Origin of the sequence: Kitasatospora sp. NPDC089797, from assembly GCF_040684795.1 — a bacterium.
In the GTDB taxonomy this organism is placed as follows: domain Bacteria; phylum Actinomycetota; class Actinomycetes; order Streptomycetales; family Streptomycetaceae; genus Kitasatospora.
The window spans coordinates 1-57,487 of the sequence record NZ_JBFBGS010000037.1 but is presented as its reverse complement, the minus strand read 5'-3'; the positions used below and the strand labels follow the sequence as shown (position 1 = coordinate 57,487).

46 protein-coding genes (1 of these 46 cut by a window edge) are annotated in these 57,487 nt (G+C 75.7%); 24 read left to right on the top strand and 22 right to left on the bottom strand.

The annotated features are described in order from the left end of the window. The 7 genes from AB0O91_RS27505 to AB0O91_RS27475 form a co-directional block, all read left to right on the top strand. Positions 1–1,696, top strand: partial view of an acyclic terpene utilization AtuA family protein gene (locus AB0O91_RS27505; RefSeq protein WP_363438234.1) — the 3' portion only. 29 nt of this gene lie to the left of the window's left edge; only the last 1,696 of its 1,725 coding nucleotides appear in the window; its start codon lies beyond the left edge, outside the window; it ends in the stop codon at positions 1,694–1,696. Next, positions 1,693–3,291: a carboxyl transferase domain-containing protein gene (locus AB0O91_RS27500; protein WP_363438231.1), complete on the top strand. Its 1,599-nt coding sequence runs from the start codon at positions 1,693–1,695 to the stop codon at positions 3,289–3,291. Before AB0O91_RS27505 ends, AB0O91_RS27500 begins: the two co-directional genes overlap by 4 nt. A gap of 13 nt (positions 3,292–3,304) precedes the next feature. After that, positions 3,305–5,281, top strand: a complete 1,977-nt coding sequence (locus tag AB0O91_RS27495; protein ID WP_363438292.1) for a biotin carboxylase N-terminal domain-containing protein — start codon at positions 3,305–3,307, stop codon at positions 5,279–5,281. Between the two features lie 22 nt (positions 5,282–5,303). Beyond that, the gene (locus AB0O91_RS27490) at positions 5,304–6,476 is read left to right on the top strand and encodes an acyl-CoA dehydrogenase family protein (protein WP_363438228.1); all 1,173 of its coding nucleotides are present in this window, start codon (positions 5,304–5,306) and stop codon (positions 6,474–6,476) included. Between the two features lie 360 nt (positions 6,477–6,836). Further along, positions 6,837–8,423, top strand: coding sequence for an AMP-binding protein (locus AB0O91_RS27485; protein WP_363438224.1), 1,587 nt, complete (start codon positions 6,837–6,839; stop codon positions 8,421–8,423). Between the two features lie 143 nt (positions 8,424–8,566). After that, on the top strand, positions 8,567–9,187 hold the full coding sequence (locus tag AB0O91_RS27480; protein ID WP_363438221.1) for a TetR/AcrR family transcriptional regulator: 621 nt from the start codon (positions 8,567–8,569) through the stop codon (positions 9,185–9,187). A gap of 145 nt (positions 9,188–9,332) precedes the next feature. Beyond that, the gene (locus AB0O91_RS27475) at positions 9,333–11,795 is read left to right on the top strand and encodes a SpoIIE family protein phosphatase (RefSeq protein WP_363438218.1); all 2,463 of its coding nucleotides are present in this window, start codon (positions 9,333–9,335) and stop codon (positions 11,793–11,795) included. Positions 11,796–11,883: 88 nt separating this feature from the next. Here AB0O91_RS27475 and AB0O91_RS27470 read toward each other — a convergent pair whose 3' ends face one another. From AB0O91_RS27470 to AB0O91_RS27450, 5 genes are all read right to left on the bottom strand, one after another. Beyond that, complete coding sequence (locus AB0O91_RS27470; RefSeq protein ID WP_363438215.1) at positions 11,884–13,446, bottom strand: MFS transporter; 1,563 nt, start codon at positions 13,444–13,446, stop codon at positions 11,884–11,886. Further along, a complete protein-coding gene (locus AB0O91_RS27465) occupies positions 13,443–14,054 on the bottom strand; it encodes a helix-turn-helix domain-containing protein (protein WP_363438212.1) in 612 nt (203 codons plus the stop codon). Before AB0O91_RS27465 ends, AB0O91_RS27470 begins: the two co-directional genes overlap by 4 nt. A gap of 147 nt (positions 14,055–14,201) precedes the next feature. Continuing rightward, on the bottom strand, positions 14,202–14,591 hold the full coding sequence (gene sepF, locus AB0O91_RS27460) for a cell division protein SepF (protein WP_363438209.1): 390 nt from the start codon (positions 14,589–14,591) through the stop codon (positions 14,202–14,204). 273 nt (positions 14,592–14,864) lie between these two features. Next, the gene (locus AB0O91_RS27455; RefSeq protein ID WP_363438206.1) at positions 14,865–15,380 is read right to left on the bottom strand and encodes a DinB family protein; all 516 of its coding nucleotides are present in this window, start codon (positions 15,378–15,380) and stop codon (positions 14,865–14,867) included. Between the two features lie 45 nt (positions 15,381–15,425). Further along, the gene (locus AB0O91_RS27450) at positions 15,426–16,166 is read right to left on the bottom strand and encodes a VTT domain-containing protein (protein WP_363438203.1); all 741 of its coding nucleotides are present in this window, start codon (positions 16,164–16,166) and stop codon (positions 15,426–15,428) included. 240 nt (positions 16,167–16,406) lie between these two features. On the opposite strand from AB0O91_RS27450, the gene AB0O91_RS27445 reads away from it, so the two are divergent. Continuing rightward, the gene (locus AB0O91_RS27445) at positions 16,407–17,666 is read left to right on the top strand and encodes a sensor histidine kinase (protein ID WP_363438200.1); all 1,260 of its coding nucleotides are present in this window, start codon (positions 16,407–16,409) and stop codon (positions 17,664–17,666) included. Beyond that, entirely contained in the window at positions 17,651–18,298 is a 648-nt protein-coding gene (locus AB0O91_RS27440; RefSeq protein WP_363438197.1) for a response regulator transcription factor, read from the top strand. The genes AB0O91_RS27445 and AB0O91_RS27440 overlap by 16 nt, the downstream gene beginning before the upstream one ends. 66 nt (positions 18,299–18,364) lie before the next feature. Here the strand turns inward: AB0O91_RS27440 and AB0O91_RS27435 are convergent, their stop codons facing one another. Next, on the bottom strand, positions 18,365–19,621 hold the full coding sequence (locus tag AB0O91_RS27435; RefSeq protein WP_363438195.1) for an MFS transporter: 1,257 nt from the start codon (positions 19,619–19,621) through the stop codon (positions 18,365–18,367). Between the two features lie 123 nt (positions 19,622–19,744). Here AB0O91_RS27435 and AB0O91_RS27430 point away from each other — a divergent pair, with 123 nt between their 5' ends. The 7 genes from AB0O91_RS27430 (at position 19,745) to AB0O91_RS27400 (ending at position 25,990) form a co-directional block, all read left to right on the top strand. Then, positions 19,745–20,929: an ROK family transcriptional regulator gene (locus AB0O91_RS27430; protein ID WP_363438193.1), complete on the top strand. Its 1,185-nt coding sequence runs from the start codon at positions 19,745–19,747 to the stop codon at positions 20,927–20,929. A 136-nt stretch (positions 20,930–21,065) separates the two neighbouring features. Then, positions 21,066–21,482, top strand: coding sequence for a helix-turn-helix transcriptional regulator (locus AB0O91_RS27425; RefSeq protein ID WP_363438190.1), 417 nt, complete (start codon positions 21,066–21,068; stop codon positions 21,480–21,482). 61 nt (positions 21,483–21,543) lie between these two features. Further along, positions 21,544–21,984: a hypothetical protein gene (locus tag AB0O91_RS27420; RefSeq protein WP_363438188.1), complete on the top strand. Its 441-nt coding sequence runs from the start codon at positions 21,544–21,546 to the stop codon at positions 21,982–21,984. Then, entirely contained in the window at positions 21,981–22,730 is a 750-nt protein-coding gene (locus AB0O91_RS27415; RefSeq protein ID WP_363438186.1) for a glycerophosphodiester phosphodiesterase, read from the top strand. The genes AB0O91_RS27420 and AB0O91_RS27415 overlap by 4 nt, the downstream gene beginning before the upstream one ends. Further along, positions 22,727–23,824 (top strand): winged helix DNA-binding domain-containing protein, encoded by a 1,098-nt coding sequence (locus tag AB0O91_RS27410; protein ID WP_363438184.1) that lies wholly within the window; start codon positions 22,727–22,729, stop codon positions 23,822–23,824. The genes AB0O91_RS27415 and AB0O91_RS27410 overlap by 4 nt, the downstream gene beginning before the upstream one ends. An 80-nt stretch (positions 23,825–23,904) precedes the next feature. After that, complete coding sequence (locus AB0O91_RS27405) at positions 23,905–25,002, top strand: AI-2E family transporter (protein ID WP_363438181.1); 1,098 nt, start codon at positions 23,905–23,907, stop codon at positions 25,000–25,002. 76 nt (positions 25,003–25,078) lie between these two features. Then, positions 25,079–25,990 (top strand): virginiamycin B lyase, encoded by a 912-nt coding sequence (locus AB0O91_RS27400; RefSeq protein WP_363438178.1) that lies wholly within the window; start codon positions 25,079–25,081, stop codon positions 25,988–25,990. Here AB0O91_RS27400 and AB0O91_RS27395 read toward each other — a convergent pair. The 4 genes from AB0O91_RS27395 to AB0O91_RS27380 form a co-directional block, all read right to left on the bottom strand. Then, entirely contained in the window at positions 25,981–26,538 is a 558-nt protein-coding gene (locus AB0O91_RS27395; protein ID WP_363438176.1) for a GAF domain-containing protein, read from the bottom strand. The two genes, AB0O91_RS27400 and AB0O91_RS27395, sit on opposite strands and share 10 nt — an antisense overlap. Continuing rightward, positions 26,522–27,364, bottom strand: coding sequence for a S8 family serine peptidase (locus AB0O91_RS27390; protein WP_363438173.1), 843 nt, complete (start codon positions 27,362–27,364; stop codon positions 26,522–26,524). Before AB0O91_RS27390 ends, AB0O91_RS27395 begins: the two co-directional genes overlap by 17 nt. After that, positions 27,361–30,555, bottom strand: coding sequence for an adenylate/guanylate cyclase domain-containing protein (locus tag AB0O91_RS27385; RefSeq protein WP_363438170.1), 3,195 nt, complete (start codon positions 30,553–30,555; stop codon positions 27,361–27,363). The genes AB0O91_RS27390 and AB0O91_RS27385 overlap by 4 nt, the downstream gene beginning before the upstream one ends. A 533-nt stretch (positions 30,556–31,088) precedes the next feature. Next, on the bottom strand, positions 31,089–32,987 hold the full coding sequence (locus AB0O91_RS27380; protein WP_363438168.1) for a BTAD domain-containing putative transcriptional regulator: 1,899 nt from the start codon (positions 32,985–32,987) through the stop codon (positions 31,089–31,091). 587 nt (positions 32,988–33,574) lie between these two features. Here AB0O91_RS27380 and ctaD point away from each other — a divergent pair. Together ctaD and AB0O91_RS27370 are read left to right on the top strand one after the other, a co-directional pair. Next, entirely contained in the window at positions 33,575–35,392 is a 1,818-nt protein-coding gene (ctaD, locus tag AB0O91_RS27375) for a cytochrome c oxidase subunit I (protein WP_363438165.1), read from the top strand. 107 nt (positions 35,393–35,499) lie between these two features. Further along, positions 35,500–36,033, top strand: coding sequence for a hypothetical protein (locus tag AB0O91_RS27370; RefSeq protein ID WP_363438162.1), 534 nt, complete (start codon positions 35,500–35,502; stop codon positions 36,031–36,033). Positions 36,034–36,095: 62 nt separating this feature from the next. Here the strand turns inward: AB0O91_RS27370 and AB0O91_RS27365 are convergent, their stop codons facing one another. Further along, entirely contained in the window at positions 36,096–36,479 is a 384-nt protein-coding gene (locus AB0O91_RS27365; RefSeq protein WP_363438159.1) for a hypothetical protein, read from the bottom strand. Between the two features lie 241 nt (positions 36,480–36,720). On the opposite strand from AB0O91_RS27365, the gene AB0O91_RS27360 reads away from it, so the two are divergent. The 3 genes from AB0O91_RS27360 to AB0O91_RS27350 all read left to right on the top strand — a co-directional run bounded on the left by AB0O91_RS27360 (position 36,721) and on the right by AB0O91_RS27350 (position 38,561). Next, positions 36,721–37,434, top strand: a complete 714-nt coding sequence (locus tag AB0O91_RS27360; RefSeq protein WP_363438156.1) for a response regulator transcription factor — start codon at positions 36,721–36,723, stop codon at positions 37,432–37,434. 117 nt (positions 37,435–37,551) lie between these two features. Then, entirely contained in the window at positions 37,552–37,956 is a 405-nt protein-coding gene (locus tag AB0O91_RS27355; protein ID WP_363438153.1) for a pyridoxamine 5'-phosphate oxidase family protein, read from the top strand. A 194-nt stretch (positions 37,957–38,150) separates the two neighbouring features. Then, positions 38,151–38,561, top strand: a complete 411-nt coding sequence (locus tag AB0O91_RS27350; protein ID WP_363438150.1) for a hypothetical protein — start codon at positions 38,151–38,153, stop codon at positions 38,559–38,561. 88 nt (positions 38,562–38,649) lie between these two features. Here AB0O91_RS27350 and AB0O91_RS27345 read toward each other — a convergent pair whose 3' ends face one another. Continuing rightward, positions 38,650–39,915: an FAD-dependent monooxygenase gene (locus AB0O91_RS27345; protein WP_363438147.1), complete on the bottom strand. Its 1,266-nt coding sequence runs from the start codon at positions 39,913–39,915 to the stop codon at positions 38,650–38,652. 222 nt (positions 39,916–40,137) lie between these two features. On the opposite strand from AB0O91_RS27345, the gene paaI reads away from it, so the two are divergent. Continuing rightward, entirely contained in the window at positions 40,138–40,548 is a 411-nt protein-coding gene (gene paaI, locus AB0O91_RS27340; protein WP_363438144.1) for a hydroxyphenylacetyl-CoA thioesterase PaaI, read from the top strand. An 18-nt stretch (positions 40,549–40,566) separates the two neighbouring features. Here paaI and AB0O91_RS27335 read toward each other — a convergent pair whose 3' ends face one another. The 10 genes from AB0O91_RS27335 to AB0O91_RS27290 form a co-directional block, all read right to left on the bottom strand. Continuing rightward, positions 40,567–41,835 carry a phenylacetate--CoA ligase family protein gene (locus tag AB0O91_RS27335; RefSeq protein ID WP_363438141.1) on the bottom strand — a complete coding sequence of 423 codons (1,269 nt, stop codon included), beginning with the start codon at positions 41,833–41,835 and terminating at the stop codon, positions 40,567–40,569. A 28-nt stretch (positions 41,836–41,863) separates the two neighbouring features. Beyond that, positions 41,864–42,745: an SDR family NAD(P)-dependent oxidoreductase gene (locus AB0O91_RS27330; protein WP_363438138.1), complete on the bottom strand. Its 882-nt coding sequence runs from the start codon at positions 42,743–42,745 to the stop codon at positions 41,864–41,866. Continuing rightward, positions 42,742–44,094: an MFS transporter gene (locus AB0O91_RS27325; RefSeq protein WP_363438135.1), complete on the bottom strand. Its 1,353-nt coding sequence runs from the start codon at positions 44,092–44,094 to the stop codon at positions 42,742–42,744. Before AB0O91_RS27325 ends, AB0O91_RS27330 begins: the two co-directional genes overlap by 4 nt. Beyond that, positions 44,091–45,317, bottom strand: coding sequence for an AMP-binding protein (locus AB0O91_RS27320; RefSeq protein WP_363438133.1), 1,227 nt, complete (start codon positions 45,315–45,317; stop codon positions 44,091–44,093). Before AB0O91_RS27320 ends, AB0O91_RS27325 begins: the two co-directional genes overlap by 4 nt. Continuing rightward, positions 45,314–46,357 (bottom strand): hypothetical protein, encoded by a 1,044-nt coding sequence (locus AB0O91_RS27315; RefSeq protein WP_363438131.1) that lies wholly within the window; start codon positions 46,355–46,357, stop codon positions 45,314–45,316. The genes AB0O91_RS27320 and AB0O91_RS27315 overlap by 4 nt, the downstream gene beginning before the upstream one ends. Continuing rightward, positions 46,354–47,763: a lysine 2,3-aminomutase gene (locus AB0O91_RS27310; RefSeq protein WP_363438129.1), complete on the bottom strand. Its 1,410-nt coding sequence runs from the start codon at positions 47,761–47,763 to the stop codon at positions 46,354–46,356. The genes AB0O91_RS27315 and AB0O91_RS27310 overlap by 4 nt, the downstream gene beginning before the upstream one ends. A 6-nt stretch (positions 47,764–47,769) precedes the next feature. Continuing rightward, the gene (locus AB0O91_RS27305) at positions 47,770–49,476 is read right to left on the bottom strand and encodes a class I adenylate-forming enzyme family protein (RefSeq protein WP_363438126.1); all 1,707 of its coding nucleotides are present in this window, start codon (positions 49,474–49,476) and stop codon (positions 47,770–47,772) included. A gap of 156 nt (positions 49,477–49,632) precedes the next feature. Then, positions 49,633–50,982 carry an FAD-dependent oxidoreductase gene (locus AB0O91_RS27300; RefSeq protein WP_363438123.1) on the bottom strand — a complete coding sequence of 450 codons (1,350 nt, stop codon included), beginning with the start codon at positions 50,980–50,982 and terminating at the stop codon, positions 49,633–49,635. Continuing rightward, positions 50,979–51,221 (bottom strand): phosphopantetheine-binding protein, encoded by a 243-nt coding sequence (locus AB0O91_RS27295; protein ID WP_363438120.1) that lies wholly within the window; start codon positions 51,219–51,221, stop codon positions 50,979–50,981. The genes AB0O91_RS27300 and AB0O91_RS27295 overlap by 4 nt, the downstream gene beginning before the upstream one ends. Next, entirely contained in the window at positions 51,211–52,755 is a 1,545-nt protein-coding gene (locus AB0O91_RS27290; protein WP_363438118.1) for an amino acid adenylation domain-containing protein, read from the bottom strand. Before AB0O91_RS27290 ends, AB0O91_RS27295 begins: the two co-directional genes overlap by 11 nt. Before the next feature lie 365 nt (positions 52,756–53,120). On the opposite strand from AB0O91_RS27290, the gene AB0O91_RS27285 reads away from it, so the two are divergent. Together AB0O91_RS27285 and AB0O91_RS27280 are read left to right on the top strand one after the other, a co-directional pair. Beyond that, positions 53,121–53,852: a class I SAM-dependent methyltransferase gene (locus tag AB0O91_RS27285; protein WP_363438115.1), complete on the top strand. Its 732-nt coding sequence runs from the start codon at positions 53,121–53,123 to the stop codon at positions 53,850–53,852. A gap of 546 nt (positions 53,853–54,398) precedes the next feature. Then, entirely contained in the window at positions 54,399–57,329 is a 2,931-nt protein-coding gene (locus AB0O91_RS27280) for a BTAD domain-containing putative transcriptional regulator (protein WP_363438112.1), read from the top strand. The last annotated feature ends 158 nt before the right edge of the window (positions 57,330–57,487 follow it).

The following is a 57,487-nucleotide window of genomic DNA, read 5'->3' as shown; positions in this document are numbered from 1 at the left end:
CGGCAACGCCTCGGGGTTCTACGGGGACCGCTTCGCGGCGGTGCGGGAGATGCTCACCGATGGGCCGCTGGACGTGCTGACCGGGGACTACCTGGCCGAGCTGACCATGCTGATCCTGGCCCGCGACCGGCTGAAGGACCCGTCGCTCGGCTACGCCCGGACGTTCCTGCGGCAGATGGAGGAGTGCCTCGGGCTGGCCCGCGAGCGCGGCGTGCGGATCGTGGTGAACGCCGGCGGCCTCAATCCGGCCCGGCTCGCCGAGCGGCTGCGGGAGCTGGCGCAGCGCCTGGGGGTGCCGACCGCGGTGGCCCACGTCGAGGGCGACGACCTGCTGTCGCGCCGCGCCGAACTCGGGCTGCCCGAGGACCTGTTGGCCGCCAATGCCTACCTCGGCGGGTTCGGCGTGGCGGCCTGTCTGGCCGGGGGTGCGGAGGTGGTGGTCACCGGCCGGGTGACGGACGCCGCCCTGGTGGCCGGGCCCGCGATCGCCCACTTCGGCTGGACCGCCGCCGACCTCGATCCGCTGGCCGGGGCGGTGGTGGCCGGGCACGTGCTGGAGTGCGGCGCCCAGGCCACCGGCGGGAACTACGCCTTCTTCCAGGAGCACGACGTGGACCGCCCGGGCTTCCCGCTGGCCGAGCTGCACGCCGACGGCTCCAGCGTGATCACCAAGCACCCGGGCACCGGCGGAGCCGTCACCGTCGGCACCGTCACCGCCCAACTCCTGTACGAGACCGGCGGACCGCGCTACCTCGGCCCCGATGTCACGGCCCGCCTGGACACCGTCCGGCTCACCGCGGAGGGCCCCGACCGGGTGCGGATCGACGGCGTGCGCGGCGAGGCTCCGCCGCCCACCCTCAAGGTCGGCCTGAACCGGCTCGGCGGCCACCGCAACGAGGTGGTCTTCGTGCTCACCGGCCTGGACATCGAGGCCAAGGCCGCCCTGGTGCGACGCCAGTTCGCGGCCGCGCTGGCGCCCGGGGCCCGTCCGGCCGAACTGCGCTGGACCCTCGCCCGCACCGACCACCCTGACGCCGGCACCGAGGAGGCCGCCTCGGCCCTGCTCCGGCTGACCGCCCGGGACCGTGACCCGGCCAGGGTCGGCCGCGAACTCGGCAAGGCCGCCGTCGAGTTGGGGCTGGGCGGCTACCCGGGCTTCCACCTCACCGCCCCGCCCGGCCCGGGCGCCCCGTACGGGGTGTTCACCGCGGCGCACGTCGACGCGAAGCTGGTGGAGCACACCGCCGTCCTGCCGGACGGCCGCCGGATCACCGTCCCGCCCGCCCCCGTCACCGCCCCCGCTCCCGTCACCGGCCGACCCGGCTCCCCCGACGGGGAGTTGCCCGCCCCGCTGCCGCCCGGCCGGACCCGCCGGGCCCCGCTCGGCCTGGTGCTCGGCGCCCGCAGCGGTGACAAGGGCGGCGACGCCAACCTCGGGGTCTGGGCCCGTACCGAGGACGGCTGGCGCTGGCTCGCGCACGCCCTCACCGTCCCGGTGCTGCGCGAACTGCTCCCCGAGACGGCCGAGTTGCCCGTCACCCGGCACCTGCTGCCGAACCTCAGGGCGGTCAACTTCACCCTCACCGGTCTGCTCGGCGAGGGCGTCGCCGCCCAGCACCGCTTCGACCCCCAGGCCAAGGCCCTGGGCGAGTGGCTGCGCTCGCGCCACCTCGACATTCCGGAGGTTCTGCTGTGACCGCCCTGCCCACCCGTGTCGATCCGGCCGGGCCCGAGTACGCGGAGCACCGCGCCGCGATGATCACCAAGCTCGCGGAGCTGGACGCCGAGCACGCCAAGGCGCTGGCCGGCGGCGGCCCCACGTACCTGGAGCGGCACCGCAAGCGCGGCAAGCTGCCGGCCCGGGAGCGGATCGAGCTGCTGGTCGACCAGGACTCGCCGTTCCTGGAGCTGTCCCCGCTGGCCGCCTGGGGCAGCGACTACCCGGTGGGCGCCGCCCTGGTCACCGGCATCGGGGTGATCGAGGGCGTGGAGTGCGTGATCACCGCCAACGACCCGACGGTGCGCGGTGGCGCCAGCAACCCGTGGACGCTGCGCAAGGCGCTGCGGGCCAACGAGATCGCGCTGACGAACCGGCTGCCGCTGGTCAACCTGGTCGAGTCCGGCGGGGCCGACCTGCCCAGCCAGAAGGAGATCTTCATCCCCGGCGGCGCGCTGTTCCGGGACCTCACCCGGCTCTCCGCCGCCGGGATCCCCACCGTGGCCGTGGTGTTCGGCAACTCCACGGCGGGCGGTGCCTACGTGCCGGGGATGTCCGACCACACCGTGCTGGTCAAGGAGCGGGCCAAGGTCTTCCTCGGCGGCCCGCCGCTGGTGAAGATGGCCACCGGCGAGGAGGCCGACGACGAGTCGCTGGGCGGCGCCGCGATGCACGCCCGCACCTCCGGCCTGGCCGACCACTTCGCGGCGGACGAGCCGGACGCGCTGCGGATCGCCCGCCGGATCGTCGCCCGGCTGGACCACCGCAAGCCCGGCCCGGACCCGGACCGCTTCGCCGAGCCGCCGAAGTACGACGAGGAGGAGCTGCTCGGCATCGTCCCCGGCGACCTCAAGGTGCCCTTCGACCCGCGCGAGGTGATCGCCCGGATCGTCGACGGCTCGGACTTCGACGAGTTCAAGCCGCTGTACGGCACCAGCCTGGCCACCGGCTGGGCCCGGCTGCACGGGTACCCGGTCGGCGTGCTGGCCAACGCCCAGGGCGTGCTGTTCAGCCAGGAGTCCCAGAAGGCCGCCCAGTTCATCCAGTTGGCCAACCAGCGGAACACCCCGCTGCTGTTCCTGCACAACACCACCGGCTACATGGTCGGCACGGACTACGAGCAGGGCGGCATCATCAAGCACGGCGCGATGATGATCAACGCGGTCTCCAACTCCACCGTCCCGCACCTGTCCGTCCTGATCGGGTCCTCCTACGGGGCCGGCCACTACGGCATGTGCGGCCGGGCCTACGAGCCGCGCTTCCTGTTCTCCTGGCCGAGCGCCAAGTCCGCGGTGATGGGCCCGCAGCAACTCGCCGGGGTGCTCTCCATCGTCGCCCGCCAGTCGGCGGCGGCCAAGGGCCGCCCGTACGACGAGGACGCGGACGCGGCGATCCGGGCGATGGTCGAGCAGCAGATCGAGGCGGAGTCGCTGCCGGTCTTCCTGTCCGGCCGGCTCTACGACGACGGTGTGATCGACCCGCGCGACACCCGTACGGTGCTCGGCCTGTGCCTGTCCGCGATCCACAACGCGCCGGTCGAGGGCGCGCGTGGCTACGGCGTCTTCCGGATGTAGGGGAACCCTGATGATGATCACCAATGTCCTGGTCGCCAACCGGGGCGAGATCGCCCGCCGGGTGTTCCGCACCTGCCGGGAGCTCGGCGTCGCGACCACCGCCGTCCACTCCGACCCGGACGCCGACGCCCCGCACGTGCGGGAGGCCGACGCCGCCGTCCGGCTGCCCGGGGCCGCGCCCGCCGACACCTACCTGCGCGGCGAGCTGATCGTCCGGGCGGCCCTCCAGGCCGGCGCGGACGCCGTCCACCCCGGGTACGGCTTCCTGTCCGAGAGCGCCGAGTTCGCGCGGGCCGTGCTGGCCTCCGGCCTGGTGTGGATCGGCCCGCCGCCGGAGGCGATCGCGGCGATGGGCTCCAAGACCGCCGCCAAGCGGCTGATGGCCGCGGCCGGGGTGCCCGTGCTGGACGCGCTCGCCGCGCCGGCCGAGGCCGACCTGCCGGTGCTGGTCAAGGCCGCGGCGGGCGGCGGCGGCCGCGGCATGCGGGTGGTCGAGCGGCTGGCGGACCTGCCCGCCGCGCTCGATGCCGCCCGGGCGGAGGCGGCCAAGGCCTTCGGCTCGGACGAGGTGTTCTGCGAGCGCTACCTGCCCACCGGGCGGCACGTCGAGGTCCAGCTGCTGGCCGACGCGCACGGCACGGTGTGGGCGGTCGGCGACCGCGACTGCTCGCTGCAACGGCGGCACCAGAAGGTGATCGAGGAGGCCCCGGCGCCCGGCCTGCCCGCCGGGGTGCGGGCCGAGCTGCACCGGGCGGCGGTCGGCGCGGCCCGGGCGATCGGCTACGTCGGCGCCGGCACCGCCGAGTTCCTGCTCGCCGAGGACGGCCGGTTCTACTTCCTGGAGATGAACACCCGCCTCCAGGTCGAGCACCCGGTCACCGAGGCGGTCACCGGCCTGGACCTGGTCGCCCTGCAACTCGCCGTCGCGGAGGGGGAGGAACTGCCCGCCGCCACCCCGCCGCCGAGCACCGGCCACGCGATCGAGGCCCGGCTGTACGCGGAGGACCCGGCCCGGGACTGGCAGCCCGCCACCGGGACCCTGCACCGCCTCGAACTGACGTCGGAACACCGGGAGTTCTGCGGCGACGGGCTGCGCCTGGACTCCGGGGTGGAGGCCGGCAACGAGATCACCCCGCACTACGACGCGATGCTCGCCAAGGTGATCGTCCGGGCGCCGACCCGCGCGGCGGCCGCCCGCCGGCTGGCCGACGCGCTCGCCCGGGCCCGGATCCACGGCCCGGCCACCAACCGGGACCTCCTGGTCCGCGCGCTGCGGCACCCGGAGTTCCGCGCCGGACGCGTCCACACCGGCTTCCTCGCCGAACACGCCGCCGAGCTCACGGCCGAGCTCACGGCCGAGTTCACCGCCGGACCCGCCGCCGGACCGACCACGGCCGGCGCCGGGGGCGTCGAGCGGGCCGCGCTGGCCGCCGCCCTCGCCGACGCGGCCGCCCGCACCACCGCGCTGCCCTCCGGCTGGCGCAACCTGCCCTCCCAGCCGCAGTCCAAGCGCTACCGCACCGCGGACGGACGCGAGCTGGACGTCCGCTACCGCCGGACCAGGGCCGGGCTGCGGGCCGAGGGCCACGCCGACGTCGAACTCATCGAAGCCGCACCCGACTTCGTCCTGCTCCGGGAGGGCGAGGTGCGGCGCCGCTACGACGTGGCCCGCTACGGCGACCGGGTGTACGTCGACTCGCCGGTCGGCAGCACCGCACTCACCGCCCTGCCCCGCTTCCCCGATCCCACCGCGCAGACCGACCCGGGCGCCCTGCTCGCCCCGATGCCCGGCACCGTGCTGCGGGTCGCCGCCGCCGTCGGCGACACCGTCACCGCCGGGCAGCCGCTCCTGGTGCTGGAGGCGATGAAGATGGAGCACCGGGTCACCGCCCCCGCCGCCGGCACCCTGGTCGAGCTCCGCGCCGCCCCCGGTCAGCAGGTGCAGCTCGGCGCCCTGCTCGCCGTCGTGAAGTCCCCCGAAGAGGTCTGAGACCAGAGGAAGAAGGACCCGCATGCCCACCACCGGCAGCCAGCTCCTCGAAACCCCCGAACGCACCGCCCTGCGCCAGGCCGTCGGCGACCTCGGCCGCCGCTACGGCTCCGCCTACTACCTGGCCAAGGCCCGGGCCGGCGAGCCCGCCGACGAGCTCTGGGCGGACGCCGGCAAGGCCGGCTACCTGGGCGTCAACCTGCCCGCCGAGTACGGCGGCGGTGGCGGCGGCATCAGCGACCTCGCCATCGTCCTGGAGGAACTCGGCACCGCCGGCTGCCCGTTGCTGCTGCTGATCGTCTCCCCGGCGATCTGCGGCACGGTGATCGCCCGCTACGGCACCGAGGAGCAGAAGCGGCGCTGGCTGCCCGGACTCGCCGACGGCAGCCGCCGGATGGCCTTCGGCATCACCGAGCCGGACGCCGGCAGCAACTCGCACCGGATCTCCACCGTCGCCCGCCGGGACGGCGAGGACTGGCTGCTGACCGGCCGCAAGGTGTTCGTCTCCGGCATCGACCACTCGGACGCCGTGCTCTTCGTCGCGCGCACCGAGGACGCCCGGACCGGCAGGCTCAAGCCCTGCCTGTTCGTCGTCCCGCGCGACACCCCCGGCTTCGAGTACCGGCCGATCCCGATGGAACTCATCGCCCCGGAGAAGCAGTTCCAGGTCTTCCTGGACGACGTCCGGCTGCCCGCCGACGCCCTGGTGGGGGACGAGAACGCGGGTCTGCTCCAGCTGTTCGCGGGCCTCAACCCGGAGCGCATCCTGACCGCCGCCTTCTCGCTCGGCCTGGCCCGTCAGGCGCTCGGCAAGGCGGTGGAGTACGCGAAGACCCGTACCGTCTGGTCCACCCCGATCGGCGCCCACCAGGGACTGGCGCACCCGCTGGCCCAGTGCGCGGTGGAGATCGAGCTGGCCCGGCTGATGACCCAGAAGGCCGGGCTGCTCTACGACGCGGGCGAGGACGTGGCGGCCGGGGAGGCCGCCAACATGGCCAAGTACGCCGCGGGGGAGGCCGCCGCCCGCACCGTCGACCAGGCGGTGCAGACCCTCGGCGGCAACGGCCTGACCCAGGAGTACGGGCTGGGCGCCCTGCTGGCCGCCACCCGGGTCGGCCGGGTCGCCCCGGTCAGCCGGGAGATGGTGCTCAACTACGTCGCCCAGCACACCCTGGGCCTGCCCAGGTCCTACTGAGGAGGCCACCGGACGTCCGCCGGAGCGGGACGGCGCAGCAGGTGCCGAAGGCCTTCCGCCGCCCGGGGCCGCCCCCGTCGAAGGGAATGCCCGTTCTGGTCGGTGACGCCCGTTCGGGCCGCCCCCGGGCCCCGGCGGTGCCGGGCCCGGGGGCGGATTCGATTCGGGGAGGGCGGACGGCCGTGGTGCAGCGCCGTCCGGTCGGGCGCACTCCGGGGCAACCGTGCCACGCGCGCTCCGCGCCCGGTTCCCCGCAATGGCCCAGCCTTCCCCCTGACTGTCCGTATGCTCCTGAACGCGCCCCGCTCCATTCCCTCGCCGTTTTGGTTGCGACGTCAACTTCCTTACCGGAGGCATGCCTTGGTGTTCCGCAGCGAGTTCCCGGACGTCCCCGTCATCGACCTGCCGATCCACGACGCGGTGCTCGCCGACGCCGCCGAGTACGGGGACCGGCCGGCCCTGATCGACGGCGTCACCGGTGAGCAGGTCAGCTACGCGCGGCTCGCCGCCGCCGTCGAGCGGGTCGCCGCCGCCCTGGCCGAGGCGGGGGTGCGCAAGGGCGACGTGGTGGCCCTGTTCAGCCCGAACACGGTCGTCTACCCGATGGCCTGCTACGGCGCCACCCGGGCCGGCGCCACCGTCACCACGGTGTCCTCGCTGAGCACCCCCGGCGAACTGGCCCGCCAACTGGGCGACAGCGAGGCCCGCTGGCTGATCACCGTCTCCCCGTTCCTGCCGACCGCCCGCGCCGCCGCCGACCAACTGGACGCCGACGGCCGCCCACTGACCGAGATCATCGTCCTGGACGGCGCCGACGGCCACCGCTCGCTCACCGACCTGCTCGCCGCCACCGGTCCCGCCCCCGAACCGGCCATCACCCCCGGCGAGGACATCGCCGTCCTCCCGTACTCCAGCGGCACCACCGGCCTGCCCAAGGGCGTGATGCTCACCCACCGCTCGATCGCCACCAACCTGGTCCAGACCGACGCCCTCTACCGCCCCTCGGTCGGCGAACGGGTCCTCGCCGTCCTCCCCTTCTTCCACATCTACGGCCTGACCGCCCTGCTCAACCAGCCGCTGCGGTGCGGCGCCACCGTGGTCGTGCTGCCCCGCTTCGAGCTGGAGCAGTTCTGCCGCACCGTCGAGCAGCACCGGGTCCAGGGCCTGGTGGTCGCCCCGCCGATCGTCCTCGCCCTGGCCAAGCACCCGGTGGTGGAGCGGTTCGACCTCTCCTCGGTCGAGTACCTGCTGTGCGCGGCCGCCCCGCTGGACCAGGACCTCGCCGACGCCTGCGCCCGCCGGCTCGGCCTGCCGCACCTGCTCCAGGGCTACGGGATGACCGAGCTGTCCCCGGTCACCCACGTGGTCTCCCCGACCGAGCGCGACCCCTCGCCCGGCTCGGTCGGCCGGATGATCGCCTCCACCGAACTACGGGTGGCCGCCCTGGACGGCTCCCGCGACGACCTCGGCCCCGGCGAGCCCGGCGAGCTGCTGATCCGCGGCCCCCAGGTGATGAAGGGCTACTTCGGCCGCCCCTCCGAGACCGCCGCCATGGTCGACGCCGAGGGCTGGCTGCACACCGGCGACATCGGCTACGTGGACGAACGCGGCTACCTCTTCGTCGTCGACCGGGTCAAGGAACTGATCAAGTACAAGGGCTACCAGGTCGCCCCCGCCGAACTGGAGGCCGTGCTGCTGGGCCACCCGCAGATCGCCGACGCCGCCGTGATCGGCGTCCGGGACGCCGACGGGACGGAGTGCCCCAAGGCCTTCGTGGTCCGCGCCCCCGGCAGCGCCCTGACCGCCGAGGAGGTCACCGGCTACGTGGCCGGGCAGGTCGCCCCCTACAAGAAGGTGCGCGCGGTGGAGTTCGTGGACGCCGTCCCCAAGTCCCCGGCGGGCAAGATCCTCCGCCGCGAACTGCGCGCCCGGGAGGCCTCCCGCTGACCGCCGCCCCGGCCGGCGGCCCCGCGCGGCGGAGCGCCCCGGGAGCCGGACCCGGTGGCCGGGGCGCGGGGCCGGTCTGTGAAGATCGACCCGCCGCGCCCCGACCGGACCCGACCCCGCCGACACAGGAACCGCCACCCGCCATGACCAGCCACCCCGCCGTCCGCACCCCCCAGCAGGACCGCAGCCGAGCGACCCGGGCCCGGCTGCTCGCGGCCGCCGTGGACTGCCTGGCCGAGCTCGGCTGGCAGGGCTCCACGGTCACCGTGGTCGCCGAACGGGCCGGCGTCTCCCGGGGCGCCGCCCAGCACCACTTCCCGACCCGCGAGGACCTCTTCACCGCGGCCGTCGAGCAGGTCACCGCCGAGCGGCTGGCAGCCGTCCGCGCCCACGCGGACGAGCTGCCGGCCGCCGGCCCCGACCGCACCCGGGCCGTGGTCGACATGATCGTCCGCCTCTACACCGGCCCGCTGTTCCGCGCCGCCCTGCACCTGTGGACCGCCGCCGCCACCGAGGAGGCGCTGCGGGAGCGGATCGTCGCCCTGGAGGGCCACGTCGGCCGGGAGGCCCACCGGGCCGCCGTGGAGTTCCTGGACGCCGACGAGACCCGGCCGGGCGTACGCGAATCGGTGCAGGCGACCCTCGACCTCGCCCGCGGCCTCGGCCTGGCCAACCTGCTCACCGACGACAGCCTGCGACGTTCCGGAGTGATCCGGCAGTGGGCGGGCATTCTGGAGAGTACGCTGCGGCCGGTACGCCCATGACGCCCGTACAACCGAGCGACCGGACGCCCCCTGACCAAGGGGTCGCCGGGCGACCGATGTCCGTGCAGTCTGGAGAAGAACCCCGGCCGGCACCGACCGCGAGGCCCACCCGGCCGGGCCCGACCCGAACCGGGGTGCTGCCTGCATGCACAGACACGAGTGGGACGCGACCGACAGCGGCCCCGTGCCGGACGGTGACCCCGCGCGCCCCGAGGGCCACCGACTCGTCCCGCTCGCCACGGTCCTGGTCCAGGGCGACGGTCTGATCCTGCACTGGAGCGAGGACGCCGAGGCGTTGCTCGGCTACACCGCGGAGCAGGCCGTCGGCAGCTACGCCGCCCGGCTGCTCACCGACGAGAGCGACCGCGCCGACGTGCTCGCGATCTTCCAGCGGATCCTGAGCGGCACCGACACCTCCTTCGTCTTCCCGGTCCGCCACCGCGACGGCCACAAGGTCGAGCTGGAGTTCCGCACCTACCCGATCTCCGGCCCGACCGGCACCCTGCTGCTGCTCGCCACCGCCTCCGACACCCGGGCCATCCACGCGATCGAGGCCGACCTCGCCGTCCTGGACGGCATCTTCGGCCGCTCCCCGATCGGCATGGCCGTCTACGACACCGACCTGCGCTACGCCCGGATCAACGAGGCGCTCGCCCGGATGAACGGCGTCCCGGTCGCCGCCCACCTCGGCCGCCGGATATCCGCCGTCCTGCCCGGCATCAACAGCGCCGAGATCGAGCACACCATGCGGCAGGTGCTCAAGACCGGCAAGCCCGTGGTGGACGCCCGCTCGCACGGCCGCGTCCCGGGCGACCCCAAGCGGGACCGCGCCTGGTCCGCCTCCTACTTCCGGCTGGAGGACTCCACCGGCCGGGTCTTCGGCGTCTGCTCCTCGATCATCGACGTCACCGAGCGCTTCCAGGCCGAGGCCCGGGCCGCCCGCGCCCAGGAGCGGCTCGCCACCATCGCCGAGGCCACCGCCCGGATCGGCACCACCCTCGACCTCCAGCGCACCGCCGAGGAGCTGATCGAGGCGGTCGTCCCCCGGTTCGCCGACTTCGCCACCGTCGACCTGCTGGAGCCCGTGCTGCGCGGGGCCGAGCCCACCCCGATCCCCGCCGACCGGTCCGTCACGCTGCGCGCCGTCGCCGTCGGGGAGGAGTACGAGACCGGCCTCGCGCACGCCGTCGACGCCGTCGGCGAGACCTCCGAGTACACCCCCGACCGCAGCTACACCCAGTGCCTGCGCAGCGGCCGGCCGCTGCTGCGCGCCCACGTGGACGAGGAGGTGCTGCGCGGTCTGGTGTCCAGCGAGGACCGGGTCGCCCCCGGGATCGCGGCCGGCATCCACTCGTACCTGATGGTGCCGATCACCGCCCGGGGCATGGTGCTCGGCGGCTCCGAGTTCATCCGGATGCGCAACCCCGAGCCGTTCAACGAGGCCGACGTCGCCCTCGCCGAGGAACTCGTCGCCCGCACCGCCCTGGCCCTGGACAACGCCCGGCTCTACCGCCGGGAGCGGGAGACCGCCCTCACCCTGCAGCGCAGCCTGCTGCCGCAGGAGATCCACCGCACCCTCGGCCTCGAGATCGCCTACCGCTACCTGCCCAGCAGCGTGGTCAGCGAGGTCGGCGGCGACTGGTTCGACGTGGTGCCGCTGTCCTGCGGGCGGGTCGCCCTGGTGGTCGGCGACGTGATGGGCCACGGCATCCGGGCCGCCGCCACGATGGGCCAGCTGCGCACCGTCGCCCGCACCCTGGCCACCCTGGACATGCCGCCCGAGCAGGTCCTCACCCGACTGGACGAGACCGCCTCGGGCATCGGCGAGGGCCAGTTCGCCACCTGCATCTGCGCGGTCTACGACCCGCTGGAGCGCACCGTCCAGGTCTCCTCGGCCGGGCACCTGCCGCCGGTCCGGGTCGGCGCCGACGGCACCGCCCGCCGGATCGAGGTGCCGCCCGGCGTCCCGCTGGGCGTCGGCGGGGTCGCCTTCGAGTCGATCGGGTTCACCCTCCCCGAGGGCAGCATGCTCGCCCTCTACACCGACGGCCTGGTGGAGCGGCGCGGCCAGGACCTGGACCACGGCATCGACCGGCTGGCCCGCACCCTGGCCGGGCCCGGCCGGACGCTGGAGGAGAGCTGCGACGCGGTGGTCGCGGCCCTGGTCACCGACGGCACCGAGGACGACATCGCGATGATCATGGCCCGGGCGCTGCCGGTGCCCGCCGACCGGATCGCCACCCTCCCGCTGACCGGCGGCGGCAGGCTCCCCGGCAAGGCCCGCCGCTTCACCCGCGCCACGCTGGAGGCCTGGGGTCTGAACGCCCTCTCCGACTACGCCGAACTGCTGGTCAGCGAACTGGTCACGAACGCGCTGCTGCACGCCGAGGCGCCGCGACGGCTGCGGCTGTTCCGCGACCGGGTGCTCACCGTCGAGGTCTCCGACGCCGGCGGCTCGACCCCGCAGCTGCGCCCCTTCGCCGAGCAGGACGAGGGCGGGCGCGGGATGTTCCTGGTCAGCGAGCTGGCCCAGCGCTGGGGCAGCCGGCTGACCCGGGACGGCAAGGTGGTCTGGGCGGAGCTGGAGCTGCCCTTCGGGGCGTCCTAGCCGAACGCGGTCCGGGCCCGTTCCGCCGACGAGAACGACCGCTCCCCTCGGGGAACGGTCGTTCTCGTCTGCGGAACCGGCGGGCTCGCTACGCGTGCACCTGCTCCGTTTCGGCCGGCGCGGCGGCCTCGGCCGCCGCCGTGGGGGCGGACAGCCCGCGCAGCAGCCGCCAGGCCAGCAGCGCCGCCGCGACCAGCAGCGCCCCGGCGAGCAGGCCGGCGGTGTTCATGCCGTCCACGAAGACGGCCTTGGCGCTGGCCAGCAGGGGCTGGGCGAGCTCCGGGGCCAGCCCGTGGGCGGTCTCGACGGCCGCGCCGAGGGACTCCCCGGCCCGGGCGGCCGCCGCCGGGTCGGTCCCGGCCGGGACGACCAGGCCGCTCGCGTAGATCGAGCCGACCACCGAACCGACCAGGGCGATGCCGAGCGCGGTGCCCAGCTCGTACGCCGTCTCGGAGACGGCCGAGGCGGCACCGGCCTTGTCGGCGGGCGCGGCGGTCAGCACCAGGTCGGCGCCCAGGGTGTAGACCACGCCCTCGGCCGTGCCGACCAGCAGGAAGGCGACGGCGAGCAGCAGGTAGGTGGTGTCCTGCCCCAGCCAGCCCAGGGCGCCGGTGGCCAGGCCCATCGCCAGCAGGCAGGCGGTGAGGGCCTTGCGGGCGCCGAAGCGGCGGGCGATCCGGGCGGTCAGCAGGCCGCCGGCCACCGAGCCGGCGAAGGCCGGCAACTCGGCCAGCCCGGCCTGGAGCGGCTCGTAGCCGCGCACCAACTGGAGGTACTGGGAGACCACGAAGATCACGCCGGACAGCCCGACCAGGGAGATCAGCGAGGCCGTCACGGCGGCCGTGAAGCGCCGGTCGCGGAACAGCCGGACGTCCAGCAGCGGGGTCTCCAGGCGCAGCTGGCGCCGGACGAACAGGGTGAGCGCGGCGGCGCCGAGCAGGAAGGTGACCGGGACGTCCCAGCGGGCGACGCCGTGCGCGGCGCCCTCCTTGATCGCGTACACCACGCCGATCACACCGGCCATCGACAGCGCGACGCTCAGCACGTCCCAGCGGCCGGGCTTCGGGTCCTTGGACTCGGGCAGCAGCCAGGCGCCGAACACCAGCAGCAGGAGCAGCACCGGGATGTTCAGTAGGAACACCGAGCCCCACCAGAAGTGGCCCAGCAGCACTCCGCCGACCACCGGGCCGAGCGCGGCGCCGGCGGTGGCGGCCGCGCCCCAGATGCCGATCGCGGTGGCCCGCTCCCGGTCGTCCGGGAACAGGCTGCGGATCAGCGAGAGGGTGGACGGCATGATCGTCGCCCCGGCGACGCCGAGCAGCGCGCGGGCCACGATCAGCCAGCCGGCGCTCGGCGCGTAGGCGGCCAGCAGCGAGGCCGCGCCGAAGGCGGTGGAGCCGATCAGCAGCAGCTTCTTGCGACCGATCCGGTCGCTCAGCGCGCCCATGCTGACCAGCAGACCGGCCAGCACGAAGGAGTAGGAGTCGCCGATCCAGAGCAGCTGGGTGCCGCTGGGGCGCAGCGTCTCGCTGATGGAGGGGATGGCGAGGGAGAGCACGGTCGCGTCCAGGGCGACCACGGTGACGGCCAGGACCAGGACGGCGAGGCCGGTCCAGCGCTGGCGGGCGGTCAGAACGGGGGTACTGCTCATGGTGTATCGGTTTCCGGTTTCCGGTCCGAGGTGCTGTGGGTGGGGGGTGCGCCGACGGGGGCGTCCGGTCGGCGCAGCGCGCCGCCGAGGAAGAGCTCGGCGAGCGAGAACGCGGCGTCGCGCGGGGCGAGCCGGCCGTCCTGGATGGCCCAGCCGATGCCGGCCACCAGGTCGAAGAAGGCCTCGCTGAGCCAGGCGGCGCTGAGCTCGATCCGGAAGGTGCCCTCGCGCTGCCCGCGCAGGAAGAGCGCGTGCAGCCGTTCGATCTGGACGTCCCAGAGGTCGTTGACCTCGTTGCTCTCGTAGAGCTGGTTCTCGCCCGCCAGGAAGGCGCAGAGCATGGCGTCCGGGACGGCCGCGTCCACCAGGCGGCGCAGTGCCGCCTGGGCGTCGCCCTGCTCGACGGCGGCGGTGTCCAGCGCGGTGGCGAAGCGCTGGAGGCTGAGCAGGCCGATCTCGTGGATCAGGGCGTCGCGCCCCGGGAACAGCCGGTGCAGGGTGGCCCGGCTGATGCCCGCGGCGCGGGCGATCTCGTCCAGGTGGGCGGTGGGGCGGCGGGAGAGCACGCCGACGGCGGCTTCCAGAACGGCGTCGCGGTCGGTGGCCATGATCCCAGTGTAGTGCAGATGAGACGTGGGTGTCTCAGAATACTTTCATGGCTCTCAGCTGGATCGATGCCGGATCACCGCCGCCCGGCCCCCGGACAGCAAGAACCGGGGACGGCGGGTGTGCCGTCCCCGGTTCGGGTGCTCCGGTCAGCTCTGGTTGTAGAAGCCGGTCTCGTCGAGCGGGCGGTCGATCACCATCACCTCGACGTCCGCCGGGGTGAGCAGGAACACCCGGCGGGCGATCCGCTCGATGCCGCCGCGGGTGCCGAAGATCAGGCCGGAGGCGAAGTCGACCATCCGCTTGGCCTCGGCCTCGTCCATCTCGGTGAGGTCCATGACCACCGGGGTGCTCGCCCGGATGTGCTCACCGACCGTGCGGGCCGCCTCGAAGCCCGTCGGCCGCAGGGAGACGATCTTCGCGGGCGAGGGGACGGGAATCGTCTCCTCCTCGCCCCACTCGTCGCCGTACACAGCGGCCGGGTAGTTCCCCGAGGGCATCAGCCACCCGTTGTGGTGCTCGTCGCGAAGTGCTCCCATGCCGCGCCTCCCTGCCTCGTCCCGTCCTGGTCCCCCGGGGGTGTGCGTGTCCTTTTTGACACGTCATCCACTCGTCGGAACTGTCCGAGTATCGCACTGTTCACCGGTCCCGTGCCCGCTCGCGGCCGCCGTGCGAGTTGTGCCGCGTCGCGAACCCGGGTGAACCCGGGCACAAGAGAGCGACGCGGTGCAGCTCGGTACGGTTGCGCGCGTAGACCATATCGGTCACGGTCAGCGGGTAATTGACCTTCTGTCAACAATGCGGAAACGATTTCACTCGCCGGTCGAACCGTCCACCAGTTCGCGCAGCAAATCCGCGTGCCCGTTGTGTCGCGCGTACTCCTCGATCATGTGCACGAGGATCCAGCGGAGCGTCACTTCCTCGCCTCGGCGCAGCCGCTCGGCGACGGTGTCCAGCGACAGGCCGGCCGAGACCCGGCGGGCGGCCGCGATCTCGGCGCGCCAGGTGGCGAGGTCGGCGGCGGCGTCGGCGGCGTCCACGTGGTCGAAGTCGCCGTCCGGGTCCTGCTCGGTCCAGTAGTGGCCGGTGGCGACCTCGCCGCCGAGCAGCATGCCCTGGAACCAGTGCCGTTCGACCTCGGCCATGTGCCGGACCAGGCCGAGCAGGGAGAGGGTGGACGGCGGGACGGAACGCAGCCGCAACTGCTCCTCGGTCAGGCCCTCGCACTTCAGGGCCAGGGTGCTGCGCTGGTAGTCGAGCCAGGAGGTGAGCATGGCGGCCTCGTCGGCGGCCAGCGGCGGGTCCACCCGCGGGGCGAGTTCGGTCATGCCGGACATCCTGGCCCGTGGGGGCCCGGCCGCGCGAACGGTTTGTCAGGCGCCCCGGGCCCGGCGGCGGGCCGCGGCCGCCCGCCAGAGCCCGACCAGGCTGCCCAGCACCAGCAGGGCGATCACCCCGGCGGAGAGCAGGAACGCCGCCGAGCCCGGCCGGTCGGCGCTGGCCGCCGCGACGACGTACACGGCGGTGGTCGGCACCACGCCGATCGCGGTGGCGCACAGGAAGGGGAGGAAGCGCACCCCGGAGAAGGCCGCGCCGTAGTTGCCCGCCTGGAACGGCAGGCCGGGCAGCAGCCGCAGCACCAGCACGCTGCGGAACCCCTGGTCGGTGAAGCGCCGGTCGAGGGCGCCGAGCACCTTGCCGCGCAGGTACGGCTGCAGCGCCTCGCGGCCGAGCCCCCGGCCGAGGGCGAAGGCCAGCACCGCGCCCAGGGTGGTGCCGAGCACGGCGAGCAGCACGCCCTGCTGGATGCCCAGGAGCACACCGGCGAGGGCGTTCAGCGCGGGCCGCGGCACGAAGGCGAGGGTGCCGACCGCGTAGACGGCGGTGAACAGCGGTGCGAACCAGTACCCGGGGAGCCGGTCCGCCAGCCCGCCGGAGAGCAGGTCCGTCGGGCTCCACAGCAGCAGCGAGCCCGCGCACGCGCCCAGCAGCAGCACCAGCAGGGCGAACCGCCACCAGGGGGAGCGCTGCTCCACGGGCGCGGCGGCGAGCGGTGCGGTGGCGTCCGGCTCGGTGGCGCTCGGCGCGGGGGGCGTGGTCAGGGCTGCGGGCACGGGCCCGAGCCTAACCCGTCCCCCGGGGCGGGCCGGTCGGCTCCCGCCCCGGGGGACGGGTTAGGGGGCGGCGGTCGGTGCCGGTGATCACGGGCGGCATGATGTCCGTCGACCACCCCGGTCGGGCTGGACCCACACCGGGGTGGGTCGGGCCACACTCTTCGCCCGGGCGGGGTGTGCGAGCGGCCCGCGCGGTGCAGAGTCGGGGACGTCGGCGGAGGACGGGGAGCGGGGAGGGCCATGGGGGAGTCGGGCGGGTGGGCGGCGCGGGCCGCGGTGGGGTTCGGACGGGCGTGCGCCGTCGCGGCCGTGACCCTGGCGGTCCCGCTCTGGTGGGCGGGGGCGGCGGCGCTGGGGTGGTCCTGGGGGCCGACCGACCCGTGGTCCTGGCTGCTGCCGCTGGTGCTGGTGGTCGCGGGCACCCTGACGCTGGCCCGGCCGGTCTGCCGGGCCGTGCGCGCCCTGGTCGCGCGCTGGGCGGGCACCGTGCTGCCCGACGGGTACCGGCAGGCCCCGCCGGTGGTCCGGATGTCCACCGGGTACTGGTGGAACGGCTTCGGCTACGAGAGGACCCGGCGGGACGCGCTGCTCGACCAGCGCTGGCGGGTCCGCTGGCGCGACCCCGCGAACGGGCGCGACCTGCGGTTCCTCGCGGTCGCGTCGCTCACCGCCGGTCCGGTCGCGGCGCTGCCGCCGGTCGCGCTGGCCGCCGCCGGGTGGGCGCTGTCCCGGCCGGAGGCGCCCGCCCGGCTGCTCGGGGCGCTCGGCCTGGCGGCGGCCGTCGCCGGCTCGCGGTACGCCTGGCGGGTGCTGGTGCCGGTGGCCGTCCGGTTCCTGCGGCCCTCCCCGGCGATGGCGCTGGCCGACCGGGTGGCGGAACTGACCGCCCAGCGGGCGGACGCCACGGTCGCCCAGGCGGCCGAGATCCGCCGGATCGAGCGGGACCTGCACGACGGCGCGCAGGCCCGGCTGGTGGCGCTCGGGCTGTCGCTGGCCACCGCGCAGCTGCTGGTCGAGCGCGATCCGGAGCGGGCCAGGGCGATGATGCGGGAGGCCCAGGACGGTGCGCGGGCCTCGCTGGCCGAACTGCGCGAGCTGGTCCACGGGATCAGCCCGCCGGTGCTCACCGAACGCGGCCTGGTCGACGCCGTCCGCGCCCTCGCCCTGGACCTGCGGCTGGCGGTGGCCGTCGAGGCCGCCACACCGGTGCGGGTGGAGGCGCCGATCGAGTCCGCGGTCTACTTCGGCGTCGCCGAACTGCTCACCAATGCCGTCGGCCACGGCGGCGCGACCCGGGCGGGGGTGACCTTCCGCCAGGACGAACTCGGGCTGGTCGTCGAGGTCGAGGACGACGGCCGCGGCGGCGCCCGGGAACGCCCCGGCGGCGGGCTGGCCGGCCTGCGCCGCCGGCTCGACGCCTTCGACGGCTCCCTGGAGATCACCAGTCCGCCCGGCGGACCGACCAACGTCAGGATGACGGTGCCATGCGAATCCTCGTAGCCGAAGACCTCTACCTGCTGCGCGACGGGATGGTCCATCTGATCGAGGCCTGCGGGCACGAGGTGGTGGCCACCGCCGCCACCGGGCCCGAGACGCTGGAAGCGCTGCGGACCCACCGCCCGGACGTCTCCGTGATCGACGTCCGGATGCCGCCGACCCAGTCGGACGAGGGCCTGCGGGCCGCCCTCGCGGCGCGCCGCGAGGTGCCCGGGCTGCCGGTCCTGATCCTGTCCCAGCACGTCGAGCAGCTGTACGCGCGGGAGCTGCTGGCCGACGGCTCCGGCGGGGTCGGCTACCTGCTGAAGGAGAGCGTGTTCGACGCCGGGCAGTTCATCGGCTCGCTGGAGCGGGTCGCGGCGGGCGGGACGGCGATGGACCCGGCGGTGATCGCCAGGCTGCTGACCGCCAGCCCGCCCGAGCGGGGGCTCGGCCGGCTCACCGAGCGGGAGTACGAGGTGCTGGGGCTGATGGCGGAGGGGCTGTCCAACCAGGCGATCGCGCGCCGGCTGTTCCTCAGCGACAGCGCGATCGGCAAGTACACCACCTCGATGTTCGGCAAGCTCGGCATCGCCGACGACGAGGACGGCAACCGGCGGGTGCGGGCGGTGCTGAGGTACCTGAACCAGGGGTGAGCCGTCCGGCCCCGGCCGCGCGGCCGGGCTCCGGCCAGGCGCGCGGGCCCGGCCGGCGGCGCACGGTCACCCGGTCGGGGCGTCCCCGCTCAGCGCGCGGGCGCGGCCGGCCGCGGCGTCGCCGCCGTGCGGCGCGCGCACCACGTCCGGCGCCGGGGAGTCCGGCTCGGCCCGGCGCAGGGCCCCGGCGCCCAGCAGCAGGGCGAGCGCGAGCAGGGTGACCAGGCCGAAGGAGACGGTCAGCGAGGTGGCCTGGGCGAGGGCGCCGATCACCGCGGGGGCGACCAGGCCGGAGGTGTAGGTGACGGTGGCGACGCCCGCGATGGCCTGGCTGGGGTTGGTGCCGATCCGGCCGGCGGCCGCGAAGGCGAGCGGGACGACCACCGCGACGCCGACGCCGATCAGCGCGAAGCCCGGGATGGCCACCGCCGGGGTGTCGGCCACCACCACCAGGACGCCGCCGAGGGTGGCGACCGCCCCGCCCAGCCGGGTGGTGCGGACGGCGCCGAGGCGGCGGATCGCCGCGTCCCCGGCCAGCCGGCTGACCGCCATGGTCAGCGCGAAGGCGGTGTAGGAGGCGGCGGCGACGGTGGCCGAGGCGCCGGTGACGTCCTTCAGGTAGACGCCGCTCCAGTCCATCGAGGCGCCCTCGCCGAAGACCGCGCAGAAGCCGACCAGCCCGATCAGCAGCGAACTGCGCGGCGGCAGCGCGAAGTGCGGCGGCGCCTCGGCCTCCTCGGGGGTCCGCAGCGCGGGCAGGCCCCGACAGATCGGCTGCGCCAGGGCGGCCAGCACCAGTGCGGTGACGGCGAGTTGGAGCCGGGCGTCGAGGGAGAGGTGGGCGGCCAGGATCCCGAAGCCGGAGGCCAGCAGGCCGCCCACGCTCCACATCCCGTGCAGCCCGGACATGATCGAGCGGCCGAGGCGCTGCTCGATCTCCACGCCCTGGGCGTTCATCGCGACGTCGGCCATGCCCGCGGTGGCGCCGTACACCAGCAGCACCGCGCACAGCGCGGGCAGTGAGGGGGCGAGCGCGGGCAGGGCGAGGGCCAGGCACCAGAGCGAGATCAGTCCGCGCACCGCGGCCCGGCCGCCGTAGCGGTGCACGAAGCGCCCGGCCAGCGGCATCGCGAGCGAGGAGCCGACGGCGGGCATCACCAGGGCGAGGCCGAGCTGCCCGGGGGAGAGGTCGAGCCGGTCCTGGAGCCACGGGATGCGGGTGACGAAGGTGCCGCTGACGGCGCCGTGCACGGCGAAGACCAGCGCGATGCTCCGCCGGGAGCGGCGGGGGTCGGCGAGTGGTTCGGTGGTGGTGACGGACATGCGGCGTTCCCTCCCGGTCGCGCGGCGGGCGCGACGGTGCCCTGTGGGTGTCGACGGTTCGATAAATTATCAGGAAGGGATCCTGATAGAAACAGGCCCGAACTGCTGGAAGGATGATCGGCCATGACCACCGCGCGCCCGGCCACGCCGAGCACCGCCCGGGCGATCAACGACCGGGTGGCGCTCAACCTGCTGCTCGAACAGGGCCCCCTCACCGCGACCGAGCTGCGCGACCTCACCGGACTGTCCCGGCCGACCGTCGCCGACCTGCTCGACCGCCTCCAGCGCACCGGACTGGTCGCCCTGGCCGGCGAGCGCGGCGCCCAGCGGCGCGGCCCCAACGCCCGGCTCTACGCGCTGGTCGCCTCCCGCGCCCACATCGCCGCCTTCGACGTCCGCGAGGGCGGCGTCGGCCTGGTCGTCGCCGACCTCACCGGGCGCACCCTCGGCAGCGCCGAGATCCCGGTCGACGGCGCCGGCACCCCCGACACCGCCCCGACGATCGTCCGGGCCCTGGCGGACACCGCCCGCGCCGCCGGCGTCGACCGGCTGCACACCGTCGCGGTCGGCGCCCCCGGCCTGGTCGACCCCGCCACCGGCCGGCTGCACAGCACCGGCCAGCTCCCCGGCTGGCACGCCGAACTGCTCGCCGCCCTGCGGGAGTTGCCCGGTACCGACGTCATCCTGGAGAACGAGGTCAACCTGGCCGGCCGGGCCGAGTACCGGGTCGGCGCCGCCCGGGACCGCGACACCTTCGTGCTGATGTGGCTCGGCCACAGCGTCGGCGCCGCCGTCATCCTGGACGGGCGGCTGCGCCGCGGCTTCTCCGGCGGCACCGGCGAGATCTGCTTCCTGCCCGTGCCCGGCGCCACCGGGCTGCCCAGCGCCGACAGCTGCGAGGGCGGCTTCCACGGCCTGGTCGGCAGCGCCGCCCTGTGCGCCCTCGCCCGCGCCCACGGGCTGCCCGCCGACCCGGCCGGGGACGCGGCCGCCGCCGAGGCCGCCGTCCGCACGGCCCTCACCGCCGGGGCCGCGGGCGCGGCCTTCCTGGACGAGCTGGCCGAGCGGATCGCGCTCGGCGCGGCCGGCGTCTGCGTGGTGCTCGACCCCGGCTGCGTGGTGCTCGGCGGCGAGGTCGGCCGGGCCGGCGGCCCCGAGCTGGCCGAGCGGGTCGAACGGCGGCTGGCCGGACTCTCCCCGCTGCGCACCGAGGTCCTGGCCGGCACCGCGGGCGGCGGCGCGGTGCTCGCCGGGGCGGTGCTCACCGCCGGGGACGCCGTACGGCGGGACCTCTTCGGGGAACCGTAGGGCCGGCCTCCCGGGTCCGGGCCGGCTCCAGGAGGCCGACCCCGGGCCCCGCGGTCCGCGGCGCCCTCCCCGGTACGGCAGGATGGCGGCCGGGGGGCACGGACCCCGCACCTCGAACCACCGTCAGGAGTCGCACATGGGCCAGCCCGACGTGCCGGTCAACCCGTACCGCATCGGTGAGGCGGCGGCGCTGCTCGGCGTCAGCGCGGACACCATGCGCCGCTGGGTGGACGCCGGGAAGCTCGCCGCCGTGCGCGACGAGCACGGGCACCGGATCATCCCCGGCGCCGAGCTGGCCGCCTTCGCCCGCGAGCTGGCCCGGCCGGAGATCGCCGAGGCGGAGGGCCGGCCGTCCTCCGCGCGCAACCGCTTCCCCGGGATCGTCACCGAGGTGCGGCTCGGGGACGTGGCCGCGCAGGTGGAGGTCCAGGCCGGGCCGTTCCGGGTGGTGTCGCTGATCAGCCGGGAGTCGGCGGAGGAACTGGGACTGGTGCCCGGGGCCCCCGCCACTGCGGTGATCAAGTCGACCAATGTGATGATCGAGCGGCGCTAGCCGTCGCGTACTTCGTGCATCCCGTGCACCAGCCGTACCCGCTCCTGACCGAGAGGCCCGGATGACCCCTCCGAAGCTGCCGACCACCCAGGCCGCCGTGCTGGCGATCGAGGCCCTGGCCGCCCGCCACGGCCGGGCCGTCCGGGCCCAGCACGACATCGGGCGCGACCGGACCTTCGCCGGACTGGTCGGCCAGGACGCCGCGGAGCCGGACGCCATCCCGCACGAGGCGCTGCTGGAGTTCGGCGGGAGCCCGGTGACCGGCGTCCGGCTGTTCACCCACGACGAGGCCGTGGTGACCGTCGAGGGCATCGCCTTCGACGTCCCGCGCGACAGCGTCCCGGCCTTCCTCGACGCGGTCTGGTCCGGCCTGGTGCACGTCAGGGCCCGGGCCTTCCCGCCCTCCACCACCCTGATCGTCACCGTCCCCGGTGAGCCGGGCTACCGCGAGAGCGTCGGCCTGCGCGACCTCACCCCCTGGCTCTCCGGAAGGATCCGATGACCACCGCCGCGACCACCGCCACCGCGATCGCCGCCGCAGCGACCGCCGACCGCCGCCCGGTCCTCGCCGTCGCCCACCGCGGCGACCCGTACCGGTACCGCGAGAACACCCTGCCGTCCGTCCGGTCGGCGCTCGCCGCCGGGGCCGACGCCGTGGAGGTGGACGTCCAGCTCACCCGGGACAAGGTGCCGGTGCTGCTGCACGACACCACCCTGGAGCGGCTCTGGGGCGACCCGCGGGCGATCGGCCGGGTCACCACCGAGCAGCTCGCCGAGCTGCGCCGGGGCGAGCTGGCCGTCCCCACCCTGGCCGAGGCGATCGAGGCGGTGGCCGCCGCCGACGGGCCCCGGCTGCTGATCGACCTGGACGATCCCGGCCCGGTCGCCGCCACCTGGTCCGTCGTCACCGCGCTCGGCGCCGAACGGCTGGTCGCCTTCTGCGGCCCGGTCACCGCCATGCTCGCCGTGCGCGCGCTCGGCCCGGACGCCGAGATCGCGCTCACCTGGAAGCAGCCCCGGATGCCCGCGCCCGCCCTGCTGCGCGACCTGCGCCCGCGCTTCCTCAACCCGCCGTTCGGACTGGTCACCCCCGCGTTCGTGGCCGCCGCCGCGGACCAGGGCCTCGCCGTCTCCACCTGGACCGCCGACCTGGGCCGCACCATGCGCCGACTGCGCGACACCGGGGCCGCCTCCATCACCAGCAACCGGATCTCCCTGCTGCGCCGGGTGCTGGACGGCCGCCGGTGACGGAACCGCCGGTGCTCGGGCGCCGGGCGCTGGGCCGGGCCCTGCTGGCCCGTCAGCACCTGCTCGCCCGCACCGGCCCGGAGCCCGCCGCGCTGCTCCACCACCTCGGCGGGCTCCAGGCCCAGGCCGCGCCCCAACCGCCCTACCTCGGGCTGCTCTCCCGGCTGGACGGCTTCACCCCGGACGGGCTGAGCACCCTGCTGGAGCAGCGGTCGGCGGTCCGGATCGCGCTCCACCGCGGCACCATCCACCTGGTCACCGCCGAGGACTGCCGGACGCTGCGCCCGCTGCTCCAGCCCGTCCTGGACCGGGCGCTGCGCAGCACCTACGGCAAGCGGCTGGCCGGGCTCGACCTCGCCGCGCTGGCCGCCGAGGCGCGGACCCTGGTCGAGGCCGAGCCGCGCACCTTCCAGCAGCTCGGCGCGCTGCTGGCGGCGGGGCGCCCGGACCACGACCCGGCGGCGCTCGCCCAGGCCGCGCGCTGCCTGCTGCCGCTGGTCCAGGTGCCGCCGCGCGGGCTGTGGGGGCGCACCGGACCGGCCGCCCACACCACCGCCGAGGCCTGGCTCGGCCGCCCGCTCGACCCCGCGCCCGCACCGGAGCCGCTGGTGCTGCGCTACCTCGCCGCCTTCGGCCCGGCGAGCGCCGCCGACCTGCGCACCTGGTGCGGGCTCGGCGGGCTCGGCCCGGTGCTGCGGCGGCTCGCTCCCGGGCTGCTGACCTTCCGGGACGAGCGGGGCCGGGTGCTGTACGACCTGCCGCAGGCGCCCCGGCCGGATCCGGACACCCCGGCGCCGGTGCGGCTGATCGCGCCGTTCGACAACCTGCTGCTCTCGCACGCCGACCGCGACCGGGTGCTGCCGGAGGAGTACCGGGTGCGGGTGATGACGGTGAACGGGCTGGTGGCCGGCACCCTGCTGGTGGACGGACTGGTCGCGGGCACCTGGCGGCTGACGGACCCGGCGGCGCTCGTGGTGCAGCCGTTCGTGCGGTTGGCGCGGGCCGACCGGGCGGCGGCGGAGGCCGAGGGCCGGCGGGTGCTGGCCTTCGCGGGCGGGGGCGGCGAGGTGCGGATCGAGGAGGCCGCCCCGTAGTCGTACGACGGGCGGATCGTCGGGTTCTCTGCTGAGCTGGGTCGGGTCGGACCCGATGACGATCCCCGGCGGAGGTTGCCGTGACCGTGGAGCGCCCGCCCGGTGGGCAGCCCGACCACCGCAGGCCCTACCTGATGCTGCCGCCCGCCGTCCGGCAGGCGGCGGCCTGGTCGGTGGCGGTGATCCTGCTGATCACCGTCGGCTCGCTGGCGGTCTTCGCGCTGGTCGAACTGCGGGCGGCCACCGTGCCGTTCGTCCTCGCGCTGCTCGGCGCGTCGCTGCTGTACCCGGTGGTGCCCTGGATGGTCCGGCGGGGCGTGGGCCGGTCCCTGGCGGCCGCGCTGACCTGTGTCCTGCTGGTCGCGGCGGTGGCCGGGGTGATCGTCCTGCTGGTCAACTCCCTGGTGCACAGCGCCCCGCAGATCGCCGCCTCGCTCCCGACGGCGGGGCGGCGACTGGCCGACTGGCTGGGGCCGTTCGGAGCCAAGATCCAGCACGCGCTGGCCAACGCCAAGGGGGAGACCAACTCGCTGGTCTCGACGCTGACCAACGGCGTGCTGTCCGGGCTCGGCCTGCTCATCCAGGTGGTCACCGGCGGGGTGCTGGCGCTGGCCCTGGTCTTCTTCTTCCTGCGCGACGGCCACCGCACCGGCGACGCGATCCGCTCCTACCTGCCCGGGCGCGGCGCCGACACCGTGGTGGCCTGCGCCGAACGGGCCTTCGACGCGATGGCCGGTTTCATGCGCGGCACCACCCTGATCGCGTTGATCGACGCGGGTTTCATCACCGTCGGCCTGCTCGCCCTGGGGGTCCCGGGCGCGCCCGGCCTGGGCGCCCTGGTCTTCATGGGGGCGTACATCCCGTTCGTCGGCGCCTTCCTGTCCGGCACGGTGGCGGTGCTGGTGGCGCTGGCGGACGGCGGGCTGGGGACGGCGCTGTGGGCGCTCGGGGTGGTGCTGACGGTGCAGATGATCGAGGGCAACATCCTCCAGCCGATCATCCAGAGCCGCACCGTGGAGCTGCACCCGGCGACGATCATGGTCGCGGTGGTGGCCGGCGCCGGCATCGCGGGCATCATCGGCGCCCTGCTGGCGGTGCCGGTGTGCGCGGCGGGGGCGGGGGTGGTCTCGGTGCTCCGGGGAGTGGCGGCGCCGACCGCGGCGGCGGACCCGGAGTGAAGTCGGTTGCCGGTGGCAGGCGGGCATGGCACCATCACTAATGCGACGCACGTCGCGATAGTGCTGAGGGGTGCGGATGGAACTGTTCGACGTGGCCGAGCGGGGAGCCGGACCGTACGGGATCACGGTGGGGCCGGACGGCGGGGTGTGGTTCACGCTCGTCCACGCCGGGGAGATCGGGCGGCTGGCGGCGGACGGCACGGTGCGGCGCTTCGCGCTGGGGCGGCCGCGGTGCGGGCCGTCGGTGATCACCACCGGCCCGGACGGGGCGCTCTGGTTCGCCGAGATGAACGCCGGCCGGATCGGCCGGATCACCGTGGACGGGCAGGCCGCCTCGTTCGCGCTGTCCGGTCCGGGCGTCGGGCCGGGCGGGATCACCACCGGCCCGGACGGGGCGCTCTGGTTCACCGAGGTGAACGCCGACCTGGTCGGCCGGATCACCGTGGACGGGGAGGTGACGGAGTACCCGCTGCCGTCGGCCGGGGCGTTCCCGGCCATGATCACCGCCGGGCCGGACGGCGCGCTGTGGTGCGCCCTCAACCAGGCCGACGCCGTCGCCCGGGTCGCCGTCGACGGCACGGTGACCGTCCATCGGCTGCCCACGGAGGGCACGGCACCGGTCGGGATCACCGCCGGGGCGGACGGTGCGCTCTGGTACGTCGGGATCGGCGGCGGGCTGGTCGGGCGGATCACGGTCGACGGACGGGTGACCGAGTACCCGCTGGCCGACCGCGCCGCCAGGCCGCACGCGATCACCGCCGCCCCCGACGGGCGGCTCTGGTTCACCGAGTGGGCCGCCGGACGGATCGGGGTGCTGGAGCCGGACGGCCGGCTGGGCGGGTACCCCCTTCCCGGCCCGGCCGCCGAGCCGCACGGCATCGCCGTCGGCCCGGACGGCGCGGTGTACGCCGCGCTGGAGCGCGGCCAGATCGCCCGGCTGACCGCCGCCGAGGCGGCCGAGGGGGCGCCGCCCGCGGCTCAGGGCTGACGCCGCAGCAGCTCCTCCAGGTCGGCCAGCAGCCCGAGCGCGGCCGCCCGCTCGGGCGCCGGGCGCGGGGCCGGGGCGCGCTCGGCGAGCACCCGCAGGGCGGCGGCCGCCTGCCGGGCGAACAGCGCCAGCAGGTCCAGCTCGGACAGGCCGCCCCGGCCCTGCGGGGCCGGGTCCAGCACCTCCAGCACGCCGAGCACCCGGTCGCCGTGGGTGAGCGGTGCGGCCATCAGGGCGTTCGGGACGTAGGCGGTGGACTCGGCGAAGGCCCGGTCGAAGGTGCGGTCGGCGGCCAGGTCGTCCACCACCATCGGCTCGCCCGAGGCGGCGACCCAGCCCGCGATGCCCCGGCCGGCCGGGAAGCGGCGGCCGACCAGGGACTCCTCCCCGCGCCCGGAGACGGCCTGGAAGACCAGCTCGCCGGCCGCCTCGTCGAGCAGGCAGACCGAGCCCGCCTGGGCGCCGAAGATCGCCCGGGCGACGTCCACCACGGACTGCAGCAGCTCGCGGGCCAGCGGGTCGACGGCGGGGTCAGTGCTGAGGGTCATCGGACGCCTCCGGGGTGGGGGTGGACGGGACCTGGACGTTGGCCGCGGTGAGGTAGAGCGCGCTCTTCAGCTGGAAGGTGGTCAGCCGCGGCCGCCGGGACAGGATGCGGGCGCAGAGCCCGGCCACGTACGGGGTGGCGAAGCTGTTGCCGGTGGTGCGGATGGTGGCCCCGCCGAGCCAGGGCACCCGGACGTCCTGGCCGGGGGCGAAGAACTCGACCGGCGGCGCCGGGTTGTACAGGTGCAGGTCCGGGTCCGCCTCCTGGTGGCTGCCCACCGAGATGACCGAGGAGAAGCGCCACGGGAAGCTCTCCACCGGAGTGTTGTGGGCGGAGGCGACGATCGCGGTGCGGGCGAAGTAGGCGTCGTCGGCGATCGCGTGCAGTTCCTCCAGGAAGCGGGTCCGGGTGGTGGAGAGGCTGAGGTTGATCACGTCGAAGCCCTGCCGGACGGCCCACCGCAGCCCGGCGATCAGCATGTCCCCGGTGCCGGTGAACCGCTCGCCGAGCACCCGGACGCTGTACAGCTCGCAGTCCGGGGCGGTGCGGCGGATGATGCCCGCGCAGGCGGTGCCGTGGCCGCAGGCGTCGCCGACGGTGTCGGGGCGCACCGTCAGCTCCCGGGTGACCGGGTCCCGGACGACCGCCCAGGAGCCGTTCAGCGGGCCGATCAGCGGGTGGCCGGGTTCGATGCCGGAGTCCACCACGCACACCCGCACGCCCCGGCCGGTGCCGCCCGGGTGCTCCTCCACCGGGTCGGCCAGCACCGGGAGTCCGTCGCCGCGGCGCTCGCGCAGGCTCCAGGTCAGGCCCGCCGGGGCGGTCACCGCCCGCCGCCCAGCCGCTCGGCCCGGCGCACGCCCGGCAGGTGGCCCTTGGCAGCGAAGCGGTCCCGGGCGGTGGCGGCGGCGACCGCGGCCTCCGCGGGCCGGTCGAGCAGCAGCAGGGCGTGCGCCCGGTCCAGCGCGGTCAGCGCCTGGAGCAGCACCGACTCGGTGGCCGCCGCGGCCCGCAGGGCCGAGCCGGTCAGCTCCAGGGCCGGGCCGGACTCGCCCCGGGCCGCCGCGAGGCGACCGCGCAGCGCGTCCAGTTCGACGGCCAGGACGGGCGGCAGCGCGGCGGCCGCGTCCACGCCGTCCAGGTGCCCGGCGGCCTGGGCCGGGCGGTCGGTGTCCAGCAGGACCCGTGCGGTGGTCAGGGCCAGCCGCGGCAGCGGGGCCGCGCTGCCCTGGCGGCGGGCGGTCTCGGCGGCGTCGGCCAGCAGGTCCAGCGCGTGGGCGGTCAGACCGGTGGCGGCCGCGGCCTGGGCGGTCAGCGCGGGCAGTGAGACCGTCGCCTCGGCCAGTGACAGCTCGCCCGCCAGTCCGTTGGCCTCGGTGAGCAGCAGTTCGGCCTCGTCCGGGCGGTCGCGCAGGGCGAGCAGGACGGCCAGCGGGCCGTTCAGCGCCACCCGGACGGCGCGCCGGCCGTCCCCGTGCTCGGCGAGCAGGGCGCGCAGCCGGAAGGTGGCGGCCGGGGCGGGCTCGGGACCGGCCAGCAGCGAGGAGGCCAGCGCGGACAGCACCGCGGCCCGGTCCAACTCGGCGTCGGTGCGCGAGACTTCGCCGAGCGCCTGGTCGAGCAGCAGCTCGGCCTGGGTGTGCCGGCCGGCCAGCAGGTGCTCCTCGGCCAGCCGCAGCAGGGCGCGGGCCCGGCCGAGCGGGTCACCGCCGTCGGTGAACAGCGGCAGCACCGCGCGGGCGGTGGCGGCGGGCTGCTCCGGGCCGGGCGGCAGGCCGCGGGCGGCCAGGGCCAGCCGGGCGTGGGCGGCGTCCAGCGGGTCGGCGGCCGCGTCGCGCACCTGGGCGAGGACCGGCAGCGCCTCGTCCGCGCGGCCGAGCGCGAGCCGGGTCTCGCCGAGCCGGCGCAGGACCGGGCCGGCGGTCCGCTCGCTCGGGTAGTGCAGCCGGACCGAGCGCTCCAACAGGTCGGCGGCCTTCAGGAGTTCGGCGCCCGCGAGGGCGTCGGCCCCGGCGCTGCCGAGGGCGGCCGCGGCCCGGGTGCGCAGGGTGTCGGTGCGGGCGTCGAGCAGGCCCAGCTCCAGCCGGTAGCGGTGGGCGCGCTCCAGGTGGCCGCCGACGGCGGCGTCCCCGGCGGTGCGGACGGCCGGCAGGTCGGCGGCCCGCTCGTGCCGCTCGGCCCGGGCCCGCTTGGACATCGACTGGTAGACCGACTCCTGGACCAGGCCGCTGCTGAACCGGTAGCCGTCGCCGCCCCGCCCGAGGCCGGTCGGCTCGACCAGGCGGCGGTCGGCCAGCCGGGCCAGCGCGGCGTGCAGCCGGGGCGGGGTGTCGTCGCCCGTGCCGGGCGGGGTACCGGGCAGGCCGTCGATCGGGCCGGTGAAGACGTCGTCCTCGGGGTCGGCGAAGGCGTCCTGGTCGGTGCCCCCGTGGGCGAGTTCGGCGAGCTCGGCGGCGGTGAAGGCGCGGCCGAGCACGGCGGCCAGGTCCAGGGTGGTGCGTTCGTCCCGCTCCAGGCCGTCGATCTGGGCGCTGAGCAGCGCCCGCCCGGTGGGCGGGAGTTCGTCGGCGAGGGCCGGGCCGTCCGGGCCGTCCGCCGCGGTGAGGGCGGCCAGCAGCTCCTCCAGGTGCAGCGGATTGCCCTCGGCACGCTCCAGCAGCCGGGTCGGCACGGTGTCCTGGTGGGCGCTCAGCTCCGTCAACTGGGCTGCCAGCAGGGCGGATTCGTCCCAGGACAGGCCGCCGACCGGGAGCTGCGGCAGCTCCGGCCGGGCGGAGAGCAGCTCGGGGCGGGCCAGGCAGAGCAGCAGCACCGGCGCCGGGCCGAGCAGGGCGATCAGCCGCTCGGCGGCGTCCAGCAGGACCGGGCCGGCCCACTGGCAGTCGTCCAGGACCAGCACGGCCGGGCGCTCCACGGTGCGGCCGCGCAGGATCGCGGCCAACTGCTCCAGGGCCCGGTCGAGGCCGCGCTCGGGGGTGGTCGGGGCGCCCGGGTCGGTCGGGTCGGTCGGGGCGCCGGGGTCGGCGGCGGACACGGCGTCGGCGAGGCGGGCCAGCGCCTCGGCGGGGGCGGTGGCGCCGGGTTCGTCCAGGAGGGCCCGGACCGCCTCGGCCAGCGGTGCCAGCACGCCCTGTTCGCCGAAGCTGCGGCAGCGGCCGGTGCCGGAGCGCGCGGTGTGCCGGGCCGAGCGCTCGCGCCACTCGCGCACCAGGCGGGTCTTGCCGATCCCGGCCTCGCCGACCACCAGCAGCAGCTCGGCGCCGCCGCCTCCCGCGACCCGGGCCAACGCGGCGTCCAGGCCGTCGAGTTCACGGTCCCGGCCGACCAGGGGGACGTCGAAGCGGCGCAGCAGCTCCGGATCGTCCTCGTCCAGACCGACCAGCCGGTAGGCGGTGACCGGCTCCACCTTGCCCTTCAGCTGGAGCGGCCCCACCTCGTCCACCTGGGCGGCCGGCCCCGCCGCGCGCAGCGTCTGCGGGCCGATCAGGACCTGGCCGGGGGCGGCCCTGGTCTGCAGCCGGGCGGCGATGTTCACCGTCTCGCCGGAGATCAGCGCCTGGCGCGCCGAGGCGTCCGAACCGGCCACCACCTGACCGGTGTTGACCCCGATCCGGACGTCCAGCCGGACCCCGAGGGTGGCGTCCAGCTCGGTGTTGAGGTCCTCCAGGTCCTCCAGCATCGCCAGGGCGGCGGCCAGTGCCCGGTGGGCGTCGTCCTCGCGAATCACCGGCACGCCGAAGACGGCCATCACCGCGTCCCCGATGAACTTCTCCAGGGTGCCGCCGTGCGCCTCGATCTGACGGTGCATCCGTTCGAAGTAGCGCAGGATCACCTCGCGCAGCGTCTCCGGGTCGAGCGCGCCGGACAGGGCGGTGGAGTCGACCAGATCGCAGAAGACCACCGTGACCAGCTTGTGCGCCTCGGCCGCGAGATCGAGCGCGGTCGCCCGGGGGGTGCCGCAGGCGGGGCAGAAGTGGTCGTTGGTGCTGGCGAGTTGGGCGCATTGTGGGCACGGCATGGTGGGAGTCCTTCGGTAGTCCTTCGCGGTGCGGAGCGATCGGCCGGACGCGATCGGCCGGCCGGCGGGGCGGCGGCGTCGGCCGGACGGCGGGCCGGTGCCCTCGGGGTGCGGGCGTGCCCGGTCAGGATGTCCGGGCGGGCTTCGGGGCCGGTTCGGGGACGGTGTGCGAGCGGTATGGCCGCAGGTCGGAGCGGGGGCGGGCGGGCACCCGGCGGGTGCGGCGGGCGGCACCGAACCGCGGGCACCGGCTCCGACCAGCGGCCATACCGGTGGCCAACCGATTCCGGGCGGGACGCAGCCGGGCGCGCCTGTCGGTCGGATCGGCGGACCGGTTCCACCGGGGGAGCAGCGGGAGTGCCCCGGTGGCGCGGGAGTGGGCCGCGCCGGTCGGCGAACCGCCGGGCGGGGCGGCCGTCCCGGTGGGCGGGCGGAAGGTGCGCGCGCCGGGGGTCCGTCCGGGAGGCGGGGCCGGAGCCGGTGGCGCCGGGGTGAGGCCCGGGCCGGGGGCGCACCGCCGCCCGGCGAGGTCGTCAGGGCAGTGACGGCGCGGTGAGCTCGGCGGCCCGTTCGCGGGCGTGCAGGTGGGTGAGGCGGGGGAGGGCGTAGAGGGCGGCGTGGGCGGTGACCTCCCCGGTGGGCGAGGTGACCGCGCCGGTGTCGGTGAGGGCCTCCAGGGTGCGCAGGGCGAGGTGTTCGGGGCGGCCCAGGGCGGTGGCGGCCTCGGGGAGGGTGAAGAGCAGGTCGAGCGGCAGGGCGGCGAGGCGGGCCAGGGCGAGGCGGCCCCGCGGCGGGAGGTCCTGCCAGCCGGCGTCGAGGCGGGCGCGTACGGTGACGTCCCCGGCGACGAGTTCGTCCAGGGCGCCGGAAGGGTCCTCCAGGCGGGCCGCGTACTCGGTGAGCGGGAGGTGGCGCAGGACGGCCAGCCGGGCGCCGGCGACCCGGACGGCGAGCGGCAGCAGTCCGCAGGCGTCGACGATCCGGGCCGCGGCGGCCCGGTCGGCGCCGGTCCGGCCGGGGCCGGTGATGCGGCCGAGCAGGTCGAGGGCCTCGGCCGGGGCGAGCGGGGGCACGCTGATCCGGTGCACGGCGGCCAGGCCGGCGAGTTGGCTGCGGGAGGTGACCAGGACGGAGCTCCGGCCGGTGCCGGGCAGCAGTTCGCGGACCACGGCCTCGCCCGGCGCGTCGTCCAGGACCAGCAGCATCCGGCGCCCGGCGAGGGAGGCGCGCCACAGGGCCGCGGCCCGGCCCGGGTCGGTCGGGCCCGGGCGGATCGGGTCCGGGTCGGCCGGGTCCGGCTGCCCGGTGCGGTCCGCGGGCTCCGGACGGCCGGTGCGGTCCAGGTGGCCGGTGAGCGCGGTGAGTTCGGCGAGCAGCTCGGGCAGCGGGCGCGGGGTGCCGTCCTCGGCGCGGAGCCGGAGGAGCAGCCGCCCGTCCGGGAAGCGGTCGGCGAGCAGGTGGGCGGCGCGCACGGCCAGTGCGGTCTTCCCGCTGCCGGCCGGTCCGGACAGCAGGACGACGCGGCCGGCGGGGCCGCCCGACTCGGCGACGAGCTCCCGCAGTTCGGCGGTCCTCCCGGTGAAGTCGACGGTGTCGGCGGGCAGCAGGCTGCCGGTCGGGGCAGCGGCGCGGTCCGGGCGTCCGGTGGCCGGCCGGGTGCGGCCGCGGGCGAGCAGCAGGCGGTACCGGTCGGTCAGGGCGGGGCTCGGTTCGAGGCCCAACTCGCGGGCCAGCAGCTGGCGGTGGGTGTCGTACACGGCGAGCGCCTCGGCCTGGCGGCCGGTCAGGTGGAGGGCCTGCATCCGGGCGGCCTGGAGGCGTTCGCGCAGCGGGTGGCGTTCGGCGGGCTCGGCCAGCTCCTCGGCCACGGCGGCGGCGTTGCCGAGTTCCAGCTCGGTCTCCGCCCAGTCCTCGTGGACGCCCAGGCAGCGGGCCTCCAGCCGGTCGGCCTCGGTCGCGACGGCCGGGGAGCAGCGGAGGTCGGCGAGCGGCGGGCCCTGCCACAGGTCGAGGGCCTGGCGCAGCAGCCGGGCGGCGGGGGCGAGGGCGCCCCGGTCGGCGGCGGACCGGCCGGCCCGGGCGAGCGCGTGGAACCGGAGGACGTCCAGCTCGGGTTCGGCGACCCGCAGCAGGTAGCCGCCGGCCGAGTGGACCAGCCGGTCCGGCCCGGCCTCGCGGCCGAGCAGGGTGCGCACGGCGCAGACGTAGACCTGGAGGTTCTTGCGGGCGGTGCGCGGCGGCTCCTCCGGCCAGACCGCGTCGGTGAGCAGCTCGACCGGGACGACGGTGTTGGCCCGGCTCAGCAGCACGGCCAGGACCAGCCGCTGCTTCAGCGGCCCGAGGGGCAGCGGGCGGCCGTCCGCCTCGCCGGTGAGCGGGCCGAGGACGCGGAAGTGCAGCGGGCTGGCGGTGGCGGGCCGGGCCGGGGTCATCGGCGTACCTCCGGGGCGGGGGCGTGCGGGGGCGTGACCGGGGTGGTGCGGGTCCTGGGCGCAGGCTAGTGGACGGCCGGGAGCGCTGAAGGGCACCGGACCGGGCCGGTTCGGCCGTCGGATCCGCACGACGCGGTGTGCCACGGCCGGGGTGACGGCGCGGCGGCGGCCCCGGACGGCCGCGGCGGGCCCCGGGCCTCCGGGCGGCGGCCGGTCGGGGGGCTGGTCGGGCCGGGTGCGGGCGGGCCGGGGGCCGGGCGCGGGCGAGGTGCGGGCCGGGGGGCGTCCGGCGGCGCCCGGGGGCCCGTCGTCCGACGGTTCGGGAACGGTGCGGCGGGGGTGCTCCGTTGGTCCTCCAGCGGGGCTGGGCGACGCGGTGAGCGGGCCGCGAGCGCGCGGACGGGCGCGGTGGAGCCCCCGCGGGGGCCGGGCGGCGGGCGGGTCCCGGTCGGGAGGTCCCGGTCGGCGGCCGGGAACTCGGGCCCAGCGGCCCCGGCCGGGCGGGTCCAACGGCCCTGGGGTGCGCGGGGCGTGCGTTCGGATCATGGAGCGCCATCATTCGCACGACGTTCCGAAGGAGTGCGTCCTTGAGCGCCACCCAGGCACAGGGCGACCCCGTCTCACCGCCAACGCCCCTTCCGGCGGGCCCGGTTCGGGCCCGCCGACCCGGCTCGGCCGTGGTCAGGCTGCTGACCACCACCGACCACAAGACGATCGGCACCATGTACCTGGTGTCGTCGTTCGCGTTCTTCCTGATCGGCGGCGTCCTCGCGCTGGTCATGCGGGCCGAACTCGCCCGGCCCGGAACGCAGATCCTCTCCAACGAGCAGTTCAACCAGGCCTTCACCATGCACGGCTCGGTGATGCTGCTGCTGTTCGCGATGCCGCTGTTCACCGGCTTCGCCAACTGGATCATGCCGCTCCAACTCGGCGCGCCCGACGTGGCGTTCCCGCGGCTGAACATGCTGTCCTTCTGGCTGTTCATCTTCGGCTCGCTGATCGCCGCCGCCGGCTTCGCCACCCCGCAGGGGGCCGCGGACTTCGGCTGGTTCCTCTACGCGCCGCTGTCCGACGCCGTCCACTCGCCGGGTGTCGGCTCCGACATGTGGATCATGGGCGTCACGCTGTCCGGCTTCGGCAGCATCTTCGGAGCGGTCAACTTCATCACCACCATCATCTGCATGCGTGCCCCCGGCATGACCATGTTCCGGATGTCCATCTTCTGCTGGAACGTGCTGCTCACCTCGGTGCTGGTGCTGCTGGTCTTCCCGGTCCTGGCCGCGGCGCTGCTGGCGCTGGAGTGCGACCGCAAGTTCGGCTCGCACGTCTTCGACCCGACCAACGGCGGGGCGATGCTGTGGCAACACCTGTTCTGGTTCTTCGGGCATCCGGAGGTGTACATCCTGGCGCTGCCGTTCTTCGGCATCGTCTCGGAGGTCATCCCGGTCTTCAGCCGCAAGCCGATGTTCGGCTACGCGGGCCTGATCGCCGCCACGGTGGCCATCGCCGGCCTGTCGGTGACGGTGTGGGCGCACCACATGTACGTCACCGGGCAGGTGCTGCTGCCGTTCTTCTCCTTCATGACCTTCCTGATCGCCGTGCCGACCGGGGTGAAGTTCTTCAACTGGGTCGGCACCATGTGGAAGGGCTCGCTGAGCTTCGAGACGCCGATGCTCTGGACGGTCGGCTTCCTGGTCACCTTCCTGTTCGGCGGCCTGACCGGCGTGCTGCTCGCGGCGCCGCCGATCGACTTCCACGTCTCCGACTCGTACTTCGTCGTCGCGCACTTCCACTACACGCTGTTCGGCACCGTGGTGTACGCGATGTTCGCCGGCTTCCACTTCTGGTGGCCGAAGATGACCGGCAAGAAGCTCGACGAGCGGCTCGGCAGGATCACCTTCTGGACGCTCACCGTCGGCTTCCACAGCACCTTCCTGGTGCAGCACTGGCTCGGCGCCGAGGGCATGCCGCGCCGCTACGCCGACTACCTGGCCTCGGACGGCTTCACCACCCTGAACACCGTCTCGACCATCGGCTCGTTCCTGCTGGGCCTGTCGATCCTGCCGTTCCTCTACAACGTCTGGAAGACCGCCAAGTACGGCGAGAAGGTCACCTCGGACGACCCGTGGGGCTGGGGCCGCTCGCTGGAGTGGGCGACCTCCTGCCCGCCGCCGCGGCACAACTTCGTCAAGCTGCCGCGGATCCGCTCCGAGTCCCCGGCCTTCGACCTGCACCACCCGGACATCGCGGCCCGGGACGTGCTGCAGCACAGCGGCAAGCCGGCCGCGCACCTGGGCGACGTGGAACCGGCGAAGTACGACCGGCCGCTGACCCGGGCGGACCGGGCCCGGGCCTCGGCCTCGACCTCGGCCTCGTCGTCGTCCGAGCCGTCCTCCGACGGCTGAGGACGCCCCCGAACGCCGTCCCCGCCCGCACCGCTGCCCCGGGCGGGCGGGGACGGCTCCGCAACTCCCGTGCCCCGTACTCCCCGCGTCCCCAGGAAGGCCGGCCCGTGACCCACACCGTCCTCGCCATCGGCACCGCCGCGCTCACCGCGAGCGGCTGCGTCTGGTACCTGCCCGCCATCGCCGACCTCCAGGCCGGCGCGGACCGGCCCCGCTCCATCCGCACCGCGGCGGCGGCCTGCGTGCTCTGGTGGGCGGCGCTCGCCCTGGCGGGCGGGTTGCTGCTCGCCCTGCCCGACTGGCACCCGGCCGCCCAGGTGGCGCTCATGGGACTGGTCGGCGGCACGGCCCTGCGGGTACGGGCGCTCTGGGACCGGCGCGGCGAGCAGCGGGAGAGCGCGGCGCGCTGGTCCGCGCTCGACGTCGGGCCGGTGCCGCGGGGCGGTCGCCCGGCGGCCGTCGCGCTGGCCGGGTGGCTGGTGGTGGGCGCCGCCGTGGCCTCGCTCGGGGCGGTGGCGATCCTGTTGTCGGACGGCGCCGGGCTCGGCGCGAAGGTCGCGCTCGCGACGGTGAGCGGCGCGGGCGTGGCGCTCGCGTTCCTGCTGATGGGGCTAGGGAGCGTCCGGCGGCAGGGGCGCTGAAGGGCGGGCGTCCGACGCCGACCGGCCCGCGCCGAACGCGGCGCGGGCCGGGGGCGGAGGGATCAGAAGGTGGTCGGGATGTAGTAGTAGCAGGGCTGGCGGTTGCTGTAGACCATCGAGCTGCCGGTGATCTTGCCGACGATGCCGTCCACGACGATGCTCGGGTTGCTCTGGTGCTGGACCTGCTGGAAGTACATCACCAGGCCCTTCGTCTTGGGGCCCCAGATGCCGTCCTCCTGGACCCGGGCACCGGGGTTGTGCATGGAGTCGTTGGCCCAGGTGTTGAGGATGTCCTGCACGCACAGGACGGCGCCGTGGTCGTTCTGGTAGCCGTCACCGATGTTCTCGACGAACGTCGCGGCATTGGCGGGGGCGGCCAGGGCGAGGGTGGCGCTCGCGGTGGCGAGGGCGAGGGTCGTCTTGAGGGCGAGCTTCGTCCGCTTCATGGGGTTTCTCCTCGGGTGGGCCCGGCACGTCGTCCGGGGTGACGCCGGTCAGCCAAGCAGCGCGCCGGTACGTCCCACCAGGGCGTGCCGTCCCGGGATGGCACGGACGGGCGTGGGACGAGGGCCGGGGACGGCCGGGGAATGGGGTCCTTGGGCCCTGGGCCGGTGGCGTCCGGCGGGGGATGATGCGGTGGGCCCCGCTGGGAGTGTGCGGGGGTGTGAACGAAGGTGGAGCCGCGTGATGGCGACCGAGGCGGAGGGGGCCGGGACTCCGGCGCCGATCCGGGTGTTCCTGCTGGACGACCACGAGGTGGTGCGCCGCGGGGTGCACGACCTGCTGGACGGCGAGCCGGACCTCGAGGTGGTCGGGGAGGCCGCGACGGCCGAACAGGCCCTGGTGCGGGTGCCGGCGCTGCGGCCCGACGTGGCGGTGCTGGACGTCCGGCTGGGGGACGGCGACGGGGTGTCGGTCTGCCGGGAGCTGCGCTCGCGGATGCCCGACCTGGCCTGTCTGATGCTGACCTCCTTCGACGACGAGGAGGCGCTGCTGGACGCCGTGATGGCGGGCGCCGCCGGGTACGTGCTGAAGCAGATCAGCGGCACCGACCTGGTCGCCGCCGTCCGCACCGTCGCCTCCGGCCGGTCGATGCTCGACCCCGGCGCGGCCACCCGGCTGCTCAACCGGCTGCGCAGTGACGCCGAGCCCGCCCAGCCGGTGACCGCCGGGCCGGGGCTGACGGCGCGCGAGCAGGAGGTGCTGGCGCTGATCGGCGAAGGGCTGACCAACCGGCAGATCGGCGAGCGGCTCTACCTGGCCGAGAAGACGGTGAAGAACCACGTGTCCCGGCTGCTCGCCAAGCTCGGGGTGGAGCGCCGGGTGCAGGCGGCACTGATCGCCACCGAGCTGCGGCAGTCGGCGGAGCGGTCCGCGCAGCCGCGTCTCGGGCGTATCTGACAACGCCCTACGTGTGCTGACCGGTGAGGGCGGGCCTGACGGCCCCGCCGCCCGGGGCCCCTCGGCGGGACCATCGGCCCTCGTGGGCGGGCCCGGCCCCGGGCGAGCATCGCTCGCATGATGCGCGATCACGTTCCGTCCCCCCGGCCCTCCTCCGCCGACCTCCCGGACCGGCCCGGCCTCCGCGAACTCGACCGGCGGCGGGCAATGGAGTTGCTGGGCCGGGCCCCGGTCGGCCGGGTGGTCTACACCGTCGGCGCCCTCCCGGCGGTGCTCCCGGTGCCGTTCCGGCTGGCGCCCGGCGGGGTGCTGGTCTCGGCGCCCGCCGACTCCGAACTGGCCCGGGCGGTGGACGGCGCGGTGATCGCCTTCGAGGCCGACGAGGTGGACGGCCGGGACGGCTCCGGCTGGTTCGTCACCGTGCTGGGCCGCGCCCAGGTCCGCCCGGCCCCCGGTGCGGCCCCGGACGCGGTGCGGATCCGGATCAGGCCCGAACTGGTCATCGGCCGCCGCCTGCTGTAGCGGCCGACGGCTCCCGGGCGGTGGCGGAGGGCCGCTACGGCGATCGGTGGGCCCGCCGGGGCCTGCGTTCGTCGCAGCTTCGCCCGGTGACGGCGGGAGGGCGTTGTCAGGCACCGGCGGGGGCCGGTAGACGGGAGGCTCCGAGCGCCGATCCTCCGGCGCCGATCCTCCGAGCTCCGACTACCGGGAGTGCCATGAACGCCCTGAGACTGCTCGCCGTGCCCGCCGCCGCCCTGGCCCTGACCCTGGGGGCCGTGGCCGCCGCCCCGGCGGCGGAGGCCCGGACCGCCGCCACCGTCTCCGTCGTCGGCGCGGACGGCGGGACCACTGTCGCGGCGAACGTCGGTGACACCGTGCAGGTGGACGTCGCGGCGGTGCGCGACCACACGGTGACCTGGTACTGGTACCCGCCGAGCAGCGCGACGCCCGGCCTGCTGGCGCAGACGGCGGGCAGCGCCGACGCCGACGGCGACTCCCACGCGACCTTCACGGCGACGGCTGCCGGGACGGGCGTCATCACCGCGATCGGTCGCTGCGTCCCGGACCGCGGCTCGGTCTGCCCGCCGTGGGTCGTCACCTGGAAGGTCACCCTCGCGGTCTCCTGACGGCCCCGGCGGCCCGCCGCCCCGCGCCCGCTGCCGGGCGCGGGGCGGTGCCGCGCGGTGCCGCGCGGGGCGACGCGGTGACGGTCGGTCAGGAGTAGTCGGGCAGGTCGAAGACGGTGGCGGCGCGGAAGGCCTCCTCCATCTCGACGCCCGGCCGGTCGAAGCCCGCGATGCCCCCGTCCTCGTCCCCGTCCTCGCGCGCCGCCGTGCCGTCCAGCGACCCGAAGGGTCCGGTGCCCCGGTGGGTCAGGTCGAGGATGGCCTGGTTGGCGGCGACGTGCTCGCGCAGGCGGCGCTCGTAGGCGGGGAAGGCGGCACGGTGGTCGCCGTCCGCCGCGTGCAGTTCCCCGGCCAGGACGTAGGCGCCGGTCAGGGCCACGCTGGTGCCCTGGCCGGTGAGCGGGGAGCAGCAGTAGCCGGCGTCGCCGACCAGCGCGACCCGGTCCTTCGACCAGCGGTCCATCCGGATCTGGGCGACCACGTCGTAGTGGAAGGCCTCGGTGCGCCACATCGCCTCGAGGAAGCGCGGCACCTCCCAGCGCAGGTGGGCGGAGCGCTCGGCGACCAGCGCGCGCTGGTCGGCGCGGTCGCGGGGGAGCATCCGGTCCAGCGGCTCGTCGGTGGCGAAGCCGACGAAGACCCGCAGTTCGGTGTTGTCGCGGACGGTCATCACCAGCGAGCCCCAGTGGCCGTCGTGCTGGTGGATGATCTCCCAGTGGTCGAGGCCGAGGTGGTTGGGGACGCTCCAGCCGGCGATGTAGGTGCCGGTGGAGCGGAGGTAGTCGGCCTCGGGGCCGAAGACCAGGCGGCGGGTGGCGGAGTGGAGCCCGTCGGCGCCCACGATCAGGTCGAAGCGGCGCTCGGTGCCGCTGCGGAACCGGACCTGGACGCCGTCCGCGCCCTGGACGAGGGTGTCGACGGAGTCGTCGAAGAGGTACTCGACGCCCGGCCCGGTCGCCCCGGCGATCAGCTCCGCCAGTTCGTCGCGCAGGATCTCCACGTCGGGCCCGCCGACCGCGCCGCCGCTGGCCGTCCACTCGGTGGTGCGCTTCAGCTCGTTGCCGTCCCCGTCGAGCAGGGACATCCCGCGCAGTCCGGTCTTCCGGGCCCGGACCTCCGCCAGCAGGCCCATCCGGTCGACGACGTCCAGGGCGTTGCCGCGGATGTCGACGGCCTGGCCGCCGCCGCGCAGCGCGGGGGCGCGCTCCACGACGGTGACCCGGAAGCCGTAGCGGTCCAGCCAGTAGGCGAGGGCGGTGCCGGCGATCCCGGCGCCGGAGACCAGGACCGAGGCCCGGGGTCGGGCGTCGGCGGGGCGCGAAGCGGACTTCTCCGTCGGGGTGTTGATCGTCACGGTGGCCTCCGGTGGGTCGGTGCTGCTGTCGTGGACCAGCCTGCGCGGGCCCGCTCACAGCACACTGCCGTACCGCTGACCGGACCGACAGACCGCCGACATCCCGCTGACAGGTCACCGGCACCTCGCGGCAAGGGAGTTGGCGAGGCGTCGGCCGGCAGCCGGAGCGGGTCGGTCCGCTACGCTGGTCCGGACACCCGCCGACGGAGGGACCGCGCCGCCGTGTTCGACCCCGTGATCGCCGCGCTGTACGAGCGGGACGAGACCAGCCGCTCCCTGGGCATCGTCCTGGCGGAGGTGTCCGCCGGGCGCGCGGTGATGCGGATGACGGTGGCGGCGACGATGGTGAACGGGCACGGCACGGCGCACGGCGGGTTCCTCTTCCTGCTGGCCGACGCCGCGTTCGCGTACGCCTGCAACAGCCACGGCCCGGTGACCGTGGCGCAGGCGGCCCAGGTGGTCTTCCTGGCCCCGGCGGCGGTCGGGGACGAGCTGGTCGCCGAGGCGGTGGAGCGTTCGCGGGCCGGGCGCACCGGGATCTACGACGTGACGGTGCGCCGGGCGGACGGCCGGGTGATCGCCGAGTTCCGCGGGCAGAGCGTGGCGATCGGCGGCCGGCCGCAGGGCGGTTGAGCGGCCGGCCGGCCGCGGTCAGTCCCGCGGGCGTTCGTCCAGGACCTGCTGGAGCTTGCCGGTGCGCGGGTTGGTGACCAGCTCCGAGCGCGGCACCCACTCCACCGTGAGGTCGTGGATGCTGCCGAGGGCGACCTCGTCCGGGTAGAGCGGCAGGGCGGTGTGGACGGCGGCGATCAGGCGGTCGGCCAGCGCGGCGAGTTCGTCGGCCGGCGGCCGGCCGACGTGGCCGAGCCGCAGCAGCACGCCGTCGCGGCCGTCCCGGCGGCGGACCACCAGCTGCATCCCGGCGATGTGCCGGTCCGGGTCGGCGGCGAGCAGCACGGCCCGGACCTCCTCGGTGGGCAGCGTGACGGTGCCGACCCGGGCGCCCTCGGTGGAGCGGCCGAGCAGGCGGAAGCGGCGGCACCCGTCGTCGACCCACTCGGCGCGGTCCCCGGTGGGGTAGCGCAGGATCGGCATCAGGGTGCGGAACAGGTTGGTGACCACGACCCGGCCGGGCGTGCCGGGGGCGGTGACGGGCTCGCCGGTGACCTCGTCGAGGAGTTCGACCACGGTGCGGTCGGCGAAGGCCTCGTGCACCCGGGGGTCCTCGCCGGGCACGGGCGCGCCGACCAGCCCGGCGTCGTTGGAGGCGTAGCCGACCGAGGCGACGGCCGCCGCGGGGAAGGCCCGGGCGAGCAGCGGGCGCAGGTCGGCGAAGAGCAGGTCGCCGCCGAACAGCAGCAGTTCGACGCCCTCGGCCGGTTCGCCGCGGGCGAGCAGGCACTCGGCGACGGCGCTGAGCTTCATCGGTTCGCCGGCCAGCACGTGCACGCCGAAGCCGGTGATCAGGTCGGCGATGGAGGGGTCGGGGGCGGCGCCGCCGACGCCGAGGCGCACGTTGTCCACCGGGGCGTGGTGCAGGGCGTTCTCGATGTAGAGGAAGCCGCCGTAGAGTTCGCCGGCCGTGAAGAGGTTGGCGACCCGGTGCCCGGGCCGCAGCCCGGCCCGGACCAGTCCGGCGCCGAACGCGGTGACCGAGTCGGCGTGTTCGGTGCGGGTCCAGGGCGAGAACTTGGGGACGCCGGTGGTGCCGCCGGTCTTGTAGACGCCGGCGTCGGTGAGCGGGCCGGTCAGCACCCGGTTGTCGGGCCAGGTGTTGGCGGCCCAGAACGCGCTCTGGTCGACCACCGGGAGCAGGTCGAGCCGGTCGGTGCCGGCCGGCAGGTCGCGGTAGAGCTCGGCGTAGAACGGCGAGTGGGCGCGGGCGAAGCGGATCAGCTCGGCCAGGGGCTTGGCGGGCATGGCGGGACTCCAGGGAGGGGTGGGCGGTTCAGGACGGGGGCCGGCCGAGCCAGCCGCGGGCGAGGGCCTGCACGGTGGAGCCGTCGGGGTCGGCGAGCTTGGCGGCCAGGTAGTCGGCGGCCCAGGCGCCGGCGGGCACCCGGAACGGCGGCCGCCGCGCCCGCAGGGTGCGGACCACCACCTCGGCGACCTCGTGGGCGGGCTGGCCGGCCGACTCCCAGCCCGCGCCGAGCCGGTCGAGGTAGTCGGTGAAGGTGGGCGCGTACGGGCCGGAGGCGGCCCGGAGGGTGGTGCGGTCGACGTCGGGGAAGATGCCGAACCGGGTGTCCGGGACGAAGCCCGGCACCACCACGGAGACCCGGACGCCGTGCGCCGCGGCGACCGGGGCGAGCGCCTCCAGGAAGCCCTCGACGGCGAACTTGGCCGCGCAGTAGGCCTCGTTGAAGGGCTGGCCGACCACGCCGTGCACGCTGCCGACGGTGACCAGCCGGCCGCCGGCGGCGCGCAGCAGCGGCAGGGCGGCCCGGCTGACGGTGGCGACGCCGAAGAAGTTGACCTCCAGGTTGGCGCGCAGCGCCGCGTCGGTGGACATCTCCAGGGTGGGGTCGGAGTTGGCGACGCCCGCGTTGTTGACGAGGGCGTCCAGCCGCCCGTACGCGTGCCGCACGGCGGCCAGGCAGTCGGTGACCGAGCCGGGGTCGGTGACGTCGAGCCGGCGGACGTCCACGGTGACCCCGGCGGCCTCGGCGGCGGCGCGCAGCGCCCCGGCCCGGGCGGGATCGCGCAGGGTGGCGACCGTGGTGTAGCCGGCCCGGGCCGCGGCGACGGCGGTGGCCAGGCCGATGCCGGAGGAGGTGCCGGTGACCAGCAGGACCCGGCCGGCGGGGTCGACGGCGTCGGCCGGGCTCATGCCGTGCCCTCCGCCGGGGTCGGCCCGGTGCCCTCCGCCGGCGTCGTCCCGGTGCCCTCCGCGGCGGGAGGTCCGGTGCGCCCGGCGGCGTCCAGCAGCGGCTGGAGGCCGAGCGCGGGGAGGAAGGAGCAGGCGGCCAGCAGGGTGCCGCCGGCCATGGCGAGCCGGGCGGCGTCCAGGACGCCGAGCGGTCCGGTGAGCAGTGACACCGCCAGGCCGCCGACCAGGGCGGCGAGCGGGATCACCCCCCAGGTGACGGTCCGGAAGGCTGCGTGCATCACGCCCTGGTGGTGCGCGGTCATCCGGGACTGCCGGACGGGGGCGCTGCACACGTTGATGCAGGACATGAAGAAGCCGTAGCAGCCCATGGTCACGGCGATCACCGGGCCGGGCGGCAGGGCGGGGGCGGCGAGCACGCCGAGTCCGACCAGGCAGTGCAGCAGCAGCGACCAGGCCATCGTCCGGCCCAGGCCGAACCGCCGGGAGAGCCGGGGCGCGACCACGGCGCCGAGCAGCGCGCCCAGGGCCGCGACCGACATGGCCGCGCCGAAGACGCCGACCCGCACGCCCAGGCCGCGGTAGGCGAGGACGGGCAGCACGGTGACGAACACCGGCCCGCCGCAGTTGAGCACGACGGCGGCCAGCACCACCCGGCGCAGCACCGGGTCGGCCCAGTTGAGCCGGAAGCCGCGGGTCAGCCGCTCCCGCACACCGCCCTCCGCGACGGTCCGTTCGCCCCAGGGGCGCATGCCGCGGAAGCAGAGCGCCGAGACCAGGTAGCTGGCCGCGTCGACGAGCAGGGCGGCCACGCCGAGCGCGCTGTAGAGGGCGGCGGCGACGGACGGCCCGGCGACCTCGGCGACCGAACCGCTGCCCTCCAGCCGGGAGTAGGCGCGCACCATGCCGTCCTCGGGCACCACGGCGGGGACGGCGACCAGGTAGCCGACGTTGAAGAAGATCGTCGCGCCGCTGATCACGGCCACGCAGCCGAACAGCAGCGGGGTGGAGAGCACGCCGAGCGCGTAGGCCAGCGGGACGGCCGCGACCGCGGCCAGCCGGACGAGGTCGCAGACGAGCATGGTGCGGCGCTTGTCCCAGCGGTCGACCAGGACGCCGGCGACCGGGCCGAGCAGCGGGATGCCGAGGTACTGGGCCATCGCCACCACGCCGACCTGGAGCGCCGAGGCGTGCAGCGCGAAGATCATCAGGGTCGGCACGACGAACACGGTGACCTTGTCGCCGACCAGGCTGACGGTCTGCCCGGTCCAGAACACGGCGAAGCTCCGGCCGAGCGGCGTCGCCCGGGCCGGGGGGCGGCCGGGGCGGGGGCGCGCCGGGGCCGCCGTCACGACTCCTCCCGGACGACCAGGGCGGCGGTCTTGCCGGTGCGGCCGTTGCTGACCAGCTCCTCCACCGGGCGGACCCGGAAGGCCTCCGGGTCGTGCTGGAAGGCGGTGCCGAGGGTGAAGGTGGCGCTGAACAGTTCCGTGCGCAGCCGTTCGACGTCGGGGGCGGGCGCCGGCCCGGCGGGGACCACCAGGACGTCCACGCCGCTGGCCCGGCCGCCCCGTTCGGTCAGCACGACCTGCGCCCGGGCCACGCCGGGGGTGCGCTCCGCCCGGGCGATCAGCTCGTCCACGTCCAGCCCGAGGCCGCGCACCTGGACGACGCTGTCGCGCCGGCCCAGCACCCGCATCGCGGGCTCCGGGCGGCCGCACGGGCAGCCGGTCAACCCGCCCGCGTCGCCGGTGCGGTAGCGCAGCACCGGGTTGAGGGTCGCCGGGTCCAGGCTGGTGAAGTCCAGCAGGCCGTCGGGGGCGGCGTGCACCAGCTGGTGCGGCAGCGGGTGGAAGACGTCCGCCGGGCAGTCCGGGGTGTTGGTGCCCACCACCCAGGTCTCGGTGCTGCCGAACATGCCCCAGCGCCGGGCCTGCGGGGCGACTTCGGCGAGGTCGGCGGCGAGCTGGGGCTGCCAGGCCTCGCCGAGCCACAACACCTTGCGCAGCGCCGGGAGTCCGATCCCGGCGGCGCGGGCGTGGGCGAACCAGAGCCGCAGCACGCTGGGGGTGCCGCCGATGGCCGTCACCCGGCGGGCGGCCAGGAACTCCAGCCAGGGGCCGTACTCCTCCCGGGAGACCGAGCCGAGGGCGATGATCCGGCAGCCGGAGAGGTCGGCGAGCGCGGCGGCGAGGAAGTGGGCGCCCCACATCCGGCCGGCGCCCCAGGCGTTGACGAAGAGGTCGGAGCGGTCGAGCGGCTGCCAGTGGGCGTGCACCCCGGCCATGTAGAAGCCGGTGGGGGCGTGGCCGACCTGGGGGGCGCCGGTGGAGCCGCCGCTCTGGAACAGCCAGGTGGCGGCGTGTTCGGCGGTCGGCTCCAGATGGGCGAGGGCGGTGTTGAGGTCGTCCTTGGCCAGCGGGGGGAGTGCGGCGAGCCGCTCCAGCGAGTCGGCGCCGAGGTGCCGCGGGTAGCGCGCGGCCAGCGCGGGGACGCCGCGCAGCCGTTCCAGGGTGCGGGCGGCCACGGCCAGCCCGGGCCCGGCGGCCTCGGGGGAGAGCGAGAAGGCGGTCATCGGGGGTCCGTCCGGTGCGCGGGGCCGAGGGGGAGGGTGAGCGGGCGGGCGCCGTCGGCGAGCCACTTCGCGTGGCCGTCCCGGTAGGCGGCGAACCGGGCCCGGGTGACGTCCCGTTGGAGGGTGCGGTCCGGGTCGGTGCGGTCGGGGGCGATCACGCCGTCCGGCTCCAGCTCGGAGAACCAGTAGCGCTCGCCGTCGTGGAGGAAGTCGACGCAGAAGAACGGGATCGGCAGCCGCTCGGCGAACCAGGCGGTGGCGGCGGCGAGTTCGGGCGGCACCGGGGGGAACTCCATCGCCCCGCCGCGGCTGGCGTTGGCGACCGGGGAGCCCGGCTCGGGGGTGCGCTTCATCACCGCGTACGGGCGGCCGTCGACCACGTACACCCGGTAGTCGACGGTGCCGTCGCCCAGGTACGGCTGGATCACCAGGGTGGTGTCGCCGCCCTGGGCCAGGCTGGCCAGGCCCCGGACGTCCTCGGGGCCGCGGGCCAGGTTGATCCCGCCGCCGCCGCACCAGCCGGCGGGCTTGACGATGGCCGGGTAGGTCATCGACCCGAGCGCCACCTCGTAGCCGTGCTTGGCGGTGTCCCGGCCGGTGCCGATCCGCACCGTCGGGATGGTCGGCACCGGGGAGTCGGCCAGGAACAGCAGGGTGGCCAGCTTGTCGTTGCCGATCAGCGACACCTGCGGGGGGAACGGCAGGTAGAAGCCGGCCTGTTCGAGCACCGCGTAGAGGGCGTACTGGTTGAAGACGTCCATCGACTGGTACGGCAGCGAGTAGAGCGCGGTGATGAACAGGGTGCACTCGGGGGTCACCGGCTCGTCGTCCACGTAGACCCGGGGGCGGCCGGGGCCGGTGGCGTCCACGCTGACCGCGTCGGGGGCGTGCCGGCTCCAGCGCAGGCCGAGGTCGGCGGCGCTCTCGGCGTAGAGGTCCCAGAAGAAGCCGTGCCACATCTCGGCCATCCGGGAGGACTCCCGGTCGGGGAAGATCCAGCACATCCGGCGCAGCGGACCGGCCGGCTCGGGGGCGTTCATGCGGCTCCTCGGGGTGCGGGGGCGGCGGCCGGCCCGGACCACCAGCGGCGGCCGGCCTCGGGGAGGGTGTCCACCGGGTCGTAGTAGGGGTGGCGGCGGTCCAGGTCGGCGGGCCCGTCGGCGGCGCCGCCCTCCAGGCTGGTGCGGTAGTTCTTGGTCCAGTACGAGATGCCGCGCTCCCGGTCGTACGCCACCGCCTGGTGCACCCAGCGCTTGCCGACGTGCGGGACGTCGCAGACCAGGCGCGGGGTGGCGTAGCCGGGCAGGTAGCCCATGATCGCCTCCTGGAGGTGCTGGGCCCGGTGCAGCGGGGTGCGCCAGTGCTCGGCGCCCGGGACGAGGTCGCAGAGGTAGAAGTAGTACGGCAGCACGTTGGCCTCGCCCTGGAGGGCGAAGCAGAGGTCCAGCAGGTCCTCCGGGGTGTCGTTGACGCCGCGCATCAGCACGCCCTGGTTGCGGACGTCCCGCACGCCCGCGTCCAGCAGGGCCCGGGCCGCCTCGGCGACCAGCGGGGTGACCGAGCGGACGTGGTTGGCGTGGGTGTGCACGGCCAGGTTGACGGCCCGGCGGGCGGCGATCGCCGCGACCCGCGCCACGCCCGCCAGCACCCGGGGCTGGAGCCAGTGCTGGGGCAGGCCCACCACGGCCTTGCTGGCCAGCCGGATGTCGCGGACCGAGCCGAGGTCCAGCAGCCGCAGCAGGAAGGACTCCAGGCGCGGCCAGGGCACGTTGGCGAGGTCGCCGCCGGAGAGCACCACGTCGCGCACCGCGGGGGTGCGCTTGAGGTAGTCCAGCATCTGCTCCTGGCGGTCGGCGGGGCGCAGCAGCAGCCGGGTCTTGGCGACCTGCGGGGTGGAGGTGCCGACCAGGTCCATCCGGGTGCACTGGCCGCAGTACTGGGGGCAGGTGGCGGTCAGCTCGGCCAGCACCTTGGTGGGGTAGCGGTGGGTCAGGCCCTCGACGGCCCACATGTCCGCCTCGTGCAGCGAGTCCCGTTCGGCCCGCGGGTGGCTGGGCCAGCGGGGGTGGCGGTCGCTGCGCACGGGCAGCATGTAGCGGCGCACCGGGTCGGCCAGGAAGGCCTCGGTGAAGGCCGCCGGCGTGGTCGGGGCGTCGGCCGCCATGGTGTTCAGCACCTGCGGCGGCAGCAGCGTCGGCATGGTGGCGAACCCGGCCTGGTCGGCGGCGAGTTCGTCGTGGAAGCGGTCGGTGAGGAGGTCGCCGACGACGGCCCGCAGCTGGCGGGCGGTCCGGACGGAGTGGGCGCGCTGCCACTGGGCGTCGCGCCACTGCGCCTCGGTGACCTGCCGCCAGCCGGGCAGCCGGCGCCAGTCCGGTTCGACCAGGGGCGTCCGGACGTACTGGTACGGCTGGCGGATCACGGGGTGGGCGGCGCGGTGGTCCACGGCGTCCTACCGGTCGGTGAGGAGGGCGGCGTGCCGGGTGCGCAGCTCGCGTTTGAGCACCTTGCCGGTCGGCCCGAGCGGGAAGTCCCCGGGGGTCAGGGCGAGGCGGACGGCGGCCAGCTCGGGCAGTCCGGCGGCGGCCAGTGCCCGGTTGGCGGCGGTCCGCACCTCGTCGGCTCCGGTGCCCGTCGCCTCCGTCTGCAACTGGACGACGGCGACGGGGAGTTGCCCGGCGCCGGGGCCGGCCGGGACGCCGATGACCGCGCAGTCCCGGACCAGCTCGGCGCAGTCGGCCAGCAGCACCTCCTCGACCGGCAGGCTGTAGACCGGGCCGTCGGTGGTGTCGATGACGTCCACCGTGCGGTCGAGGTGGTGGAAGCGGCCGTCGCCGTCGCGGCGGGCGACGTCGCCGGTGAGCCAGTAGCCGGCCAGCTCGAAGCTCGCGGTCAGCCGGGCGTCGTTCCAGTAGCCGGGGGTCAGCGAGGGGGCGTCGATGGCGAGCAACCCGACGGTGCCGTCCGGGAGTTCGGTGCCGTCGTGGTCCAGCACGGCGGCCCGGCGGACCACCTCCAGCGGCCGGCCGACGCAGCGGTCGTCCCGGGTGCTCTCCGGGGTGGTGACCTGGCCGAACAGTGCCATGCCCATCTCGGAGGAGCCCAGGCCGTCGATGAACTGCGAACCGGGCAGGGCGGGTTGCTCGGCCTTCTCGTGCGGCAGCAGCCAGGGGCGGATCAGCCCGGCCGGCCGCTCGCCGAGGGTGACCAGCCGGCGGATGTGCCCGTGGTGGGCGCTGTCACCGGTGTTGAACCAGGAGTGCACCCGGGCCGCGCCCCGCACCGGCAGCTCGCCGGTGGCCAGTTCGACGAAGGTGCGCGGGAAGGAGGCCACCATGGTCGGCCGGAAGGCCTCCATCACCGGCTCGACGGCGGCGCGGCGCCAGTCGGACATCACCACGGTCGGCAGCCCGAGCAGCACGGCGGTGAGGAAGTAGCTGAGGCCGCCCGCGTGGGTGTGCGGCATCAGCGACATCAGCCGGTCGTACGGTTCGGCGGGGAAGCGGGTCATCCGGGGCTGTTTGCCGTCCCAGAAGCCGCGGTGCGCCAGCATGGTCGACTTGGGGGTGCCGGTGGTGCCGGAGGAGTGGATCAGCGCCACCACGTCGTCGGCGGCGTGCCGGTACGGGTGGTCGGCGGGCAGGGCGACGGCCGCGGCGTCGAAGGCCCGCACCTCGGCGGCGAGGGCGAGGAAGCGGGGGCGGCGCTGCGGGTCCTGCCGGTAGGCGGCGGCCAGCCGGGTGGTGTCGTCGGCGACCACGCCGACCACCCCGACGTGGTCCAGGTAGCGCACCAGCACGTCGTGCCGCATCGCGTCGTTCACCAGCGCGGGGACGGCGCCGAGCGAGGTGAGGGCGAGGAAGTGCAGCAGGGGTTCCAGGCCCTCGCCGACCACCACGGCGACCGGCTCGCCGGGGCGCACCCCGTTGGCGTGGTACCAGGCGGCGTAGCGGTCGCGCAGGGCGACCAGGTCGAGCAGGCTGTGGCCGCGCAGCACGACCTCGCCGCGGTGGTCGGTGCGGTGGGTGAAGACGAACGGCACGGACCGGTGGGGGTTCGCCGCGACCGCGTGGTCGAGGAAGTTGCCGGCCCCGAGGCCGGGTTCGGTCATCAGCCGCTCCCTGGCGGCGAGGGGCGCGATGGGGGACTGGTCGCTCATGGCGGTCTCCGGACGTGGGGTGCCGGGCGCGGGTCCGGGTGGGACGGGCGCCGGGGTGAGGGGGAGGCGGGGTCGAGGCGGGGCGGTGGGGCCGGGGACGGGCGGTGGGGCCGTGGGGGCCGGGGAGCCCGGGTGGGGCGGCGGGCGCGGCGGGGTTCAGTCGCGGGCGAGCACTTCGGCGACCACCCGCCGGCCGGAGCGGACCGCACCCTCCATCAGGCCGAAGAACGCGGTGCTGGTCTCGGTGCCGGCCCAGTGCACCCGCCGGTGCGGCGCGGTGAGCGTGGGGCCGGTGCGGAGCCAGTCGCCGGGCCCCAGCAGGGCGGCGTAACAGCCCCGGCTGTGCGGGTCGTTGAGCCAGTCGGTGATGTGCACGGCGATCGGCTCGGGGAGCATCGGGAACAGTTCGGCGGCCTGGCCGACCGCCTCGGCGCGCTGCTGCTCGGGGGGCAGTGCGGCGAAGCGGTGGGCCTCGGCGCCGGTGACGAAGCCGGTCAGGACGCCGATGCCCTGCGGGGGCGAGTCGTCCACGGTGGAGAGCAGCGGCCCCCGGGCGTTCACCGACCAGCCGGAGAGGCCGTGTGCGCGCCAGAGCGGTGCCGGGTGGACCAGGTGGACCTTGACGGCGCAGCCGCGCGCGGTGCGTTCCCCGGCGCGCGGCGCGGGCAGCGCGGGTTCGTAGCGGATCGTGTCGGCGAGCAGCGGCGGCAGGGCCAGCACGGCGACGTCGGCCCGGTGGGCGCCCCGGTCGGTGTGCACGGTCACCGCCCGGTCGTCCTGGTGCACGGCCCGGACGGTCTCGCCGAGCCTGACCCGGGCGCCCAGCGGTTCGGCCATCCGCTCGCACACCTGGTGGGCGCCGCCGTCGATCCGGTCCTGCTGGGCGCCGCCGGCGAAGGCGTTGAGGTAGCGCAGGCCGCCGCCGGAGCGCAGGTAGAAGGCGAGGTGGAGGACGGACACCTCGGCCGGGTCGGCGGCGCACATCTCGCCGAGGAAGAGCGGGAAGAAGAGCCGGGCGTCCGGGTGGGTGAGGTGCTGCTCGGCCCAGTCGGCGGCGGTCAGGGTGTCCAGGTGTGCGGCGTCCGGGGTGAGCCAGGGGGCCTCGGGCCGTACCGCGTCGGTGAGTTCGGTGAGCCGCTCGAAGAGGTCGCCGAGGGCGACGGCGTCCAGCGGCGGGAACCGGCCGTCCCGGGTGGCGGGTCCGCCGCCGGGGGCGTCCGTGCCGAGCGCGAAGCGGCTGGCGCCGAGCATCGTGGTGGGGGTGGTCCGGAGCCCCAGGTCGGCCGCCAGGGCGAGCAGTTCGGTGTGCCGGTCGCCGAGGTAAGCGGCGCCGGCGTCGACCCGGACGCCGGGGGCGGCCTCGATCCCGTGGGTGCGTCCGCCGACCCGGTCCCGGGCCTCCAGGACGGTGACGGCGAAGCCGTGGGCGGCCAGTCCGGTCGCGGCGGTGAGCCCGGCCAGGCCGGCGCCGACCACGACCGCGCTGCGTCTGTGGCCGTCGTTCATGCGGCGGCCGCGATGCGCTCGGCGAGCCGGGCCGGGGTGGGCGCGGACAGGAAGTCGGCCAAGGTCAGTTCCACGCCGTGGGCGCGGGCGACGGCGCTCAGCACCCGGGTGGCGACCAGGGAGTCCCCGCCCAGGTCGAAGAAGTCGGAGTCGGCGGTGACGTCCTCGCGTTCCAGGACCCGCCGGAAGACGGCGGCCAGGGCCTCCTCGGTGGCGGGGGCGGCGGGCTCAGTGCTCAAGGGTGGTCTCCTTCGACCTGTCGGGGGGAGCCGCGTAGCGCCGGTGGCAGCCGGCCCGGTCGACCTTGCCGCTCGGGGTGTGCACCAGGGCGGGGACGAGGGTGATCCGGGCCGGTACCAGGTGGCCGGGGACCAGCGCGCGCAGGTGGTCCAGCAGGGCGCGGTCCAGCGGGTGTTGCGGAGCCGGGGCCGGTGTGCGGTCGGGGGTGCCGTCGGCCGCGCGGGCGGCGGGGTGCGGGCGCGCCACCACGTACGCGACCAGGGTGGTGCGGCCGGCCGTGGTGACGCCGGTGACGGCGGCGGCGGTGACCGCGGGGTGGCCGGTGAGGTGGGCCTCCACCTCGGCCGGGTCGACCCGGATCCCGCGCACCTTCAACTCGCCGTCCAGGCGGCCCTGGTGGGTGAGCAGTCCGGCCGGGTCGCGGGTCGTCCGGTCGCCGGTGCGGAAGAACCGTTCGCCGTCCAGGGTGGTGAAGCGCGCCGCGGTCGCCTCGGGCAGCCCGAGGTAGCCGAGCGCCAGGGACGGGCCGCCGATCAGCAACTGGCCCTGCTCGTCGAGGCGTTCGACGACGTGCGGCAGCGCGCGGCCGATCGGCGCGCGGGCGCTGCCGTCCCAGGTCCGCCCGCGTGCCAGCGGGCCGGCCAGGTCCACGGCATGGGTGATCTGGGTGGTCTCGGTGCAGCCGTAGGTGTTCAGCAGTCGGATCCGGCCGGTGGGCAGCCGGGCCCAGTCGGCCAGCCGGGCGGGGGCGGCGGCCTCCCCGCCGATCACCAGCAGGCGCAGGTGGTCGGGCAGTCGGTCGCCGGAGTCGACCAGGTGGTGGACCAGTTCGTGCCAGAAGGCGGTGGGCAGGTCCAGCACGGTGATCCGCTCGCGTTCGAGCAGCCGCAGGAACCGGGGGAAGGAGCCGCTGTGCGCGTCCGGGTCCAGGACGAGGGTCGCGCCGGTGGTGAGGGCCGGGAGGATCTCCTCGAAGCTGGTGTCCCAGTTGAGCGAGGCGAACTGGAGGACCCGGTCCCCGGGGGTGAGCCCGAACAGCCCGCCCAGGGCGCGGGCGGTGGTGGTGAGGGCCCGGCGGGGGGTCAGGACGGGTTTCGGCTGCCCGGTCGAACCCGATGTGAAGAGAATGCAGGCCGGTTGTTCCGGGTCGGTCCCGGGCGGGTGCACCGGGGGGTTTCCGGGTTTTTCCGGTGGTTGCGGTAACTCCACTAATCGCAGGCCGAGTCGCAGCGGATCGGTGCCGGGTGCGGACACCGCGGCGCCGCACTGCGCGGCCGTTGCCATGGCGTGTCGGCGGGCCGCCGGGAATGCCGGATCGACGGGGCAGTAGACGCCCCCGGCGGTCAGCACGCCGAGCAGTGCGACCACCGTTTCCGGTGCGTGGACGGCCGGTACGGCGACCGTTCCGGGTGTCGGGCCCAGGGCGGTGGCCAGGGCGTTCACCGTCTCCAGGAGGCGGTGGTAGGTCAGGGTGCGTCCGTGGTGGACGATCGCCGGACGGCGGGGATTCCGACGCGCGATATCCCTGAACACGTCAAGCAGGTCGGGAGCGACCCGAAGGGAACCGTGATTATTTGACATGCTCGCCCCAAATGCACTGAGAACTACTCGTCCGTGCTCGGCGAACGGCGACTCTACCTTCGAACATGCGTGGCGACAATGGATGTTGGGGCCGTTCTTCCAAGGCCCGGTGGCGGAACTGTGAACCGCCTCCGCCCGGTCCGACCGTTCGGGCAAGGACGGTACGGCCGGGGCGTTCCGGCGTTCTGTCAGATATGTGGTGGACGACGGCCGGGTCGCCCCTCCCCGGTCCCGGCGGATCCGTGCGCGCCCCTTGCCCGGCCGCCCGCCGGTTCGCTTGACTACCGCTCGACCACCGCTCGGAACGGAGGCGGCCGATGCTCGACTACGACGCCGAGGCGCAGGACTACGACGCCTCGCGGGGCGGCGAACCGCGGGCGCGGGCCGCCGCGGCGGCCGTCGAACGACTGCTCCCGGCCGACCCGCGGACGGTGCTGGACCTCGCCTGCGGGACGGGCATCGTCACCGCCCGGCTGGTCCGCCCCGGCCGGACGGTGCTGGGCGCCGACCGCTCGCCCGGGATGCTGCGGCTCGCGGCCCGGCGGCTGCCCGGCGCCCTGCTCTGCGCCGACGCCGCACAACTCCCGCTCCGCAGCGGCACGGTGGACGCCGTGCTGATGGTCTGGCTGCTCCACCTGCTGCCCGACGCCGGGCCCGTGCTGGCCGAGGCCCGCCGACTGCTGCGCCCGGGCGGGGTGATGGTCACCACGGTGGACAAGAACGACGCCTACTTCACCGAGCCGAGCGATCTCGCCGAGGCCACCGCCGATCTGCGCCGCCGGCACGCCCCGCAGGTGACGGACGACGCCGGGCGGCTGACGGCCCGGGCCGCCGCCCTCGGGCTGACCCCGGCGGGCGAGGCCGGCTTCCCCGGGCTCGGCCAGGGGCGCACCCCGCGGCAGTGGCGGGCGGCCGCCGAGCGCGGCCGGCTCCCGTGGTGCCGGGATCCGGCCGAACGGGCCGCCGCCGTAAGGGTGCTGGCCGCCCTGCCGGACCAGGACGCCCCGCGCCCCGCCCCGCGCTACCGCCTGCTGGCCTTCCGGGTCTGAGCACTCACCGGCCGGGCCCGACCGCCCGGGGCGGGCCCGGCCGCGGTGGGGCGAATGCCGGCGCCTGCGGCCCGGTCGCGGTCCGGTGCCTCGGCAGGCGTGATGGCGGGAATGTCTGCGAAGTCCTTGAAGTCCCCGTCCAGGCTTCCCCTTTCCTCATTGGCAAACCGCCGGAAGGCCCGGGGCGCGTCGGCGGAGGGGGGTCCGGGAAGCCCTCCGATCGCCGAACTCTTCGCTCCGACAAGGGCTTTGCCCTGCGGGTTCCGGCCGCTCAGGGCGGTGGCGGGCCGTCGCAATTCGGTGCCTAATGGTCGCCGGGGAGCGGGCGCGGATTTCGCGGCCGGGGGTGTTCCAAAAAGAACGGCCGCGACCCGATGAAAGGCGCCATCCGGTGTGATAAACAGTCCTCAGTTTGACGAAAACACTAGCGAGGCGTGACGGAGGGGGCCGTCGGCGCCGGCCATGGAGGGGGTGCTGGAGTCCGTGGGAGAGGACATCCGGTTCACGGTGCTGGGTGCTGTGCGGGTCATCCGAGGGGAGACCGGCTTGGCCACCGGGGCACCCCAGCAGCAGGCGCTGCTCGGGGCGCTGCTCCTTCGCTCGGGGCGGGCGGTCTCCGCCCACGAACTGATCGCCGCGATCTGGGGGGAGGCGGCCCCGGACTCCGCGCTGTCGAGTCTGCGCACCTACGCCTGGCGGTTGCGGCGGATCCTGGAGGACGACCGCACCGCGCCCAAACGGCTGGTCTCGCTGCGGGACGGCTACCAACTGCTCATCGACCCGTCCTCGGTGGACGCGGTGCACGCCGAGGCGCTGGCCACCGGTGCCGTGCGGGCCCGGGACCTCGGGGACGAGGCGGCCTGCGGCCGGCTGCTCGCCGAGGCCCTCGCGCTCTGGCAGGGCGAACCGCTCGCCGGCGTGCCCGGGCCGTTCGCCGAGCAGCAGCGCTCCCGGCTCACCGCGCTGTGGCTGACGCTGATGGAGGAGCGCTTCGACCACGACCTGCGCGGCGGCCGGCACGAGCTGCTGATCCCGGAGCTCATCGCGTTCACCCATGAACACCCCATGCAGGAACGGCCGTACGGCTTCCTGATGCGGGCGCTCTACGCGACCGGGCGCCAGGCCGAGGCGCTCGCCGTGTTCGGCCGGGCCCGGCACGTGCTGGCCGAGGAGCTGGGCATCGACCCCGGGCCCGAACTCGGCGCCCTGCACGAGCGGATCCTCGCCAGCGACCCGATGCTGCTGGCGGCGCCCCGGGGGCGGTCCGCCGAGCGCACCCCGCCGCCCGGGAGCGGTGAGGAGCCTCCGGCCCGGCCCGGGCCGGACTCCGCCGCCCCCGCTCAACTGCCCGCCGACACACCCGACTTCACCGGCCGGGCGGCCCAGGTGGCGGCACTGGCCGCCGTCCTCGGGGACCCGGACCGGGTCGCCGTACCGGTCGCGTCCATCACCGGTATGGGCGGCATCGGCAAGAGCACCCTGGCCGTCCGGGCCGCGCACCTGGCCGTCCGGCACTTCCCGGACGGGCAGCTCCACGTCGACCTGCGCGGCAACAGCCTGGAACCGGCCGACCCCGGGACGGTCCTGGGCGGCTTCCTGGCCGCGCTGGGGGTGCCCCCGCAGGGCATCCCGGCCGGGCTGGAGGACCGGATCCGGCTGTTCCGGGACACGCTGAGCCACCGTCGGGTCCTGCTGATGCTGGACAACGCACGTGACCCCGCCCAGGTGAGACCCCTGCTGCCGGGCTCGGTCGGGTGCGGGGTGATCGTCACCAGCCGGGCCAGACTCACCGGGCTTCCCGCCGGAACCCACCTCGACCTCGACGTCTTCGACACGGACGAGGCGCTGGGACTGCTGCGGGAGGTCATCGGAGCCCGGCGCGTCCTGGACGAGCCGGAGGCCGCGGGCGAACTGGTCGCGCTCTGCGGCCACCTCCCGCTCGCCGTACGGATCATGGCCGCCCGGCTGGCCGCCCGGCCCCGCTGGACCATCGCGTCCATCAACGACCGGCTCGCCGACGAGCGGCTGCGGATCGGCGAACTGCGCACCGGCGACCTGGCCGTGGCGGCCGCCTTCGAACTCGGGTACCACCAGCTCACCCCCGCACAGGCCCGGGCCTTCCGCCTGCTCGCCCCGGTCGCCCGGGCCGGCATCGGCCTGGAAGCCGCCGCCGTGGTGCTCGACCTCGACCCGTACGACGCCGAGGACGTGCTGGAGTCGCTGGTCGACGCGGCCATGCTGGAGGCGCCGCTGCCCGGCCGGTACCGCTACCACGACCTGGTCCGCTCCTTCGCCCTCCAGCTCACCGCCGCCCGGGCCGACGACGACCGCGGCGGCGGCGGGGCGGGCGCCGCGGCGCTGCGCCGCCTGCTCGACCACCTGCTCGCCGGCGCCTGCGCGGCCTTCCAGAGCATGGTGCCCGGTGACCCGGTGGGCGCCGTGCTCGGCGCGGGCACCACGCCCCGCCCGGCCTTCGGCACGCTGGCCGACGCGCGGGCCTGGGTGCAGTCCGAGTTCGACTGCGCCACCAGCGCGGTCGCGCTGGCCGCCCGGGGCGCCTTCGGCCGGGACCCGGCGATGCTGTGCACGGCCGTCGACCTGCTGGTCTCGCTCACCCCGTTCGGCGGGGACGTCGCGTACGGCCAGCTCGCCGCGGTGGCGCGGATGGCGGCGGAGACGGCGGCGCTCCAGGGCAACGACCAGGCGGAGGGGCGGGCCCGCTTCGTGTGCGGCAACGCCGCCCTGCACTCCACCCAGCTCGCCGAGGCGGAACTGCACGCCCGGCTGGCGACCGACGCCTGCCGGCGGGTCGGCGACAAGGTGATCCTGCGCCAGCTGCTCAACGACCGGGGCCTGATCGCCCAGTTCCAGCAGCGGTACACCGACGCGGTCGACTACTACGACCGGGCGATCGAGCTCGCCCGGGAACTCGGCCACCGCTCCGGCGAGTTGGTGACCATGCTGAACGCGGCCCACGCCCGGCTGCGCAGCGGGCTGGCGGAGGAGGCGGTGGCCTCCTGCGAGCAGGCGCTGGTCGACCTGCACGCCATGGCGGACCCGCACGGGATCTCGTACGCCTGGTACGTGCACGGCATGGCCCTGCACGAGGCCGGGCGGTACCCGGAGGCCGTCACCAGTTACACCCGGTGCCTGGACATGTGCGTCTCGGCCCGGATCCGCGGGCGGGAGGCGCAGGCCCGCTTCCGGCTGGCGGAGACCCAGCGGGTGCTGGGCGCGCTGGACGCGGCGCTGGCCGAGGGCGAACGGGCGCTGGCGCTCTGCGAGGAGCTGGGGATCGAGCGCGAGCGGGGGCACGCGCTGGTGGTCATCGGACAGGTGCTGGGCGACCTCGGGCGGCCCGGCGCAGGGCTGGCCCAGGCGCAGGTCGGCCAGGCCGTGTTCGCCCGGCTCGGCCTGCCGGAGGCGGACCAGGCGGAGCGGCTGGTGGCGCGGCTCGCGGCGCTCGTGGAGGCCTGAGCCGGAAGCCCGAGCCGGAAGGCCCGAGCCCGGGCTCCGGGAGCGGTCCGGTGGAACGGAGGAGCGGCCCCGCCCCGGGGCGCCCGGCGGCGGGCCCGGGGCCCCGCCGCGCCGTGCCGCGGGGCCGCCCGGGGGGGTGCACGGCGGGGGGGGGGCGC

Bases quoted from the DNA above. Each gene is read 5' to 3' on its own strand.
- AB0O91_RS27495 (WP_363438292.1), top strand. From the start codon at position 3,305: ATGATCACCAATGTCCTGGTCGCCAACCGGGGCGAGATCGCCCGCCGG.
- AB0O91_RS27490 (WP_363438228.1), top strand. From the start codon at position 5,304: ATGCCCACCACCGGCAGCCAGCTCCTCGAAACCCCCGAACGCACCGCC.
- AB0O91_RS27480 (WP_363438221.1), top strand. From the start codon at position 8,567: ATGACCAGCCACCCCGCCGTCCGCACCCCCCAGCAGGACCGCAGCCGA.
- AB0O91_RS27475 (WP_363438218.1), top strand. From the start codon at position 9,333: ATGCACAGACACGAGTGGGACGCGACCGACAGCGGCCCCGTGCCGGAC.
- AB0O91_RS27470 (WP_363438215.1), bottom strand. From the start codon at position 13,446: ATGAGCAGTACCCCCGTTCTGACCGCCCGCCAGCGCTGGACCGGCCTC.
- AB0O91_RS27465 (WP_363438212.1), bottom strand. From the start codon at position 14,054: ATGGCCACCGACCGCGACGCCGTTCTGGAAGCCGCCGTCGGCGTGCTC.
- sepF (WP_363438209.1), bottom strand. From the start codon at position 14,591: ATGGGAGCACTTCGCGACGAGCACCACAACGGGTGGCTGATGCCCTCG.
- AB0O91_RS27455 (WP_363438206.1), bottom strand. From the start codon at position 15,380: ATGACCGAACTCGCCCCGCGGGTGGACCCGCCGCTGGCCGCCGACGAG.
- AB0O91_RS27445 (WP_363438200.1), top strand. From the start codon at position 16,407: ATGGGGGAGTCGGGCGGGTGGGCGGCGCGGGCCGCGGTGGGGTTCGGA.
- AB0O91_RS27440 (WP_363438197.1), top strand. From the start codon at position 17,651: ATGCGAATCCTCGTAGCCGAAGACCTCTACCTGCTGCGCGACGGGATG.
- AB0O91_RS27435 (WP_363438195.1), bottom strand. From the start codon at position 19,621: ATGTCCGTCACCACCACCGAACCACTCGCCGACCCCCGCCGCTCCCGG.
- AB0O91_RS27430 (WP_363438193.1), top strand. From the start codon at position 19,745: ATGACCACCGCGCGCCCGGCCACGCCGAGCACCGCCCGGGCGATCAAC.
- AB0O91_RS27425 (WP_363438190.1), top strand. From the start codon at position 21,066: ATGGGCCAGCCCGACGTGCCGGTCAACCCGTACCGCATCGGTGAGGCG.
- AB0O91_RS27420 (WP_363438188.1), top strand. From the start codon at position 21,544: ATGACCCCTCCGAAGCTGCCGACCACCCAGGCCGCCGTGCTGGCGATC.
- AB0O91_RS27415 (WP_363438186.1), top strand. From the start codon at position 21,981: ATGACCACCGCCGCGACCACCGCCACCGCGATCGCCGCCGCAGCGACC.
- AB0O91_RS27400 (WP_363438178.1), top strand. From the start codon at position 25,079: ATGGAACTGTTCGACGTGGCCGAGCGGGGAGCCGGACCGTACGGGATC.
- AB0O91_RS27395 (WP_363438176.1), bottom strand. From the start codon at position 26,538: ATGACCCTCAGCACTGACCCCGCCGTCGACCCGCTGGCCCGCGAGCTG.
- AB0O91_RS27385 (WP_363438170.1), bottom strand. From the start codon at position 30,555: ATGCCGTGCCCACAATGCGCCCAACTCGCCAGCACCAACGACCACTTC.
- AB0O91_RS27380 (WP_363438168.1), bottom strand. From the start codon at position 32,987: ATGACCCCGGCCCGGCCCGCCACCGCCAGCCCGCTGCACTTCCGCGTC.
- AB0O91_RS27365 (WP_363438159.1), bottom strand. From the start codon at position 36,479: ATGAAGCGGACGAAGCTCGCCCTCAAGACGACCCTCGCCCTCGCCACC.
- AB0O91_RS27360 (WP_363438156.1), top strand. From the start codon at position 36,721: ATGGCGACCGAGGCGGAGGGGGCCGGGACTCCGGCGCCGATCCGGGTG.
- AB0O91_RS27355 (WP_363438153.1), top strand. From the start codon at position 37,552: ATGATGCGCGATCACGTTCCGTCCCCCCGGCCCTCCTCCGCCGACCTC.
- AB0O91_RS27350 (WP_363438150.1), top strand. From the start codon at position 38,151: ATGAACGCCCTGAGACTGCTCGCCGTGCCCGCCGCCGCCCTGGCCCTG.
- AB0O91_RS27335 (WP_363438141.1), bottom strand. From the start codon at position 41,835: ATGCCCGCCAAGCCCCTGGCCGAGCTGATCCGCTTCGCCCGCGCCCAC.
- AB0O91_RS27330 (WP_363438138.1), bottom strand. From the start codon at position 42,745: ATGAGCCCGGCCGACGCCGTCGACCCCGCCGGCCGGGTCCTGCTGGTC.
- AB0O91_RS27320 (WP_363438133.1), bottom strand. From the start codon at position 45,317: ATGACCGCCTTCTCGCTCTCCCCCGAGGCCGCCGGGCCCGGGCTGGCC.
- AB0O91_RS27315 (WP_363438131.1), bottom strand. From the start codon at position 46,357: ATGAACGCCCCCGAGCCGGCCGGTCCGCTGCGCCGGATGTGCTGGATC.
- AB0O91_RS27305 (WP_363438126.1), bottom strand. From the start codon at position 49,476: ATGAGCGACCAGTCCCCCATCGCGCCCCTCGCCGCCAGGGAGCGGCTG.
- AB0O91_RS27300 (WP_363438123.1), bottom strand. From the start codon at position 50,982: ATGAACGACGGCCACAGACGCAGCGCGGTCGTGGTCGGCGCCGGCCTG.
- AB0O91_RS27285 (WP_363438115.1), top strand. From the start codon at position 53,121: ATGCTCGACTACGACGCCGAGGCGCAGGACTACGACGCCTCGCGGGGC.